This is a genomic window from Streptomyces sp. SID8352, from assembly GCF_009862265.1.
Lineage (GTDB): Bacteria > Actinomycetota > Actinomycetes > Streptomycetales > Streptomycetaceae > Streptomyces.
In genome coordinates, this window is the sequence record NZ_WWGX01000064.1 from 115,209 (window position 1) to 164,511 (window position 49,303).

Annotated in this window: 37 protein-coding genes, 1 pseudogene and 1 riboswitch; of the genes and pseudogenes, 10 read left to right on the plus strand and 28 right to left on the minus strand. The window is 75.5% G+C overall.

The window, feature by feature from the left end; genetic code table 11:
- Window positions 1–86: 86 nt before the first annotated feature.
- The 16 genes and pseudogenes from GTY84_RS20345 to GTY84_RS20420 all read right to left on the minus strand — a co-directional run bounded on the left by GTY84_RS20345 (window position 87) and on the right by GTY84_RS20420 (window position 16,184).
- Window positions 87–1,505 (minus strand): MFS transporter, encoded by a 1,419-nt coding sequence (locus GTY84_RS20345; RefSeq protein WP_161227732.1) that lies wholly within the window; start codon window positions 1,503–1,505, stop codon window positions 87–89.
- 182 nt (window positions 1,506–1,687) lie between these two features.
- Complete coding sequence (locus GTY84_RS20350; RefSeq protein WP_161227733.1) at window positions 1,688–2,044, minus strand: MmcQ/YjbR family DNA-binding protein; 357 nt, start codon at window positions 2,042–2,044, stop codon at window positions 1,688–1,690.
- 114 nt (window positions 2,045–2,158) lie between these two features.
- Window positions 2,159–3,061 carry a LysR family transcriptional regulator gene (locus GTY84_RS20355; protein WP_161227734.1) on the minus strand — a complete coding sequence of 301 codons (903 nt, stop codon included), beginning with the start codon at window positions 3,059–3,061 and terminating at the stop codon, window positions 2,159–2,161.
- A 59-nt stretch (window positions 3,062–3,120) separates the two neighbouring features.
- Complete coding sequence (locus GTY84_RS20360; RefSeq protein WP_161227735.1) at window positions 3,121–4,314, minus strand: glycine C-acetyltransferase; 1,194 nt, start codon at window positions 4,312–4,314, stop codon at window positions 3,121–3,123.
- A 28-nt stretch (window positions 4,315–4,342) separates the two neighbouring features.
- The gene (gene tdh / locus GTY84_RS20365) at window positions 4,343–5,371 is read right to left on the minus strand and encodes an L-threonine 3-dehydrogenase (protein ID WP_161227736.1); all 1,029 of its coding nucleotides are present in this window, start codon (window positions 5,369–5,371) and stop codon (window positions 4,343–4,345) included.
- A 446-nt stretch (window positions 5,372–5,817) separates the two neighbouring features.
- Window positions 5,818–6,411 carry a GAF domain-containing protein gene (locus GTY84_RS20370; RefSeq protein WP_161227737.1) on the minus strand — a complete coding sequence of 198 codons (594 nt, stop codon included), beginning with the start codon at window positions 6,409–6,411 and terminating at the stop codon, window positions 5,818–5,820.
- Window positions 6,412–6,484: 73 nt separating this feature from the next.
- Window positions 6,485–7,108, minus strand: coding sequence for an ATP/GTP-binding protein (locus tag GTY84_RS20375; protein ID WP_161227738.1), 624 nt, complete (start codon window positions 7,106–7,108; stop codon window positions 6,485–6,487).
- Window positions 7,086–7,463, minus strand: a complete 378-nt coding sequence (locus GTY84_RS20380; RefSeq protein ID WP_265295447.1) for a DUF742 domain-containing protein — start codon at window positions 7,461–7,463, stop codon at window positions 7,086–7,088. Before GTY84_RS20380 ends, GTY84_RS20375 begins: the two co-directional genes overlap by 23 nt.
- Entirely contained in the window at window positions 7,460–7,894 is a 435-nt protein-coding gene (locus GTY84_RS20385; RefSeq protein WP_161227739.1) for a roadblock/LC7 domain-containing protein, read from the minus strand. Before GTY84_RS20385 ends, GTY84_RS20380 begins: the two co-directional genes overlap by 4 nt.
- 1,100 nt (window positions 7,895–8,994) lie before the next feature.
- A pseudogene (locus GTY84_RS34030) lies at window positions 8,995–10,809 on the minus strand (ATP-binding protein); the annotation flags it as partial.
- Between the two features lie 362 nt (window positions 10,810–11,171).
- Window positions 11,172–12,278: a 1,2-phenylacetyl-CoA epoxidase subunit PaaE gene (gene paaE, locus GTY84_RS20395; RefSeq protein WP_161227740.1), complete on the minus strand. Its 1,107-nt coding sequence runs from the start codon at window positions 12,276–12,278 to the stop codon at window positions 11,172–11,174.
- A complete protein-coding gene (paaD, locus tag GTY84_RS20400; protein ID WP_161227741.1) occupies window positions 12,279–12,785 on the minus strand; it encodes a 1,2-phenylacetyl-CoA epoxidase subunit PaaD in 507 nt (168 codons plus the stop codon).
- Window positions 12,779–13,606, minus strand: a complete 828-nt coding sequence (paaC, locus tag GTY84_RS20405; protein ID WP_161227742.1) for a 1,2-phenylacetyl-CoA epoxidase subunit PaaC — start codon at window positions 13,604–13,606, stop codon at window positions 12,779–12,781. Before paaC ends, paaD begins: the two co-directional genes overlap by 7 nt.
- A gap of 9 nt (window positions 13,607–13,615) precedes the next feature.
- On the minus strand, window positions 13,616–13,909 hold the full coding sequence (gene paaB, locus GTY84_RS20410; RefSeq protein ID WP_161227743.1) for a 1,2-phenylacetyl-CoA epoxidase subunit PaaB: 294 nt from the start codon (window positions 13,907–13,909) through the stop codon (window positions 13,616–13,618).
- Complete coding sequence (gene paaA, locus GTY84_RS20415) at window positions 13,906–14,892, minus strand: 1,2-phenylacetyl-CoA epoxidase subunit PaaA (RefSeq protein WP_161227744.1); 987 nt, start codon at window positions 14,890–14,892, stop codon at window positions 13,906–13,908. Before paaA ends, paaB begins: the two co-directional genes overlap by 4 nt.
- A gap of 341 nt (window positions 14,893–15,233) precedes the next feature.
- Window positions 15,234–16,184, minus strand: a complete 951-nt coding sequence (locus GTY84_RS20420) for a LysR family transcriptional regulator (protein ID WP_237532430.1) — start codon at window positions 16,182–16,184, stop codon at window positions 15,234–15,236.
- 199 nt (window positions 16,185–16,383) lie between these two features.
- Between GTY84_RS20420 and GTY84_RS20425 the strand changes: the two genes are divergently transcribed.
- The 4 genes from GTY84_RS20425 (at window position 16,384) to GTY84_RS20440 (ending at window position 23,101) form a co-directional block, all read left to right on the plus strand.
- Window positions 16,384–17,532, plus strand: coding sequence for an MFS transporter (locus GTY84_RS20425; RefSeq protein WP_161227776.1), 1,149 nt, complete (start codon window positions 16,384–16,386; stop codon window positions 17,530–17,532).
- 461 nt (window positions 17,533–17,993) lie between these two features.
- On the plus strand, window positions 17,994–19,682 hold the full coding sequence (gene paaN / locus GTY84_RS20430) for a phenylacetic acid degradation protein PaaN (RefSeq protein WP_202551474.1): 1,689 nt from the start codon (window positions 17,994–17,996) through the stop codon (window positions 19,680–19,682).
- A 210-nt stretch (window positions 19,683–19,892) separates the two neighbouring features.
- Window positions 19,893–21,563: a LuxR family transcriptional regulator gene (locus tag GTY84_RS34035; RefSeq protein ID WP_237532432.1), complete on the plus strand. Its 1,671-nt coding sequence runs from the start codon at window positions 19,893–19,895 to the stop codon at window positions 21,561–21,563.
- Window positions 21,564–21,607: 44 nt separating this feature from the next.
- Window positions 21,608–23,101: an FAD-binding oxidoreductase gene (locus GTY84_RS20440; RefSeq protein WP_161227746.1), complete on the plus strand. Its 1,494-nt coding sequence runs from the start codon at window positions 21,608–21,610 to the stop codon at window positions 23,099–23,101.
- Between the two features lie 338 nt (window positions 23,102–23,439).
- Here the strand turns inward: GTY84_RS20440 and GTY84_RS20445 are convergent, their stop codons facing one another.
- A complete protein-coding gene (locus GTY84_RS20445) occupies window positions 23,440–24,453 on the minus strand; it encodes a helix-turn-helix domain-containing protein (protein WP_161227747.1) in 1,014 nt (337 codons plus the stop codon).
- Window positions 24,454–24,515: 62 nt separating this feature from the next.
- Here GTY84_RS20445 and GTY84_RS20450 point away from each other — a divergent pair, with 62 nt between their 5' ends.
- Both GTY84_RS20450 and GTY84_RS20455 read left to right on the plus strand, forming a co-directional pair.
- Entirely contained in the window at window positions 24,516–25,721 is a 1,206-nt protein-coding gene (locus GTY84_RS20450; protein WP_161227748.1) for an MFS transporter, read from the plus strand.
- 52 nt (window positions 25,722–25,773) lie between these two features.
- A complete protein-coding gene (locus tag GTY84_RS20455) occupies window positions 25,774–26,580 on the plus strand; it encodes an alpha/beta fold hydrolase (protein ID WP_161227749.1) in 807 nt (268 codons plus the stop codon).
- A 125-nt stretch (window positions 26,581–26,705) separates the two neighbouring features.
- Here GTY84_RS20455 and GTY84_RS20460 read toward each other — a convergent pair whose 3' ends face one another.
- The 4 genes from GTY84_RS20460 to GTY84_RS20475 form a co-directional block, all read right to left on the minus strand.
- Complete coding sequence (locus GTY84_RS20460) at window positions 26,706–27,584, minus strand: SDR family NAD(P)-dependent oxidoreductase (RefSeq protein WP_161227778.1); 879 nt, start codon at window positions 27,582–27,584, stop codon at window positions 26,706–26,708.
- Between the two features lie 59 nt (window positions 27,585–27,643).
- Window positions 27,644–28,840: an FAD-dependent monooxygenase gene (locus tag GTY84_RS20465; protein WP_161227750.1), complete on the minus strand. Its 1,197-nt coding sequence runs from the start codon at window positions 28,838–28,840 to the stop codon at window positions 27,644–27,646.
- A 28-nt stretch (window positions 28,841–28,868) separates the two neighbouring features.
- Complete coding sequence (locus GTY84_RS20470) at window positions 28,869–36,080, minus strand: non-ribosomal peptide synthetase (RefSeq protein WP_161227751.1); 7,212 nt, start codon at window positions 36,078–36,080, stop codon at window positions 28,869–28,871.
- Window positions 36,081–36,621: 541 nt separating this feature from the next.
- Window positions 36,622–37,380, minus strand: coding sequence for a GntR family transcriptional regulator (locus GTY84_RS20475; RefSeq protein ID WP_161227779.1), 759 nt, complete (start codon window positions 37,378–37,380; stop codon window positions 36,622–36,624).
- 377 nt (window positions 37,381–37,757) lie between these two features.
- On the opposite strand from GTY84_RS20475, the gene GTY84_RS20480 reads away from it, so the two are divergent.
- On the plus strand, window positions 37,758–38,300 hold the full coding sequence (locus GTY84_RS20480; protein ID WP_237532433.1) for an SRPBCC family protein: 543 nt from the start codon (window positions 37,758–37,760) through the stop codon (window positions 38,298–38,300).
- 390 nt (window positions 38,301–38,690) lie between these two features.
- Window positions 38,691–40,061 (plus strand): MFS transporter, encoded by a 1,371-nt coding sequence (locus GTY84_RS20485; protein ID WP_161227752.1) that lies wholly within the window; start codon window positions 38,691–38,693, stop codon window positions 40,059–40,061.
- A 74-nt stretch (window positions 40,062–40,135) separates the two neighbouring features.
- Here GTY84_RS20485 and GTY84_RS20490 read toward each other — a convergent pair whose 3' ends face one another.
- Window positions 40,136–41,374: an MBL fold metallo-hydrolase gene (locus GTY84_RS20490; RefSeq protein ID WP_161227753.1), complete on the minus strand. Its 1,239-nt coding sequence runs from the start codon at window positions 41,372–41,374 to the stop codon at window positions 40,136–40,138.
- A gap of 164 nt (window positions 41,375–41,538) precedes the next feature.
- On the opposite strand from GTY84_RS20490, the gene GTY84_RS20495 reads away from it, so the two are divergent.
- The gene (locus GTY84_RS20495; RefSeq protein WP_161227754.1) at window positions 41,539–42,159 is read left to right on the plus strand and encodes a TetR family transcriptional regulator C-terminal domain-containing protein; all 621 of its coding nucleotides are present in this window, start codon (window positions 41,539–41,541) and stop codon (window positions 42,157–42,159) included.
- A 226-nt stretch (window positions 42,160–42,385) separates the two neighbouring features.
- Here GTY84_RS20495 and GTY84_RS20500 read toward each other — a convergent pair whose 3' ends face one another.
- Both GTY84_RS20500 and GTY84_RS20505 read right to left on the minus strand, forming a co-directional pair.
- Entirely contained in the window at window positions 42,386–43,171 is a 786-nt protein-coding gene (locus GTY84_RS20500) for an SGNH/GDSL hydrolase family protein (protein ID WP_161227780.1), read from the minus strand.
- A gap of 221 nt (window positions 43,172–43,392) precedes the next feature.
- Window positions 43,393–44,391, minus strand: a complete 999-nt coding sequence (locus GTY84_RS20505; protein ID WP_161227755.1) for a M23 family metallopeptidase — start codon at window positions 44,389–44,391, stop codon at window positions 43,393–43,395.
- Window positions 44,392–44,395: 4 nt separating this feature from the next.
- Window positions 44,396–44,554: riboswitch (cyclic di-AMP (ydaO/yuaA leader) on the minus strand.
- Window positions 44,555–45,034: 480 nt separating this feature from the next.
- Between GTY84_RS20505 and GTY84_RS20510 the strand changes: the two genes are divergently transcribed.
- Complete coding sequence (locus GTY84_RS20510) at window positions 45,035–45,832, plus strand: tyrosine-protein phosphatase (protein WP_161227756.1); 798 nt, start codon at window positions 45,035–45,037, stop codon at window positions 45,830–45,832.
- 90 nt (window positions 45,833–45,922) lie between these two features.
- Here the strand turns inward: GTY84_RS20510 and GTY84_RS20515 are convergent, their stop codons facing one another.
- The 4 genes from GTY84_RS20515 to GTY84_RS20530 form a co-directional block, all read right to left on the minus strand.
- Window positions 45,923–46,042 (minus strand): DUF6126 family protein, encoded by a 120-nt coding sequence (locus GTY84_RS20515; protein WP_161227757.1) that lies wholly within the window; start codon window positions 46,040–46,042, stop codon window positions 45,923–45,925.
- The gene (locus tag GTY84_RS20520) at window positions 46,039–46,686 is read right to left on the minus strand and encodes an XRE family transcriptional regulator (protein ID WP_161227758.1); all 648 of its coding nucleotides are present in this window, start codon (window positions 46,684–46,686) and stop codon (window positions 46,039–46,041) included. Before GTY84_RS20520 ends, GTY84_RS20515 begins: the two co-directional genes overlap by 4 nt.
- A 140-nt stretch (window positions 46,687–46,826) precedes the next feature.
- On the minus strand, window positions 46,827–48,212 hold the full coding sequence (locus tag GTY84_RS20525; protein WP_161227759.1) for an aspartate aminotransferase family protein: 1,386 nt from the start codon (window positions 48,210–48,212) through the stop codon (window positions 46,827–46,829).
- A 446-nt stretch (window positions 48,213–48,658) separates the two neighbouring features.
- A partial coding sequence (locus tag GTY84_RS20530) for a flavodoxin-dependent (E)-4-hydroxy-3-methylbut-2-enyl-diphosphate synthase (RefSeq protein WP_161227760.1) occupies window positions 48,659–49,303 on the minus strand: 645 nt, incomplete at its 5' end.

A 49,303-nucleotide genomic window follows, 5' to 3' on the forward strand; every position in this document is an offset into this window, starting at 1 on the left:
CCCCCGGCCGAACGTGCAGGAAAACCATACCGCACTCGGGCCGGTGGTCGTGCACCGCTTTTCCGCGGGGGCGCCTCCCGGCCCCGTCAGCAGCGCTTCCCGCAGGCCGACCCGGGGGCCCCGGCCGGGCCCGGGGCGGGATCCGCGCCCGGAGCCGCTCCGGGGCCGGGCCGGGAGGCGGGCTCGGGCTCGGGCTCCGGCGGAACCGTCGACGCGGCCCGGGGCGCGTCCACGCGGACCAGGCCGCGCACGGCGGAGATCAGCAGCAGGGCGACGGGGACGACGAGGCTCATGACACCCGCGACGAGCAGCACGTTCCCGGCGCCCAGCAGCGAGGCCGCGGGACCGGCGAGGGCCTGGCCGACCGGCACCATGGCCAGCGAGCCCGCCACGTCGTAGGCGTGGATGCGGTTGAGCACCTCGCCCGGCACCTGCGTCTGCACGCTCGTCGCCCACATCACGCCCCAGAAGGACAGGCCCGCCCCGGCGACGGCCGCCCCGGCCGACATCGCGGGCAGCCCGAGCCCGGCGCCGACCGCCGCCGGGAAGGCCGCGAAGCCGAAGAGGGCCACCGCCCCGGCGCGCAGCATGCGGCGCGGGCGCAGCCGGAGCGCGATCAGACCGCCGACGACGGTCCCGGCGCCGAGGGCCGAGTTGAGCAGGCCGTAGGCGCGGGGCCCGTGCTGCTGCACCACCTCGGTCGCCACCAGCGGGATCGTGGGCCCCCACACGGTGACCATGTAGACGCACCAGACGGCGATGACGCCCCAGAGCCAGGTGCGGGCGCGGAACTCCCGCCACCCCACGCCGAGATCGCCGCGGAACGCCCTCCATCCCCGGGCCCCGGCGGAACCGTGCGGGGCGGGGGCCGCGCCGGGGGTCGGCGGGGGCAGACGGAGCAGCAGCAGGCACAGGGCGCTGATGCCGTAGGTGGCGGCGTGGGCCGCGAAGACGCCGCCCGGCGAGGCGAAGCCGACCAGCAGACCGGCCACGGCGGGCCCGGCGAGCTGGGCGGCGGACTCGGCGACGCGTATCGCGCCGTTCGCGCCCTGGATGTCGGAGGCGAGCCGGGGCACGGTGCTGGCGACGCCGGGCTGGAACACGGCCCCCGCGACACCGTTGACGAAGCCGATGGCGCAGATCTCCCAGAGCACCACGTGCCCGGAGAAGAACAGGGCGGCGGCGACGGCCTGGGTGCCGAGCCGCACCAGATCCGCGCCGATCATCAGCTTGCGGGTGCTGAACCGGTCGGCCAGCACTCCGCCGAAGACGACCAGCCCGGCGAACGCGGCGGCGGTCGCGGCCATCGCGAGGCCGACGGCCCCGGCGCCGTACCCGTGCTGGAGGAGTCCGGCGGCGAGGGCGACCGGGAGCATGGTGTCCCCGAGCCGGGCGATGGCGCGGGCGACGAAGAAGAGCGAGAAGTCCCGCGACCAGACCGGGCGCGCACCACCCGCCCCGGCCGCTCCGTCGGACGTGGGCTCCGCTGGCTTGGCTCCGGTCATCCCGCGCCGCTCCCCTCCCGGCCGGTCCCGCCGGCCGCTGTGACATCGCCGTCCCGGCCAGGCCGCTGCCGCCGCCCCGGGCACCGCCGCGCCCCCTGTGCCGCCGGGATCCCCCTCCGGTCCCGGCCGCCGCGCGTGTCCCCGGATCATGCCACGGGGCACCGGCGGTGCCCGAGGGGGTTTCACTCCCCGGGCAGCCCCAGCCGGGGGTGGGAGTCCTGCAGCCGGACGGGGGCCGCCTGGCGCCAGGAGTCGGCGAGGATGTCCCGCAGCTCGTCCTCCCCCTCCAGGGCGGCCAGCCGGGCCCGCACCCAGGCGAACTGGGCCTCGTGGCCGGCGATCCAGAACTTGTCCGGCTCGGCCAGCACCAGTTCGTCGCGCTCGTCCTTGGGGCAGCGCACCGCCATGGAGGTCTCGTCCTCGGGCAGGGTGGCGAACATCTTGCCCGCGACCCGGAAGGTGGGCATGCTCCAGGCGGTCTTCTCGGTGGTGTCCGGCAGGGACAGGGCGATACGGCGTACGTCTTCGGCATCCGGCATGGGAGGCACCGTAGCCGCCGCCACTGACAGCCGCGCTCCGGGCGGCGGCGCGGGGCGGTCCGCCCCGGGAGCACTTCCCGGTCCGCGGCTCCGGTCCGGCTCCGGGCCCCGGTCCTACTCCCCCGCCGCCGCCTCCAGGGCGTCCAGGACCGGGCGGATCAGCGGGTGCTCCTCGGCGCCCCGGCGGACGGCGGCGAAGACCCGGCGGGTGGGGGCGACGCCGTCGACCGGGCGGACCACCACCCCGGCCAGGTCCATGCCGAGCAGCGCGGAGCGCGGGACCAGGGCGACCCCGGCGTCGGCTGCGGCGAGGGAGACGACGGCGCGGAAGTCGTCGGAGGAGTGCTCCAGGCGGGGCTGGAAGCCGGCGCTCTCGCAGGCCAGCACCACCACGTCGTGGCAGGGGTTGCCGGGGTAGGGCCCGATCCACGGGTCCTTGGCCAGCTCGGCGAGCGGCACCTCCGCCGCTCCGGCGAGCCGGTGCGCGACCGGGACGACCGCGTCGAAGGGCTCGGCGTACAGCGGCACGTGGGTCAGGCGCGGGTCGTCGGCGGGCGGCGCCCCCCGGTACTCGACGGCGACGGCGATGTCGAGCCGCCGGTCCAGCACCATGGGCAGGCTGGCGTCGCCCTCGGCGTCGTGGACGCGGATGCGGATGCCCGGCGCGGACGCGGCGAGGCGGGCCAGCGCGGGCGCGACGACCAGGGCGATGCCCGTGGCGAAGGAGGCGACGGTGACCGTCCCCGCGGCGCCCGAGCCGTAGGCGGCCAGTTCCGCCCCGGCCCGCTCCAGTTGGGCGAGGACGGCGTTGGTGTGGCGCAGCAGGATCTCCCCGGCCGGGGTCAGCCGGACGCCCTTGGCGCCGCGCTCGACGAGGCGGTGCCCGGTCTCCTGCTCCAGGGCGGTGAGCTGCTGGGACACCGCCGAGGGGGTGAGGTAGAGCGCGGCGGCCGCCGCCGTCACGGTGCGGTGGTCCGCCACCGCCCGGAGGATGTGCAGCCGCCGCGCTTCGATCACACCGTCGATTCTGCCAGGCCGCGGCCCTGGCACCGGTCCGGCCCCCGGCGCCGTCACCGTCAGGCGTCGAGCTGCTCCCGGGCCGCCACGAAGGCGTCCACGGCGCGGTTCACGTCGTCCGCGGAGTGCGCGGCGGAGAGCTGGACGCGGATGCGCGCCCGGTCCTGCGGCACCACCGGGTAGGAGAAGCCGATCACGTAGACGCCGCGCTCCAGCAGCAGCTCCGCCATCCGTCCGGCGCGCGCCGCGTCGCCGATCATCACCGGGGCGATGGCGTGGTCGCCGGGGAGGATGTCGAAGCCCTCCTCCGTCATCCGGCGGCGGAACAGCGCGGTGTTCTCCGCCAGCCGCACGCGCAGGTCGTCGGCGGACTCCAGCAGGTCGAGGACCTTCAGGGAGGCGGCGGCGATCACCGGGGCGAGGGTGTTGGAGAACAGGTAGGGCCGGGAGCGCTGGCGCAGCAGGGCGACGATCTCGGCACGGGCGGCGACGTAGCCGCCGGAGGCACCGCCGAGCGCCTTTCCGAGGGTGCCGGTGATGATGTCGACCCGGTCCATGACTCCGTGCAGTTCGGGGGTGCCCCGCCCGCCGGGACCGACGAAGCCCACGGCGTGCGAGTCGTCGACCATGACCATGGCGTCGTAGCGGTCGGCCAGGTCGCAGATCTCGCGCAGCGGAGCGACGTAGCCGTCCATGGAGAAGACGCCGTCGGTGACGATCAGCCGGCGGCGGGCGTCCCCGGCGGCCTTGAGCCGGGTCTCCAGCTCGTGCATGTCGCGGTTGGCGTACCGGAGGCGGCGGGCCTTGCTGAGGCGGATGCCGTCGATGATGGAGGCGTGGTTGAGGGCGTCGGAGATCACCGCGTCCTCGGGGCCGAGAAGGGTCTCGAAGACACCGCCGTTGGCGTCGAAGCAGGAGGAGTACAGGATCGTGTCCTCCTGGCCGAGGAACGCGGAGAGCCGGGCCTCCAGTTCCTTGTGCACCTCCTGGGTGCCGCAGATGAAGCGGACGGAGGCCATGCCGTAACCCCAGCGGTCCAGGGCCGCGTGGGCGGCGGCGACGACCTCCGGGTGGTCGGCGAGGCCGAGGTAGTTGTTGGCGCAGAAGTTGAGGACCTCGCCGGGGCGGCCGCCCGAGGTGACGCCCACGGTCGCCGACTGCGGGGTGCCGATGACCCGTTCCGGCTTGTGCAGCCCGGCGGCGCGGATCTCGTCGAGGGTGGCGCGCAGGTCGTCGCGCACGGAGTCGAACATCTCACTGGCTCCTGAAGAGACGGATGGGTTAAGCGGTCCAGTCGAGGATGACCTTGCCGCCCCTGCCGCTCGCGGCATCGGCGAAGGCCGCCTCGAAATCGCGGTGGGAGTACCGGCCGGTGATCACCGGAGTGAGGTCCAGCCCACCCTCCAGCAGTACCGACATGGCGTACCAGGTCTCGAACATCTCCCGTCCGTAGATGCCCTTGAGGGTGATCATCGAGGTGACGATCCGGGCCCAGTCGACGGGGAACTCCTCGGCGGGCAGGCCGAGCATCGCGATCCGGCCGCCGTGCGTCATGTTGGCGATCATGTCGCGCAGTGCCTCGGGGCGGCCGGACATCTCCAGGCCGACGTCGAATCCCTCGCGCAGGCCCAGATCGCGCTGGCCGTCCGCGATGGTCGCCCGCGACACGTCGAGGGCGAGGCTCACGCCGACCTTGAGCGCCAGCCGCAGCCGCTCCTCGCTCACGTCGGTGATCACGACGTTGCGCGCCCCGGCGTGCCGGGCCACGGCGGCGGCCATCAGGCCGATCGGCCCGGCGCCGGTGATGAGCACGTCCTCGCCGACCAGCGGAAAGGAGAGCGCGGTGTGCACGGCGTTGCCGAACGGGTCGAAGATCGCGGCGACGTCGAGGTCGACGGGCACGCGGTGCACCCAGACGTTGGACGCGGGCAGGGCGACGTACTCGGCGAACGCCCCGTCCCGGCCGACGCCGAGGCCGACCGTGGCCCGGCACAGGTGGCGCCGTCCGGCCAGGCAGTTGCGGCACTTGCCGCAGACGAGGTGGCCCTCGCCGCTGACCCGGTCGCCGGTCTTGACGTCGACGACGTCCCGGCCGGTCGCCACGACCTCGCCGGCGAACTCGTGGCCGACGACCAGGGGGGTGCTGACGGCCTGCCGCGCCCAGCCGTCCCAGTCCCGGATGTGCAGGTCGGTGCCGCAGATCCCGCTGCGCAGCACCTTGATCAGCACGTCGCCGGGTCCGACGGCGGGCTCCGGCACGTCCGCGAGCCAGAGCCCCGGTTCCGCCTTGTCCTTGACCAGCGCCTTCAACGCGGGGCTCCTGAGGGTGAGGGCCCGGCGCCGGGCATGCCGAAGGCACCCGGGGCCGGGGAGGGAAGTGGATGCCACAGCAATCTGCCGTACGGCGCGGGCCCCGGTCCATCGAGCGTTTCTTAACCCCGGCCCCAGCTTTCCTTCACGCCGCCGGGCGGGCACGGCGGGGAACCGGTGGGCCGGGCGCGCCGGTGCGGCGCCTCCGGGGTGGTGTTCCCGAAGGGTTCCGGGCGCGGGTGCCCTCGGCGCGGGTGCCCTCGGCGCGGGTGCCCTCGGCGCGGGTGCCGGGAGCGGGGCGGTCGCGGCCGGGGCGGTCGCGGCCGGGGCGCCGGGGGCCGCCCGTGCCACCGGGTGACCGGGGTCCCGCCGGCCCCTCGCTCACCGGCCTCCCGCTGTCGCGGTGGCCCCCGCGACACCGGCCGCCCGCCTCCCGCCGCGGCCGGTCACAGCGGGAAGCCGTCCTCCGCGCTGCGCTCGATGCGCCGCACCAGATCGGCGGCGGTCGCCTTGATGGTCTCCAGACCGGCCCGGCCCCAGGTCCGGGGCCGCACATCGGCGGCGGACACCGTCCCCAGCGCCGTCCCGGTGCTGTCGATGAGCGGGGCTCCGAGGTAGGAGCGGATACCGAAGGCGTCGACGACGGGGTTCCCGGCGAACCTCGGGTAATCGCGCACGTCGTCCAGGACCAGCGCCTTGCGGCGGACCGCGACATGGGGGCAGAAGCCGTGGTCGCGGGGCTGGAGGCGGTGGAGGACGGGGCGGACGCCCCCGGTGGGCGCGACGGGCCCGGAGCGGGACGGCGGCGCGGGCTCGGGCACGCACAGCCCGGCGTAGAACTGGCCGTTGTCCACCAGGAAGTTGACCATCGCGTAGGGCGCCTCGACGAGCGCCGCGAGATGGGCGGCGAAGGCGTCGAGCGCGGGGTCCGGGCCGTCGGCGAGCCCGAGCAGACGCAGCCTTCCGACGCGGGCCGGCGCCTCCCGGTCCTCCGGGGTGAGCAGCAGGCGTCCGGCCGGGCGCGGCGGGTCGTGGCTCATCGGCGGGCTCCGTCGCAGTGGGCGGGCGTCATGTGCGCCTCCGTGGGGGTGGGTTCGGCGGGAGCGGGGGCGGTCACCGGCGGACGCGGTGACCCGCCGCGCCGGCCGGGGTGCGGGCGATCAGATGGCGTACGAGGGTCACCAGGGTCTGCACCCCGGAGCTGGAGATCCGGGCGTCGCAGGGCACGACGGGGACGTCGGGGCCCAGGTCGATGGCGGCGCGCACCTCCTCGGGGTCGTAGCGGTGGCCGCCGTCGAACTCGTTGACCGCGACGACGAAGCCGAGCCCGCGCTCCTCGAAGAAGTCGACGGCGGCGAAGGACTCCTCCAGGCGGCGGGTGTCGGCGATGACCACGGCGCCGAGCGCCCCCTCGCACAGCTCGTCCCACATGAACCAGAACCGCTCCTGGCCCGGGGTGCCGAACAGGTAGAGCACGTGCTCGCGGTCGAGGGTGATGCGGCCGAAGTCCATGGCCACGGTCGTCTCGTGCTTGTTCTCGATACCGTCCAGGCTGTCGGTGGCGGCGCTGACGGTGGTGAGCAGTTCCTCCGTGCTCAGCGGCGCGATCTCGCTGACCGCGCCGACGAAGGTGGTCTTGCCGACCCCGAAGCCGCCGGCCACGAGGATCTTCAGCGCGGTCGGGAAGGGCTCGGGGCCGCCCGTGCGGGCGCGGTCAGAGCTGTCGTCGTAGTCCATCGAGCACTGCCTCCAGAAGGGCCCGGTCCGTGGGGTGGTGGTGGAACGCCGCGGGTGGCCCGGCGGTCAGGGCCCCGCAGTCGACGAGGTCCGCCAGCAGCACCTTGGCGACGGCCACCGGGAGCCTGAGCCGGGCCGCCAGCTCCGCCACCGCACGGGGCGCCCGGCACAGGGCGAGGGCCTGGGTGTGCTCGGGTCCGAGATAGCCGAGCGGGACGGCTCCGGTGGCCCGCACCTGGGACATCAGGTCGAGCGCGACGGTGGGCCGGGTGCGGCCGTTGCTGATGGTGAAGGGGCGGACCAGCCGTCCGGCCGCGTCGTCGATCCAGGGCTCGTCGGCGACGGACACGCTCACGGCCTCATCGCCGCGGGTTCGCCGGTGTGCTGGCGGGGCGCGGTGACCAGATAGGGCCGGACGCTCTTGACCAGCATGGCCATCTCGTAGCCGAGCACGGCGGCGTCGGCCTCCCGGCCCGCCAGCACGGCGAGACAGGTGCCGGAGCCCGCGGTGGTGACGAAGAGCAGGTTCGAGTCCAGTTCGACGACGACCTGGCGCACGTCGCCGCCGTCGCCGAAGCGGACTCCGGCGCTGCGGCCGAGCGAGTACAGGCCGGAGGCCAGGGCCGCCATGTGGTCGGCGCTGTCCCCGTCCAGGCCGTGGACGGACTTCACCAGTCCGTCGCAGGACAGCAGCACCGCGCTGGTGGTGTGCGGCACGCGCTGCACGAGGCCGCTCATCAGCCAGTCGAGGTCGGATGCGGGGCGCGTCGGCGCGTCGCTCGCCATGGTGGATCGACTCCTTGGGATGGGAAGTGCTGCGGGAGCGCTGGTGGGGGAGGTGATCGGACGGACGGGAGGGGCCGGGTCGCCCGGCGGGGCGGTCATCCGGCGGTGTCCCCGGAAGCGGGCGGCGCGGGCACGGGTCCGCCGGGGGGACTCGGGACCGCGGGGGGCGCGTCCGGGGAGGGGTCCCCCGGCGCGCCCCGGTGGGGCGGCTCACCGGGGGCCGGTGCACCGGTTCCGGTTCCGTCCTCCGCTCGGCCCCGGGCGGTGCGGGCGGGTGCCGTGCGGCGCCAGGAGGCACGGGACGGCTCCGGGAGGCCGGGGCGCGTGCGGTCCACGGGGCCGGGGGCCGGATGCGGGGGCGCCGTGGGGCCGCCGGGATCCTGGGGGCGGGGGGCCGCGTGCCGGGGGTCGGCGGGACGGGGTTCACCCGGAGGGGCATGCCGCGGACCGGGGTCCGCCGTGCGGGTCTCCATGTCGCTGAACTCCCTGTACCGGCGCTCCATGTAACCGGGTTGCAGGGGGCGGGTCTCCATGTGACGGAGTTCCGTCCGCAGGGGTTCCGCCGGGCGGGGCTCCAGGGGACGGGGTCCGCTCCACCCCGGTTCGGCCGGACCGGCCCCCGGGCCAGGGGGTTCCGGGTGACCGGACTCCCTGGGAGCGGGGAGCAGATGCCCGCTCCCCGCGTATCCGGCCGCCAGGTGCCCGGACTCCATGGGGCTCGGTTCCCCGTGGCCGGACTCCCTGGGACCCGGTTCACCGTGGCCGGACTCCTCTGCCTTGAGGCCCGGTTCACCATGGCCCTGTTCCAGAAGGCCCGGTTCCGCGCGGCCGGAGGAGGCCAAGGGGCCCCGCTCCAGGAAGTCCGGGTCCACATGACCGGGTCCGGGCTCCCCGTACTCCGCGGGGCGGGGCCCCGTGTCCCCTCCCCCGGTGTGCTCCGGACCGATGGGCCCGGACCCGTTGTACCCGGGCGCCGGGGGGCGCGGTTCCCCTCGGGGCAGGGGCGGCGGAGCCGGTTCCACGGAGGGATGCCTTGGTCCCGGTGCGGGGCTCTCCCCGGGGGCCGGTGCCACCGGGGCGTCGGTGTCCGGCGGAGTGTGCCGGGCCTCCGCGAGGCCGATGCCGCGCTGGAAGGCCGCCATCAGACCGGGATCGTGCCCGGCCGGGTGCTCCGGGCGGGGCTCCTGGCGCGCCACGGGACCGCCGCGCAACTGCGGCACCAGGTGCTCCCGGGCCCGTCGGCGGGGCAGCCGGGGCCGGTTGGCGGACCCGTCCGGGAGACCTCGGGGCGGGGCGGCCGGAGGACCGCCGGGGCCGACGGATCCCCCGGCGCCCCCGGCACCGTCGGTCCGCGCCTCCGGCACGGAAACGGACGGCACTGAGACGGACGCCGCGGAGACGGACGGCGCGGAGACGGACGATCCGGACCGCTCCCTCCGGGGCCCACGCACCGGCAGCCGCGACGGGGCTCCGTCGTCCCCGGGCGACACCAGGGGCGGAACGTGCGGGGCGGGACCGTCCCGCCCGGCGGTGTCCGGCACCCCGGCCGGGTGTCCGGCACTCCCCTCCCCGGAGGGCACCGCCGGGCGCGGTTCCACCGGCGGTGCCACGGCCACCACCGCCTCCACCGACACCCCCGCCGACGCCCCGGCGCCGAGACCCGCGCCGCGCGCCTCCTCCGGCCGGAGCCCGTCGGCGGGCCCGGTGGCCGCCGCGCCGAGCAGGTCCTGCGGCAGGACCAGGACGGCCTGGACCCCGCCGTAGATGTTCGACTGCACTCGCACGGTGATCCCGTGCCGTCTGGCCAGCATGGAGACCACGTAGAGCCCGATGCGGCCGTCGGCGAGCATCCGGGCGGCGTTGACCTGGTCGGGGTCGGCGAGCAGGGCGTTCATCCGGTGCTGCTCGTCCACGGGCATGCCGAGCCCCCGGTCCTCGACCTCCACGGCGAGCCCGGAGGTGACGAGGCCCGCGCGGAGCAGGACCGGTGTGTGGGGCGCGGAGAACACGGTGGCGTTCTCGATGAGTTCGGCCAGCAGGTGGATGACGTCCGCGACGGCGTGGCCGCGCAGGGTGCCGTCGATGGGCGGCACCAGGCGGACCCGGGAGTACTGCTCGACCTCGGCGATGGCCGAGCGGAGCACCTCGGTCATGTCCACCGGGTTGCTCCACTGGCGGCGGGAGACGGCGCCGCCGAGCACGGCGAGGTTCTCGGCGTGGCGGCGGACCCGGGTGGCGAGGTGGTCGACGTGGAAGAGGCCCTTGAGCAGGTCCGGGTCCTCGATCGCGTTCTCCAGCTCGTCCAGGATCGAGATCTCCCGGTGCACGAGGGACTGCAGCCGCCGGGCGAGGTTGACGAAGACCTCCAGCTTCTGTTCGCTGCCGGTCTGGCTGGAGAGCTGCGCGGCCTCGACGACGGCGGTGAGGGCCCCGTCGTGGGCCCGGGCCAGGTCGCCGGCGAGCAGGTCGAAGTCGTCGGCGTCCTGCGGGGGGCCGCCGCGCGGGGTGCGCGGGGGCGGGCCCTCGCCGCGCCGCATCGCCTCGACCACGGCGCGCAGTTCGCCCTCGTCGCGCACGGTGTCGCGGCGCAGCGCGCCGACCCGCTCGCGGACGGAGCGCGCGGCGCGGTCGGCGGCGATGGCCGCGATGGCGACGGCCGCCAGGGTCAGCGAGACGGCTCCGGCGAGGACCGCCCACAGCGCGGGGGCGGGCCGGACGGCCGTCGAGCGGACGGTGAACAGCACGGCCGCGCAGCCGCCGAGGGCCACCGCGATGGGCGGCAGCACGGCGAGGCGCAGGAGTTGGGGCCGTATGTGGGTCTCGGGCAGCGCGGGGGTGGTACGGGCGGCGGGGCGGCCGTGCCGTCCGCCCTCACGGCGGTCCGCTCGCGCGGCGGGGGCGCGGAGGTGAGACATCGAGGGTCCTCGTACTGGTCCGTCGGGCCTGGGCGGCCGCTCGGGGTACGGCGGACGCCACGCGGGCACGCGACGCCACGCGGGCACGCGTCATCGCGGCGCCGGGCGAACGGACCGGAGGCCCGGTGCCGCGTCGACCGACGGGCACCGACAGTAGTCGCCCGAGCGACCCGACCGGTGGCCAGTTGACAGAGTCCCCCGGCCGCGTCACGCCTTGGAATGAGGCGTCGTACGACAGCCCGATAACCCGGTGAAGCATCCGTTCCCCAAGGGGGTTCGACCGGTCGGACCCGATCGGAAACGGTCACGTTCGGTAACCATGGCGGGCGAGCCCTCAGGACCCGGCGGGGACACCCGGCCCGTCAGCCGTCGTAGTCCACCGTCAGGGTGTCGGAGACGGGGTACGACTGGCAGGTGAGCACGTAACCGGCGTCGACCTCGGACTCCTCAAGGGCGAAGTTGCGCCGCATGTCGGCCTCGCCCCGGGTGACGAGGGCGCGGCAGGTGCCGCAGACACCGCCCTTGCAGGCGAAGGGCAGGTCGGGCCGGTGCCGCTGGGCCCCGTCGAGGAGGGTCCGGTCCCGGGGGAGGGTGAGGGTCGTGGAGCGGCCGTCCAGGGTGAGGGTGACCTCGCTGACCGGCCCGTCGGGACCGGTGTCCTCGTGCCGCACCTCGCGCACGGGTTCGTCGTCGGCGTGGAACAGCTCCCGGTGGACGCGGCCGGCGGGGACGCCGAGCCCGGTCAGGACCCGTTGGGCGTCGCGGACCATGCCGTGCGGACCGCAGAGCCACCAGTGGTCGGCGGTCGGCACGTCGACGAGGGCGCCGACGAGGGCCGCGAGCCGTTCCGCGTCGAGCCGTCCGGAGAGCACCTCGGCCTCCCCGGGCTCCCGGGAGAGGACGTGGGCGAGTTGGAAGCGGGCCGGGTGGAGGTCCTTGAGGTCGGCCAGTTCGTCGGCGAACATCACCGTGTCGGTGCGGCGGTTGCCGTAGAAGAGGGTGACGGTGGAGCGGTCGTCGGCGGCCAGGACCGACTCGGCGATGGACATCATGGGGGTGATGCCGGAGCCGGCCGCGATCAGCACATGGTGCCCGGGGACGGTCAGGTCGGGGGTGAACAGGCCGGTGGGGGCCATCACCTCCACCATGTCGCCGGGGCGCACCCCGTCGACCAGCCAGGAGGAGAAGAGGCCGCCGGGCACCACCCGCACCCCGATCCGGGGCGGCGATCCGGCCGGAGAGCAGATCGAGTACGTGCGCCGCTCGTCGCGTCCGTCGACCTCCCGCCGCAGGGTGAGCGACTGGCCCGGCGCGAAGGCGAACTCCCCGGCCAGCTCGTCCGGCACCTCGAAGCCGACGGCCACCGCGTCCGCGCAGAGCCGCTGGACGGCGGCGACGCGCAGCCGGTGGAAGCGGGGGCGGCGGCGGACGCCGGCGGAGGTCCGCGCGGCGGGGGCGGTCGGGGCCATCTAGATCTCCTTGAGGTACTCGAACGGCTCGCGGCAGTCCAGGCAGCGCCAGAGCGCCTTGCAGGCCGTGGCGGCGAAGCGGGAGGTCTCCTCGGTCCGGGCCGAGCCGCAGCGGGGACAGGGCACCGTGCGCCGGGTGGGCGACAGCACCAGGGGGACCGGCCCCCGGGGCGCGGCGCCGGGCGGGGCGATGCCGTGCTCGGCGAGCTTGCGGCGGCCCTCCTCGGTGATCCAGTCACTGGTCCACGGCGGGCTGAGCACGGTGCGGATCTCCACCCTGGGGTATCCGGCCCCGCGCAGCCGCGCGGCGACGTCGGCGCGCATCTCGGCCATGGCGGGGCAGCCGGAGTAGGTGGGGGTGAGGCTCGCGACGACCGTGCCGTCGGCGGTCATCTCGACGCCGCGCAGCACTCCGAGGTCGGCGAGGGTGAGCATGGGCAGCTCGGGGTCCGGCACCCCTTCGGCGACGCGGCGGGCGCGGCGGACGTCCAGGGGGGCGGTCACCATGTCGCCTCCGGGTGGGCGCGGGCCACACTCTGCAACTCCTCCACCAGGGGCGCGAGATGGCCGGTGTGGCCGCCGTCCCGGCCGGAGCCGGGCAGGCCGGCGCCCCGCGGCGCGGGGAGGCCGGCCTCCTCGGTCACCTGCCGCAGTACGGCGTCGACCGCCGCGCGCGCGTCGTGCGCGGCGAACAGCTCGTCCAGGTAGGGGGCGACCTGCTCCAGGGCGGCGCGGGTGCGGCGGTGCGACTCCTCGGTGCCGTCACCGAGGCGCACCACCCACTCGGCGGCGTACTGGCGGTGGTAGGCCAGTTCCCTGACGCCCTTGGCGGCGACCGCGGCGAGGACGGGGTCGGGGTGCGGGAGCAGCCGCTCGAAGTGCGCGAGGCGCCAGCTCGCGAGCACCAGCAGCCGGACGACGGTGAACGCGAAGTCGCCGTTGGGGAGTTCGGCCAGGCGGACGTTGCGGAAGGCGTCGGGGTCCCGGAAGTAGGCGTAGGCGTCCTCGTCCCGGCCGGTGCCGTCGGCCTGTCCGGCGCGGGAGTACAGCAGCCGGGCCTGGCCGATGAGGTCGAGGCCGATGTTGGCGAGCGCGACCTCCTCCTCCAGCTCGGGGGCCCGGGTGGTCCACTCCGCGAGCCGCTGGGCGAGGACCAGGGCGTCGTCCCCGAGGGCGACGCACTCGGCGGCCAGGGCGGTGGCGTCGACGCCCTCGGGCACGGTGGTGTCGACGCCGTGCAGCGGGGACTCGAAGCCGGTGCCGTAGGCCCAGCGGGCGTCGTCCTCGTGTCCCTCGGCGAGGGACAGGTAGACGTGGTCGTCGCTCATGCCCTGCTCCTAGATGTGCGGGACGTCCTCGGGGATGTCGTAAAAGGTGGGGTGGCGGTAGACCTTGTCGGCGCTGGGGGCGAAGAAGGGGTCCTTCTCGTCGCGCGTGGTGGCGGCGATGTGCTCGGAGCGCACCACCCAGATGCTCACGCCCTCGTTGCGCCGGGTGTAGAGGTCCCGGGCGTGGGTGAGCGCCATCGCGTCGTCGGCGGCGTGCAGCGAGCCGACGTGGACGTGGTTGAGGCCGCGCTTGCCGCGCACGAACACCTCGTACAGCGGCCAGCCCTGCTGTCCGGCGGTCATGCCGCGGCTCCCTTCGCGGCGCGGGCGGCCCGCTTGGCCGCGTGGGCGGTGGCGGCCTCGCGCACCCAGGCGCCCTCCTCGTGGGCGGTGCGGCGCCGCTCCATCCGCTGCGCGTTGCACGGGCCGTCGCCCTTGATGACGCGGGTCAGCTCCTCCCAGTCGGGGGTGCCGAAGTCGTGGTGCCCGCGCTCCTCGTTCCAGCGCAGCTCGGGGTCGGGGAGGGTGACACCGAGCCGGGCGGCCTGGGGGACGGTCATGTCGACGAAGCGCCGGCGCAGTTCGTCGTTGCTGTGCCGCTTGATCTTCCAGGCCATCGAGCGGGCCGAGTTGGGCGAGGCGTCGTCGGGCGGCCCGAACATCATCAGGGACGGCCACCACCAGCGGTCCACCGCGTCCTGGACCATCTCCCGCTGGGCTTCGGTGCCGCGCATCATGGTCATCAGCAGCTCGTAGCCCTGGCGCTGGTGGAAGGACTCCTCCTTGCAGATGCGGACCATCGCGCGCGCGTAGGGGCCGTACGAACTGCGGCACAGGGGAACCTGGTTGCAGATGGCGGCGCCGTCCACGAACCAGCCGATCACTCCGACGTCGGCGAAGCCGAGCGTGGGGTAGTTGAAGATCGACGAGTACTTCTGGCGCCCCTCGACGAGCCGCTGGGTGAGGTCGGCGCGGTCGACGCCCAGGGTCTCCGCCGCCGAGTACAGGTAGAGCCCGTGGCCTGCCTCGTCCTGGACCTTGGCGAAGAGGATCGCCTTGCGCCGCAGGGACGGGGCGCGGGTGATCCACTCGCCCTCGGGCTGCATGCCGATGATCTCCGAGTGCGCGTGCTGGGCGATCTGCCGCACGAGTGTGGCGCGGTAGGCGTCCGGCATCCAGTCGCGCGGCTCGACGCGCCGGTCCCGCGCGATGGTGGCGTCGAAGTGCTCCAGCAGCGGGTCCGGGGCGGTGTCCGGCGCCGCCCCGGTGGAGTGTGTCGTCGTCATCGAGTACCAGCTTCCCAACCGACCATTCGTTCGGTACCAGTGTGGCGTCTTTCCGCCCGCCGGGCAAGGCCCGGGGGAGCGCTCGGCGACGGCGGAGGACCGGGCGCGGCGGCGGGCCGCTGGAGCGCGGCCCGCCGGCCGGGAGGTGAAGCCGGGGCGGGGCCGAAGGGCAGGGAGCTTGGGGGCGGGGAGCCGGGGCGGCGATCACCGCCGGGGAGGCCGGGGAGGGCGGCCGGGGCGGGGGCCGGGGCCCGGTTGCGGGGGAGGGCCCGAGAGGCCGGGGCCGCGGTGCCGAAGGGGGCCGAGGGCCGGGGCCGGAGACCGGGAGGTCAGGGCCGGGCTCAGAGGCCCAGCCGGGAGAGGTCGCCCGCCACCGCCTCCGCGAAGGCGCGGACCCGGGCGTTCTCCCGGTCACCGTGCCAGACCAGGCCGAGCGCGGACTCGGGGACCCCGGTGACCGGGACGTAGGCCACGTCCCGGCGGTGGTGGTACTCGGTGGTCGGCCGGCACAGCAGCATCACGCCCCGGCCCGCCGCGACCAGCGACAGCCCCTCCTGGAGGGTGCCCACCGCCGGGCCCTGCGGGACCGGGGCACCACCCGGGGTGCGGGTGGGCGCCTGGACCTCGCGCCAGTAGCCGGGCGCCGGGGCGGCCACCCCGACGAGGGGCGAGTCGGCCAGCTCCTCGGCGTCCAGGACGGCCCGCCCGGCGAAGGGATGCCGCCGGGAGACCGCCAGGTACTGCGGCTGGCGGGAGAAGACCGGCCCGAGGACGAAGTCGGGCTCCTGGACCGGCAGCAGGACGACGGCGGTGTCCACCTCGTCGCGGCGCAGCGGCCCGAAGGGGTCGGAGAGCGGCAGCTCGGTGATCCGGGACTCGCAGCCGGGATGGCGGTCCTCGAACTCCCGCACCACCTCCATGAAGCCGTATCCCGCGACGCCCTGGAAGCCGATGCGCAGGGGCCCGCCGCCGAGCGCCGCCGCGCGGGCGTTGTCGACGGTGGCGCGGAGGGCGGCGTAGGCGGGGCGCAGGGAGCCGAGGAAGTCCTCGCCGAGGGGGGTGAGCCGCACCCTGCGGCTCGTGCGGTCCACCAGGCGGGCGCCTATGCGCCGCTCCAGGGCGCGGATGAGCTGGCTCACCCGGCCCTGGGAGACGTACAGCCTCTCCCCGGTCCGGCCGAAGTGGAGCTCCTCGGCGAGGACCAGGAAGCACTCCAGCTCGCGGATCTCCACGGAACCCGCCGACGGGGGGTTCCCCCGGGGGACCCCCGGACCGATGACGGTCATGGTCATGCCTCCCACGCTGCGCGCACGCGCGGTCGCCGGGCGTCCGCTCCGCGCGCCGATCGATTAGCCCACCTCATGGAAGCATGAGAAGTTCACGCTTGTTCCGCCTCCGGCCGCCGAGTTGGCTGGGACCATGGCAAAAGTTGAGGATCTGTCCGTACAGCAGCCCGCGCCGAGGGGGGCCGGGAGCCGCGGGTGGCCCGCGGTGGTGGCGGTGGCGGCCGGAACGTTCACCGTGGTCACGTCGGAGATGCTGCCGGTGGGACTGCTCACGCCGATCGGCGGGGCCCTGGAGGTCAGCGAGGGGACGGCGGGGCTGACCCTCACCGTCACCGGGCTGGTCGGCGCCTTCTCCGCGCCGCTGGTCACCTCGGCGGTGGGGCGGCTCGACCGCCGCGTGGTGCTCTGTTCCCTGATGCTGCTCCTGGCGCTGGCCAATGTGCTGGCCGCGTGGTCGCCGAACTTCGCGGTGATGATGGTCGCCCGGGTGCTGATCGGCGTCGGCATGGGCGGGGTGTGGTCGCTCGCGGGCGGGCTCGGCGTCCGGCTGGTCCCGGCCCGGTCCGTCGGACCGGCGACCTCCATGATCTTCAGCGGAATCGCCATCGCCTCGGTGCTGGGCGTCCCGGCCGGTGTGTACATCGGTGAACTGGCCGGCTGGCGCGAGGCGTTCCTCGCCATCGCCGGACTGGCGCTGGTGGTGACGGTCGCCATGGCCGTACTGCTGCCCCCGCTGCCCGCCGAGCGGGCGGTCGCCCTGGGCGGTGTGCTGCGGCTGTTCGGCGATCCCCGGGTGGCCTCCGGACTCGCCGTGGTGGCCCTGCTGGTGACCGGCCACTTCGCCGCCTACACCTACGTCAGGCCGGTCCTGGAGGACGTGTCCGGCGTCCGGGACTCGACGATCGGCACCCTGCTGCTCGTCTACGGCATCGCGGGCATCGCGGGCAACTTCCTGGTCGGCGCCCGGGTCGGGCGGTCGGTGCGGGGCGTCCTCGTGGTGATCAGCGCTGCGCTGGCGGCCTCGGTGCTGCTGGTCCCGCTGCTGGGGCTCTCCGTGGCCGGTGCCGCGATCCTGCTGGTGGTGTGGGGACTGGCCTACGGCGGGGTGTCGGTGAGCACCCAGACCTGGCTGGCGCTGGCCGCTCCACAGGCGCGGGAGGGCGTGACCTCCCTGTTCGTGGGCGTCTTCAACGGGGCCATCGCCCTGGGCGCCTTCGCGGGCGGCCGGGCCGCGGACGGTCCGGGCATCGAGGCGGTGCTCTGGCTGGGCGGCGCGCTGGCCCTCGGCGCGCTCCTGGTCAGCGCCCTCGGGCGGGCCCCCTCCCCGGTCGCCGCGGTGGCGCCGCAGGAGTGAGAGAGCGGCCGGACGGCTCCCCATGGGCCGTCCGGCTCGGTCCGGTGGTCCCTCGTCCCCCGTCGGCCACCGGACCGTACTCCTCCGCGCCCGCTCCCCGCCCTCCGGTCACGGCGCCGCCGCGATCGCGACGCCCGAGGGGTATGCCGAAGTATGGACGGAATATTTCCTTCCATACCTATTCGCTATCAACTCTTGCGTTCTGCGGCTCTTGTTGTGATGGGATGGACGTCGTTCGGTCCAGGGAGACGAGACGCGATCACGGGGATCGGGGGAAGGACGTCCGCGCGCCGCCGCGATCCGGCCGCGCGGACGTGTGCAGGCCGGGTGACACCCACCGGGCCGGCCCCCGGCGGAGCTCCGACCGTGTCTCGAACGACGGGAGGGGCACAGGAGTGGAAAAGACCGGAACATTACCACCGGCAGAAAGAGCGACGTCCCCGGCGGCCCTTCTCGGGGAACTGGCGCGGCGGCACGGGCCGACCCTCGACCGGGCCCGCGAGACCCTCCGCACCCGGGAGCACTGGTCGCCCTACCCGGAGGACCCCGCCGCCTACGGCCCCGCCGCGGCGGCGTCCGCCCGGGACGCCCTCGCGGCCCTGCGCGGCCGGACCCTCGACCTGGGCCAGCCGGGCCGGGACGGCCTCGTCGGCCCCTCCCCCGCCGAGGGCGGCGAGCGCTCGCCCTACGGGCCCGAACTGGGCATCGCCTACCCGCACCACGACCCCGACGTCCTCGTCGCCGCCATGCGGCGGGCCATGCCCCGGTGGCGCGAGGCGGGCGTCACGGCGCGGGCCGCCGTCTGCGCGGAGATCCTGGCCCGGCTCAACGCCGCCTCGCACGAACTGGCCCTGGCCGCCGAGCACACCAGCGGCCACAACCCGGTGATGGCCTTCCACGCCGGGGCCGTCCACGCCCAGGACCGGGGGCTGGAGGCAGTCGCCCAGGCCGTGGCGGAGCAGACCCGGCTGCCCGGCTCCGTCGTGTGGAGCAAGCCGATGCCGGACGGCGAACCGTTCGTCCTGGACAAAACGTTCACCCTCCGGCCCCGCGGGGTCTCGCTGCTCGTCTGCAACAGCGTCTTCCCCACGTGGAACGGCTACCCGGGCCTCTTCGCCTCGCTCGCCACCGGCAACCCCGTCCTCGTCAAGCCCCATCCGAGCGCCGTGCTGCCGCTCGCGCTGACCGTGCGCACCGCCCGCCAGGTGCTGGCGGAGACCGGATTCGACCCCGATCTGGTGTGCCTGACCCCCGAACGGCCCGGCGAGGGGCTCGCCCGGCGGCTCGCCGTCCACCCCGACGTGCGGATCGTGGACTACTCGGGCACCACCGGCTTCGGCGACTGGCTGCGCCGCAACGCCTCCGGGGCCCGGGTCTTCACCAGCACGTCGGCCGTCAACAGCCTGCTCATCGAGTCCACCGACGCCTACCGGGGCATGCTGGCCAACCTGGCCTTCGGCCTCGCCCTCTACAGCGGCCAGCTCTGCACCAGCCCGCAGAACCTGCTGGTCCCCCGGGACGGCATCGCCACCGACGAGGGGCACAAGTCCTTCGACGAGGTGCTGACCGACCTCGGCGGTGCGCTGGAGGAACTGCTCGCGGACCCCGCGTCCGCCGTCTCCGTCCTCGGCGCCCTGCTCTCGCCCGAGGTGTTGGCCCGGGTGGACACGGCCGCGTCCGGTGCCCTCGGCCGGGTGGCCGTCGCCCCCCGACGGATCGTCCACCCCGGCCATCCGGACGCCGTCGTCCGAACCCCGGCCGTGATCGCCCTCGACGCGGCGCGCCCCGGCGACCTGGCCACCCTGTCCGCCGAGTGGCTGGGCCCGGTGCACTTCGCGGTCGCCGTCGACTCCGCCCGGGCGGGTGTCGAGCTGCTGGCCCGCACCGCACGGGAGCGCGGCTCGCTGTCGGCCGGCGCCTGGACCGTCTCCCCGGCGACGCGCGCGGCGCTGGAGGACGCCTGTGCCGAGGCCGGCGTCATGCTCTCCCTCAACCTGATGGGCCACTGGTACATCACCCAGTCCGCCGTCTACTCGGACCTGCACGGCACGGGACTGAACCCGGCGGCCGACGCGGTCTACTGCGACGCCGCCTTCGTCGGCGGCCGCTTCCACACGGTGGGCGTCCGCCGCCACCGCTCCCCGGACTGAGCGCCCCGCGCCACCGGCCCCCGCCGGAACGCCCCGCGACGGCGCCGCGCCACGGCCCTCCCCACCGGTCGTCCCCGGGGGACCGACGCCCGCGCCCGGTGCCCCGACGGCCGCCCCCACCCGGCCGTGTCACCCCCCTCCCCCTTCGCCTCCGCTGCTCACCGCGCGTCCCCCTTCCGCGATCCTCCTGACCCTCAGGGAGTGCCCCCCATGCTCTCGACCCCCACCCTCGATCTCCCGCTGCGCGGCCGCGCGCGCGAACTGGCCAGGATCGCCGCCGTCCTGGAGGCGACCCTCCGGGGCGGCACCGCCCTGATCCTCGTCGAGGCGCCCCCGGGCCACGGCAAGACACGGCTGCTGCGCGCCGCCATGGCCCTGGGCGAACAGCTCGGCTACGCCCTGGCCGGACCGGGCGGCCTCCCCTGCCCACCCCCGCGCCGCTCCGCGGGCCCCCAGGCGCCCGGGCCCCTCCCCGGACCCGGCGGGGCGGCCCCGGCCGGCCGCACCGGCCACCCCGGCGGGGACCCCGTCCTGGTCGTCCTGGACGGGCTCCAGGGCCCCGACCCGGCCGCCGGGCCCGGAGCGGGAATCCTCCCCCGGCACGGGCTGCCGCACGACCGGGTCGTCTGGCTGGCGGCACGCCGCACCGACACCGGCCACGATCCGCGCGGCGTCCTGCTCTCCGACCCCCGCCGCCGCCACGAACACCTCGTCCTGGGCCCGCTCGGCGACGACGCCGCCCTGCGGCTGGCGGCGGACCTGCTGGGCGCGCCGCCCGGCCCCTCGGTGGCCCGGCTGGTGGAGCAGACCGGCGGCCACCCCTGGCTGCTCACCGAACTGCTCGCCGGGATGCGGGAGGAGGGCACCCTCCGCGTCGAGGGCGGCCGGGCCCGGCTGACCGGGACGCGGCTGCCGGACCGGGTGCGCACCCGGCTGCACACCACCCTCGCGCAGTACTCCCGGGAGTGCAGGCAGTTCCTGAACGTGGCCGCCGTGCTCGGCACCGAGGTGGAGTACACCGAGCTGTCGGCCATGCTGGGCCGCCCGCTGTCGGCGCTGCTGCCGGTCATGGAGGAGGCGTGCGCCACCGGAGTCGTCCGGCACGCGGCCGACCGGCTCGCCTTCCACAGCGGGTTCATGCGCCAGGCGGTCCGGGACGCGGTGCCCGACGCGCTCAAGCGGGTGCTGCACCAGGAGGCCGCCCTGCTGCGCGCGTCGGCCGGTGCCCGACCCGGCGCCCCGTTCCGGGCGGGGGTCCGGATCCCGGACGGCGGAGCCGCGCCGCCGCCCGCGACGGCGGTCCGGCGCCTTTCCGGGGCGGGTGCGGGACCCGGTCCCGGCCCTGGTCCCGCCCCTGGCCCCGGCCCCTGGGACGGCTGCCCGCCCGGCGGCCACTGGCCGTTCTCCGCGGCCGGGCGTGCCGCGAGAGGGGGCGGGCCGGACCGACCCCCGGTCCCGCCCGGCACGGTCGCCCCGGAGGGGTTCCGGGAGGCGGGGGCCGAGCCGCCGCGGTACGGCGCCCCGGGCCCCCGGCTCAACCGGCGGCAGCGGGAGCTGGTCCTCCTGGTCTCCGAGGGGCTGACCAACCGCCAGGCGGCCACCCGCCTCGGGCTCTCCCCCCACACCGTCAACTACCACCTGCGCAGGCTGTTCAAGAGCTACGGGGTGAACTCCCGCATCGACCTGCTGCGGGCGGTCGCCGAACACCACCGGGCCCCGGCCGGTGCCCCCGCCGCGCCCGGAGCGGGCCCGGACGACTCCCCGCTCGCCCCCACCCTGCTGGCACCGCTGGCCCCCCGCCCGGCCGCCGCTCCGGCGACGGCCGCGCCGGTGTCCCCGTCGGCCCTGTCCGGCGCCGGTTCCTCCGCCCCGCGCGGCTGACGCCCCCGTCCCGGCCTCCCCCTCCCTCCCCCTGGAGACAGCAGATGACCACCGTGACGCTCCCCATCTCCCGGCCCGCCCGCCTGCCCGCCCCCGCCGCGCGGACGGCCTGGCTGCGCGACGCCCTCGCGGCCGAACCCGACGACGGCAGGTCCCCCGCGCTGAAGGAGGACGTCAGCTGCGACGTGTGCGTGGTCGGCGGCGGCTACACCGGTCTCTGGACCGCCCTGGAGATCCTGGAACGGGCCCCGGGCACCGACGTCGTCCTCGTCGACGCCGATGTCTGCGGCGGCGGCGCCAGCGGCGCCAACGCGGGCTACCTGATGCCCATGTGGGCCCGGTTCACCAGCCTCGTCGCCATCAGCGACCACGCCGAGGCCCGCCGGATCGGCGAGGCGTCCGAGCGGGCCGTGGACGAGATCCTGGACTTCGTCGAGGCCCACGGCATCGACGCGGAGCACCGGCGCGGGCCGTGGATGTGGGCCGCCTCGTCCGAGGCCCAGCGCGGCGCCTGGAACGCCACCCTGGAGAGCCTGTCCCGGGCCGGGGTGGAGCCCCTGCGCGAGCTGACCGCCGACCAGGCCCGGCGGGCGGTGGGCACCCCCTCCCACCACGGCGCCGTGGTCGACCCGCACTGCGCCACGCTCCAGCCGGCCAAGCTGGTGCGCGGACTGCGGCGCGTGGCGCTGGACCGGGGCGTCCGCGTCCACGAGCACACGCCGCTCACCGCGCTCCGGCGGGAGAACGGCGCCACGGTCGCCGTGACCCCGGACGCCGATGTCCGGGCCGACCGGGTGGTGCTGGCCATCAACGCCTGGGCGGGGCGGCTCGGGGAGCTGGCGGACCTGATGGTGACGGTGGCCAGCGACACCGTCCTCACCGTGCCGGTGCCGGACCGCCTCGACGCGATCGGCTGGCGCGACGCCACCTCGGTGTGCGACGCCCGCAAGCGCCTGAACTACTACCGCACCACGGCCGACGGCCGCCTGCTCATCGGCAAGGGCGGGGTGGGGCTCGCCCGCGGCAACACGGGCGTCGACACCATGTGGGGCCGCGCCCTGCGCCCCGCCGAGGTGCGGCGCCAGTTCCTCCGGCTCTTCCCCGACCTGCGCGACGTGCCGGTCGACATGATGTGGACGGCGCCGGTCGAGTACGCGGTCACCTCCGTGCCGTTCGCCGGCTGGCTGCGCTCGGTGCCGGGCGTCTGCTACGCCACCGGGTACTCCGGTGACGGGGTCGGCCCATCCAAGCTGATGGCCAAGGTGCTGGCGTCTCTGGTGCTGGGCACCGACGACGAGTGGTCCGGGTCGGCCCTGGCCCGCCCCCCGGGCGGGTCGATACCCGGCGAGCCCCTGCGGTACGCCGGGTCCCGGGTGGCCCTGGCGGCGCAGCGCGCGCTGGAGGGGCGGGAGGACCGGGGCGCGTTCGTGCCGGGGCCGGTCAGACGGCTGGCGTCGGTCGACCCGTCCGCCTTCCGGCGCGACGGCCGCCGGGGGCGGGAGCGGCCGTCGCGCGGGGACGCCGCGCCGCGCCCCTGAGCCCCGGCCGCGCGCGACGGGACGGGACCCGGGCGGCACCGGGCGTGCGCGGTGCGGGCCGGTCGGTGGGGGGTGAGCCGGTCGGCGCCCACGGGCCGGCCCGTGGGCGCGGACGGGGCGGCGGGGAGGCGGTCCCGACCGTCCCGCGCCGCGGCCCCGGCGGATGCCGGACGGGCGGTGGGCCGAGCGGTGGGACGAGCCGTTCGCCGCGCCGGGGACCGGGCGGTCGTGGCGCCCGCCGTCGCCGACAGCGGGCGCGCCCTGAAACCCGCGCCCCGGAACCCGACGGCCGGCCGCCCCGCGTCGCCGGAGCGCCCGGACGGGAGCGGGCCCGGCCGTCACGGACCGCCGGGCCCGGGGAACTGCGCCGCCACGAGTCCCCGGCCCGCTGCGGTGCGGAAGTAGAGGACGGAGCGGCCCGAGCGCCGGCGCTGGAGCAGACCGGCCTCGCGCAGGATCCGCAGATGCCGGCCCACCGAGCCCAGGGGCAGCCCGGTGAGGGCCACCAGCTGCGTGGTCGTCTTCGGGGTGTCGAGCAGGGTGAGGAGTCCGGCGCGGGCGGTGCCGAGAAGGGCGGCCAGGGCCCTGGGCGCGGGGCGGAGGCCGTCGTCGGCCAGGACCCCCGAGCACGGGTAGACGACCGCGTACCGCAGGGCGGAGGGCAGAGGTCGCCGACCGGCGGGCGGGACGTCCCAGCAGAGCCAGCTCTGGTCCGGGGTGACCGGCACGAACATCAGCCGCCCCCGGGCGAGTTCCAGCGGTGGGCCGTCGCACGCGGTGGTCCGCAGCCGGTCGTCCCCGAGCCAGCGCATCCCCGGACGCATCTCGTTCAGGGCGGTGGCCCAGCCGTGCAGCCCCAGCCGGGCGGTGCGGGCGACGATGTCCGCCTCGATGATCCGGAGGCGGCGCGGCCAGGAGGGCTCGACGGTCTCGGTCCACGCCCACTCCAGCACGTCCGCGGCCCGCCGGGCCAGGTCGTCGCGGCGCAGGAGACCCGGCAGCGGGCGGGAGAGCGTCTCCTCCAGGTCGGCGCGGGCCGCCGCGGGCGGGGTGCCGCGGACCCGCTCCAGTTCCTCGGCGAACGGGCGGGCACCGTCGCCCGGCGGCGTGGGGGTGAGGAAGGTCGCGTTCCACCGGGGTCCCAGCGCGGCCCCGACCAGGGCGGCCGTGACCGGGTCACCGGCCAGGCGGTCCCGGTAGCCGGGGAGGTGGGAGGTCAGCCACCGGTGCTCACCGACGTGGGCGGCGCGGCCCCGGTGCAGGGTCTTCAGGGCGGCCAGGGCCTCCGCCAGCGGTGAAACGACGAAACGGCTTCCGGCGAGGGTGTCCGTGTCGACCCGCCACCAGCTCATGTGGTTTCGCCTCCCCGCGAAAGTCTCACGCCCGGTGTCCCCCGTCGGAGAGGCTCACCGCCATGCGTTCGTATCGCGAACTCTTCCGTACCGGCGAGTTCACCCCCCTCTTCCTCGCCTCGGCCGGGCACACCACCGCCCAGACCGTCGGCGGACTGGCCCTGGGCGTCCTGGTGTACGAGCGGACGGGCTCGCCGCTGCTGTCCTCCCTCGCCATGTTCGGTACGGCGTTCGCCCAGGTGGTGGGGGCGGTCACGGTGCTGTCCGGTGCGGACCGGCTGCCGCCGCGCGCCGCCCTGACGGTCCTCGGCCTGCTCTTCGGCGCGGGGACGGCCGTCCAGGCCGTACCCGGGCTGCCGGTCTGGGCCGTGTTCGCCGTCCTGCTGGGGCTCGGCGTCATCGGGTCGGTCGGCGGCGGGGTGCGCTACGGGCTGCTCCACGAGATCCTGGACCGGGACGGCTATCTGCTGGGGCGGTCCGTGCTCAACATGTCGGCCGGGGTCGTCCAGATCTGCGGCTTCGCGCTCGGCGGGGCACTGGTGACGACGGTCTCGGCACGCGGCACGCTGCTGCTGGCCGCCGTCCTGTACGCGCTGACCGCCCTGGTCGCCCGGTGCGGGCTCGGCCGCCGGCCGCCCCGGGGCACCGGGAGGGCGACGATCGCCGCCACCCGGCGCGCCAACGCGCGGCTCTGGTCCTCGGTGCCCCGCCGGTACGTCTACCTCGCGCTGTGGGTGCCGAACGGTCTGATCGTCGGGGTGGAGTCGCTCTACGTCCCCTACTCACCGGACGACGCGGGCCTCCTCCTCGCCTTCGGAGCCCTGGGGATGCTGGTCGGGGACGTCGTCGCGGGCCGCTTCCTGCCGCCTCGGTGGCGGGAGCGGCTGACCGTCCCGCTGTGCGTCCTGCTCGCCGCCCCGTACCCGTTCTTCGCGCTGGGCCCGGGACTGCCGGCCGCCCTGGTACTGGTCACCGTGGCCGCCCTCGGGTACGCGGCGGGGCTGCTGTTGCAGGAGCGCCTGATCGCGCTGACACCCGACGCGCTGAGCGGGCAGGCGCTGGGGCTGCACGGCTCCGGGATGCTCACCATGCAGGGGGTCGGTGCGGCGGTGTCCGGATCGGTGGCGGAACTGACGTCACCGGCCACCGCGATGGCGACGACGGCGGCGGCCTCACTGGTCGCGACCCTGATGCTGGCCCCCGGGCTCCGCGGGAGCGGGGCGGCCGGGCTACCAGTTCGAGTAGCACGACCGGGCACACCCCCGTGAACCCGGTGAAACCGCCCGTCCGAGGGTCCCGCGCCCCCGTTAGCGTGGGCGGATGACGATCTCTCAGTACGGTTCGTCGGCCCCCCTGGTCCTGGGTTCGGGCCCCGCCCTGGTCCTGGCGCACGGCGCGGGCAGCGACGTGCGGGACAGCTACGGGCCCGTCCTGGACGCGCTGGCCGAGCGGCACACGGTGATCGGCCCCGACTACCCCGGCTCGGGCTCCGCCCCGCTCACCGACGCCCCCCTGACCCTGGACGCGCTGGCCGACCACGTGGTGGCGGCCGGGCTGCGGTCGGGGGCGGAGACCTTCGCGGTGTCGGGCTTCTCGATGGGCACGGCCGTCGCCGTACGGGCGGCGGTGCGGCATCCCGGCCGGGTGACCGCGCTGGTGCTGTCCTCCGGATTCGCCCGGCCCAACGCCCGGCTGCGCCTGGTCGTCGACGTCTGGCGGGCCCTCGGCCGGTCGGGCGACGGGCGTTCCCTGGCGGCCTACCTGTCCCTGGTGGTGGGCGGCGCGAGCTGGCTGGACGAGCGCACCCCGGGGGAACTGGAGGAGCAGCTCGTCCAGTTCGCCGCCGGACTCCCCCCGGGCACGGACCGGCAGCTCGCCCTCCTGGAGACCGTCGACGTGACGGGGGACCTGGGCTCGGTCCGGGTGCCCACCCTGGTGGTCTCCCCGCGGGAGGACGTGCTCGCCACCCCCTTCCACTCCCGTGAGCTGGCGGACGGCATCCCCGGCGCCGAACTGGCCACCCTGGACTGCGGGCACGCGATCGCCGCCGAGCGGCCGGCCGACTGGGCCCGCCTCGTCACGGACTTCCTGGCCGGCGTCGGCCGCGCCGGGGACCGCCCCTCCTGACGCCTTCGCCTTGAGTGCCGTGGAGCCTCCCGGGGCACCGGATGCGCCGGTGCCCCGGGAGGCTCCCCCCCCGTCGCCGTGCCGGAGGCCGCCGGGCCCGTCGGCCGCCCAAGCCGGAAAGCCCGTCAGCCCGTCAGCGGGCGCAGGTACCGGTCCAGGAGGCGGTCCGGCAGCACCCGGGCCAGCACCGCCAGCCTGCGCACATCGGCGCCCACCCGGTAGCGGGTCCGGGGACGGACCTCGGTGAGGGCGCGGGCGACGGCGCGGGCCAGGTCCCCGGGGGCGGTGCGGCTCTCCCTCGCGCCCTGCTCGTTGCCCGCGAGGAAGCCGGTGAAGCGCTCGCGGTAGAGGGCGGCCACGTCGTCGCCCGCGTGCCGCAGCGCCTCCTGGGCGACCTCGTTCAGCTTGCCCCAGATCGGGGTGTCGATCGCGCCCGGCTGCACCACGCTCACCGAGACCCCGAAGCCGCTCAGCTCGCGCCGCAGGACGTCGCTCAGCGCCTCCTTGGCGTACTGGGCGGCGGCGTACGCCCCGAGATAGGGGAGCGCCACCGTGCCCAGACCCGAGGTGATGTTGACGATCCGGCCCCGGGAGCGCCGGAGCTGCGGCAGGAACTCCTGGACGACGGAGAGCTGCCCCACCACGTTGGTCTCCAGCTGCCAGCGCAGCCGGTCCGCCGGTACGCACTCCAGCGGCGCAGAGACGCACACCCCCGCGTTGTTGACCAGGCCCCACAGGGCGCCGCCCGTGTCCGGCGCCCCGTCGGGGCCGGTCCGCCCGGCGATGTGCCGGGCGGCCGAGCGGACGGACTGCGCGTCGGTGACGTCGATCCGCACCGCCTCGACCCGGCCGTGGACCGAGGCCGCCGCCAGCGCGTCGCCGTCGGCCTCCTTGCGCACCCCGGCGAAGACCCGGAAGCCCAGCTGCTCCAGGTGGAGCGCGGTGGCGCGGCCGAGCCCGCTGGAGGCCCCGGTGACCAGGACGGCCCGGCCGTGCGGCGCCACCGGGGCGGTCCGGGGCGCGGAGCGCGGCCGGGCGCCCCGCCGGGGGCTGTCGGCGACGGTCACCGGCCTCCCTCCGTCGCCGCGCCGGTGAGCGCGGGGGGTTCGGGGGTGAAGGTGAGGGACTGCTCCAGGATGCCGGTCAGCTTCCGGTCCGGCATGAAGCGGAAGTACGCGTCGCGCAGCGGCCGGCGCAGGTTCTCCGACTGCTCGAAGTCGCTGACCGACCGGGAGGAGGCCACCATGGCCCGGGTGCGGTCCCGGCGTTCGTCCTCGTAGGCCCGCAGCGCCTCGGGGACGTCCGTGGCGCCGCGCAGCCGCCGGGCGAGGACGGCGGCGTCCTCGATCGCCATGCCCGAGCCCTGGCCGAGGCTGGTGAGCATCGGGTGCGCGGCGTCCCCGAGCAGGGTGACCGGGCCGCTCCCCCAGCGCCGCAGGAAGGCGCGGTCGCGGGAGGGCACGGAGAGGATGTCCTCCTCCGGGGTGACGGCGATGGCCCGCTCGACCTCCTCGGCCCAGCCGGAGAAGGCCCGCGCCACCTCCGCCTTGCCGCCCCGCCAGTCGTGGGAGCGGGCGGCGGGCATGTTCTTCGTGCCCCACCAGTAGAGGAGCCCGCCGCCCATGTCGACCAGGCCGAACCGCTGCCCGCTGCCCCAGTAGTGGGTGACCGAGCCCGGGGTGAAGCGCTCGTGGCGGAACGGGGTGAGGGCCAGCCAGACGATGTAGCCGCTGTCCCGGGACTCCTCCGGCCCGACCAGTTGCCTGCGGATCGCGGACTGGAACCCGTCGGCACCGATCAGCACGTCGCCGCGGGCCTCCCGGCCGTCGGTGAACCGGACGGTGACCTCGCCGGACCGGGGGTCGGTGGTGAAGTCCCGGGCGGTGGAGTCCAGGTGCAGGGGGATGCCGTCGGTGGCCTCCAGCAGCGCTCCCTGGAGCGCGGAGCGGGTGATCAGGACACTGGGCACCCCCAGCCGCCGGATGATCGCGGGGAAGGGGAACTCCCTGATCAGCCGGCCGCGCGCGGTGCGCACGTGGTAGGACTCCAGGATCTGTCCGCGCCGTTCCAGTCCGAGGTCGAGACCGATGGAGCGCAGTGCCCCGACGGCGTTGCTCATGACCGAGAGCCCGGACCCCGCCGCCCTGAGTTCCGCGGCCCGTTCGTGGATCTCCACGTCCCAGCCGGCGTCCCGCAGCGCCGCCGCCGCGGTGAGTCCGCCGATGCCGGCTCCGATGACCAAGGCCCTGCGCCTGCCCATGTCCCTGCCTCCGTTTCGCGCTGTCATCTCATTCCCCGATCAGTTCGGTGACGACCCGGACCACGTGCGCGATGTGCGGCTCCTCCATGATCGTCAGGTGGTCGCCGGGCACGTCGATCACGGTCAGTTCGCCGCTGGTGCGTTCGCGCCAGCCGTTGGTGGGATCGCGGTGCATGGACTGGATCGCGGTGTGCATGGTGTCCAGCACCTCGGGCAGCGGCTCGGTGGCGTGGATCAGGACGAGGTCCTGGTCCACCACGTCGGGCCGGTAGGCGAACGCGGCCCGCCAGTTGGCCTCGTACACCTGGAACAGCCGGTGGACGACGGCGCCGGTGGCCCCGGCGGGAAGCACCCCCTCGTCGACGGCCAGCTGGGCGATGAACGCGAACTTCTCGTCCAGCGTGACCAGTTCCGGCGGGATGACCTCCTCGGGGGAGTCGCCGCCGCGCCGCAGCCAGAGCAGTTCCCAGAAGAACCAGTGCAGCAGCGCGTCGTCGCCGGTGCGCAGCCTGCGGCCCGGGTTGAGGGCGGTGGTGTCCAGCAGCACCAGCCGGCGCACCTCCTGGCCCTGGGCGCGCAGTTGGCGGGCCATCTCGAAGGCGACGAAGCCGCCGAAGGACCAGCCGCCGATCAGGTAGGGCCCCTCGGGCTGCGCCTCGCGGACGCGTGCCACGTAGCTCGCCGCGATCTCCCGGACGCTGCGCAGGGGTTCGGTGCCCGCGTCGACGCCCGCCGCCTGGAGGGCGTAGAAGGGGCGGTCGGGCGGCAGATGGGTGGCGAACCGGACGTAGCACAGGACGTTGCCGCCCATGGGGTGGACGAAGAACAGCGGGCGGGCGTCGCCCCCGGTCCGGATCGGGACGAGGGGGTCGAAGCCGGCCGTGCCGCCCCCGGCCCGCACTCGGGCGGCCAGTTCGGCGACGGTGGGCGCGGCGACGAACTCGGAGAGGGGCACGGCCGTTCCGTACCGCTGCTCGATCAGGACGACCAGCCGCATCGCGGTCAGGGAGGTGGCGCCCAGGGCGAAGAGGTCGTCGTGGACGCCGAGCCGGGGCACGCCCAGCAGTTCGCGCAGGATCTCGACGAGGGCCGTCTCGTGGGCGTCGCGGGGTTCGGTGGTGTCCGAGGAGCCGGTGGCGGTGGTGAGCGGGATCTCGCGCAGGGTGCGGTCGTCGCGCTTGCCGCTGGGGGTGAGCGGCAGGGCGTCCAGCCACTGGAAGTGGGAGGGCACCAGGTGGTCCGGGAGCGCGGAACGCAACTGCTTGACCAGCTGGGGCAGATCGGTGCGGTCGGGGTCGCCGACCAGGAAGGCAGCGAGGAACGAGTCGTTGCCCTCCCGGCGCCGGGCGATCACGGCGGTCTCGGCCAGGCCCGGGTGGTGGGCGGCGAACCGGGTGATGGCCAGCTCCACCTCGGCCGGTTCCACCCGGTATCCGCGCACCTTCACCTGGGAGTCGGACCGTCCGGTGCACACCACGGAGCCGTCCGGCAGGAGGTGGCCGAGGTCGCCGGTGCGGTAGAGCCGGTCGTCCGGGGCTCCGCCGGGCCGCGGCACGAACCGTTCGCCGGTGAGGTCCGGGCGGCCCGCGTAGCCGAGGGCGAGGCAGACCCCGCCGAGGTGGATCTCGCCGGTGACACCGGGCGGCACGGGCCGCATCCGCGCGTCCAGGACGAGCACCTCGGCGCCGTCGACCGGGGTGCCGATGGGCGGCAGGGGCGGGAAGGCCGCCGGGTCCCCGGTCATCGTGTGCCGGGTGACCACGTGGGACTCGGTGGGGCCGTACTGGTTCTCCAGGATCACCCCGGGCAGCTCGGCGCAGAGCGCGCGGATCTCGTCGGTGACGCGCAGCTGCTCGCCGGAGGAGATGATCGCCCGGAGCGAACCGGGGACCACGCCGAGCGCCTGTGCCGCCTCGGCGAGCTGCTGGAGGGCGACGTAGGGCAGATGGAGCCGTTCGACCCGTTCCCGGTCGAGCAGCCGCAGCAGGGTGCGCGGGTCGCGGCGCTCGTCCTCGGAGAGGAGCAGGAGGGTGCCGCCGCCGCAGAGGGTGGAGAAGATCTCCTGGAAGGAGACGTCGAAGCTCATGGGCGCGTACTGGGCGGTGATGCCGCCGGTGACACCGCTGGCCTGGCCGTTCTGCCAGGCGACGAGGTTGGCCAGGGAGCGGTGCGGCATCTCGACGCCCTTGGGGGCGCCGGTGGAGCCGGAGGTGAAGAGGAGGTAGGCCGCGGACGCGGGGTCGAGGGCGTCGGGCGGGGCGCCCTCGGCGGTGTCCCCGGGCGCCGGGGCGAGAAGGGCGGTGGCCCGGACGACGGGCGTCGCCCCGTCGCCGCCGGGCAGGTGGGCGGGGTCGGTGCCGGTGGTGCTGTGGGTGACCACGGCCGCCGGGGCGGCCTGCTCCAGCATGGCGGCGATCCGCTCGGGCGGGTAGGCGGTGTCCAGGGGCACCGTGGTGGCGCCCGCCTTGAGGATGCCGAGGAGGACGGCGACGACCTCGGGCGAGCGTTCCATGGCGGTGGCGACGCGGGTGCCGGGTCCGGCGCCCAGTCCGGTCAGCCGCCGGGCGGCACGGTCGGCGGCGGCGTCCAGTTCGGCGTAGGTCCAGCGCCGGTCGCCGTGGACCAGCGCGGGGGCGCCGGGGGCGAGGGCGGCCCGCTCCTCGAAGGCGCGCACCACGTCGGGGGCGGGCCGGGCGGCGGGGACGGGGCCGAGGGGCTCGGCCAGGAAGCCGAAGTCGACCGGCTCGTCACCGTGGTGGACGACGCGCTCCAGGATGCCGGTGAGGGCCCGCCCGTGCAGCGTGGCCTGGTCCTCGGTGAACCGCTGCCCCTGGTAGTCGACGCGCAGCCAGATCCCGCCGCCGCCGGGTTCGGTGACCGCGTTGACCAGCAGCGCGAAATTGGTCTCCTCCCAGGTGCGGAAGTCCAGGGACTCGACGCCGGGCAGCGCGAAGACCTCGGCGAGCTGGTGGAAGTGGAGGTAGTTGAAGGCGGTGTCCAGGACGTTGTGGCCGGCGTCCTCCTGGATGGCGCTGAGCGGGTAGCGGCGGTACGGGTGGCTGTGCTGCTCCTGGCGGAACGCGTCCCGCACGGCGTCGAGCCAGCTCGCCGGAGTGCCGGTGAACCGGACGGGCAGGGTGTTGAGGAAGAGCCCGGTGGCGCGCTCGGCCCCCTCCCGCTCCGGTCTGCCGTGCGTGACCAGCCCGGTGACCAGGTCGTCCTGGCCGGAGAACATCCTCAGGGTGAGCAGATGGGCGGCGAAGAGCACGGACTTCACCGGCAGGGTGTGGGCGCGGGAGAAGGCGCGTACGGCCTCGGTGAGGTCGTCGGGCAGGTCCAGCCGCCGGGTGATCTGCCCGCCGCCGCCGGGCGCCTCGTGCGGCCGGAAGGCGGGCAGCGGCAGCGGGGGCGCCCCGGCGAGGTAGCCGGCCCAGTGGTCGCGGGCCTCCGCGGAGCGCAGCGTCCGCCGTTCGGCCAGCGCGTGGTGGGCGGCGATCCGTTCCGGGGCGGCGGGGACGGCGCCGATGGGTCCGCCCAGCAGGTGGACGTAGTCCTGGAGGAGTTCCCGGATCAGCGTGGCGACGCTGCCGCCGTCCAGGATGGCGTGGTGGAAGCTGAGCACCAGCTCCACGCTGCGGGGCAGGACGTGGACGCGCAGATGGTGCAGCGGGGGCCGGTCGAAGACGTATCCGTGGTGGCGGCGCTCCTCGACGTGGGCCGCGATGTCCCGCTCCGCCTCCTCGGCCGGGACGTCCCGCAGGTCGGCGATGTCCAGCGCGTCGTCGATCGCGGCGTCCACGATCTGGAGCGGCTCGGCCCGGCCGCCGACGTCGAAGGAGGAGCGCAGCACGGGGTGCCGGGCGACGAGCAGCCGGTGGGCGGCGGTGAACGCGCCGGGGTCCCAGGTGTCGAGGGCGAGGCTGTAGCGGAAGACGTCGCGGTACATCCCCGACTCCGGCTCGACCCGGCTGTGGAAGAGCAGCCCGAGCTGGAGGCGGTTGGCCGGCCAGGCGTCCTCGTGGCCCTCGAGGCCGGCCCGGTCCACGCCGGAGACCAGGGCGAACGGCTCCAGCGCGGGCTCCTCGGGGGTGGGGCCGCCGGCGGTGGTGAGCGGCGCCAGGGCGGCGACGGTGGGGTTGCGCACGAGGTCGCTGAGGTCGAAGCGGTAGCCGCGCCGCTCGGCCAGGGCCCGGACCCGGAGCATGAGGACGGAGTCGCCGCCGAGCGCGAAGTAGTCGTCGTGCACCCCCACGCGTCCGGTCCCCAGGACCTCGGCCCAGGTCTCGGCGAGGGCGGCCTCGGTGGCGTTCCTGGGCTCGGTGCGGGCGTGCCGGGGGGCGGCCACGGGCTCGGGCAGGGCCCGCCGGTCGGCCTTGCCGTTGGGCGTGAGCGGCACGGCGTCGATGCGGACGAAGACCGCGGGGATCATGAACTCGGGCAGGGAGCGGGCGAGGCCGGCGCGCAGCGCCACCGGGTCGTGCTCCTCGTCCGCCGCGTAGTAGCCGATCAGCCGGGTGCCGAGGGCGGCGTCGTGGTGGTCGACCACCACGGCGTCGCGGACCCCGGGCAGGGACGCCAGGGCGTCGCGCACCTCGCCCGGCTCGACCCGGTTGCCCCGGACCTTGACCTGTCCGTCGATCCGGCCCAGGTACTCGATCTCGCCGTTCGCGAGGAGCCGGGCGAGGTCGCCGGTGCGGTACAGGCGCCCGCCGGGGGCGAAGGGGTCCCCGGTGAAGCGCTCGGCGGTCAGCTCGGGGCGCTCCAGGTAGCCCCGGGCCACCTGGACACCGCCGACGCACAGCTCCCCCGGCACTCCGACGGGCTGCGGCTCGCCGTACGGGTCGAGCACGCGCAGCGCGGTGTTGGCGACCGGGCGGCCGATCGGCACCCTGCGCACCGGACGGCGGGAGCCGGTGGGGCAGTCGTGGTAGGAGACGTCCACGGTGGCCTCGGTGGGGCCGTACAGGTTGGTCAGGGCGGGGCCGCCGCCGGGCAGGGTCCCCAGGACCCGGGCGAACTGCTCCACCCGGGCGGGCGGCAGCGCCTCCCCGCTGCAGAAGACCCGCCGCAGGCCCGAGGCCCGGGCGGCCAGGCCGGGCTCCGCCTCCAGCAGGTCCAGGAAGGGGCCGAGCATGGAGGGCACGAAGTGCACCACGGTGACCCGGCGTTCCTCGATGGTGCGCAGCAGCACCCGGGGGTCGCGCTCCCCGGCCGGCGGGAGCAGCGCCAGGCCCGCGCCGCGCACCGCCCACCAGAAGAGTTCCCAGACCGACACGTCGAAGGAGACCGGGGTCTTCTGGAGCAGCGTGTCGTCCGGGCCGAGCGGATACCGCTGCTGTGTCCACTCCAGGCGGTTGACGACGGAGTGGTGCTCGACCATGACGCCCTTGGGGCGCCCGGTGGAACCGGAGGTGTAGATCACGTACGCCAGGTCCCGGGGTCCGGCGGCCGGTTCCGGGCGGTCGGCGGGGCCCTGTTCCACGAGTGGGCCCGCGTCGAGCGCGGGCACCCCGGCGGGGAGGTCCGGCGGGGCCGCCCCGGGGCCGGTGAGCACGGCCCGCGCTCGGCTGTCCCGGAGCAGGAAGGCGACCCGCTCCGCCGGGTAGGAGGGGTCGACGGGCACGTAGGCGGCACCGGACTTGAGCACCCCGAGCAGCACGGGCACGGTCAGCGGTCCGCGCTCCAGCAGGACGGCGACCCGGTCGCCGGGGACGATCCCCTCGGCGCGCAGGGCGTGCGCGACGCGGTTGGCGCGGGCCTCCAGTCCGGCGAAGGTCAGCCCCGCGCCGTCGGCCGCGGTCACGGCCACCCGGTCGGGGGTGCGGTCGGCCTGTTCCTCGAAGAGGCCGTGCACGGTGGCGTCGGACCGGTGGGGGGCCTCGGGGCCCTGCTGCGCCGCGACGAGGGCCCGCCGTTCGGCCGGGGTCAGGACCGGCAGTTCGGCGGCGGGCCGGTCGGGCGCGTCCAGTCCGTTCCGCACCAGGGTCAGGAGCTGACCGGCGAACGCCTCGACGGGAAGATCGTCGTCGAAGACGTCCGCCGCGTAGTCCAGTTCGATCCGCAGGTCGGCGTCGTCGTCGACGGCCCGGATCATCACGGAGAGGGCGTCCTGCTCGTGGACCGGGGCCGTGAGCGCCGTCTCCCGTTCCACCCCCTCCGGCAGCTCGGGGCGCGGGGCGCGCAGATACGACACGACCACGTCGAACAACTGCCGGGAGCCCCTCGCCGGACGGTCGCGCAGGACGTCGCCCAGGGCCAGCCGCTGGTGGGTCCTGAGCGCCCCGGCCCGCTCCCGCACGAGGGCGGCCAGGTCGCGCAGGGTGGCGTCCGCGGGGACCGGGACGCGCAGCGGCAGGTTGTTGGCGAACTGCCCGGCCGTGGCCAGTTCGCCGTCGGTGGTCCGGTTGAGGAAGGGGACGCCGAGGACGGTCTCGTCCGAGCGGTGCACCCGGGCCAGATGGGTCGCGAAGGCGGCGGCGAGGTACGCGAAGGGCGTCGAGCCGCCGGCCCGGATACGGGCCACGAGGTCGCCGCCGAGGGTGAGGGTGTGGTGGCCGCGCCGTGCGACGGCCGGGCGGTCGGGGGAGCGCCGGAACAGGGCGGGGGCCACGCCGTCCAGGGCGGCCCGGTGGAACTCCCGCGCCGCCGCGCGCTCCGGGGAGGACCGGTAGGCCGTGTCGGCGGCGGCGAACTCCCGGTACGAGGGGGCGGGCGGGAGCGGTTCGCCCGCCGGGTCGCCCGAGGTCAGCAGGGCGTACGCGGCCCAGGTGTCCCGGCTGACCCCGTTGAGGGTCCAGGCGTCCACGACGAGGTGGTGGGCGGCGAGGTGGAGGTGCAGCACCCCGGCGCCCTGCCGGACCAGCGCCGCGCGGAACAGCGGGGCGCCGAGCAGCGGGAACGGCCGGACGAAGGCGGCCTCCCGCCAGCCCTCCCAGGCCCGCCCGGGCTCCGGCTCCCCGGACAGGTCGACCAGCTCCACCGTGCGGGGGTCGTCGAGGAGGGCGGGGGTGCCCTCGACCCACTGGTACGGGACGCCGTCCCGCTCCCCGAAACGGAGCCGGAAGGCCTCGTGCCGGGCGAGGGCCCGGGCCAGCGCGGTGCGCAGCGCGTCGGCGTCCACGGGCCCGGTGACGGTCTCACAGATCACGACGTTGAACTGGGGGCTGTCCGGGGTCTGGGATTCGGCGGCCCAGATGTCGTTCTGGTACGAGGTGAGCGGGAAATCGCGGCCTATAGCCACAAGGTTTCCTTTCTCTTCCCTGAGTGATCGAAGGATTCAGGGCAAGGTGGATTCCGAACAGCGGATACCGGAACACGAGGACGTGATCACCCTAGGTGCGCAAACCGCCGGGTGGCCACTGCGCACTCGGGTAGCGGGGCCTACTCACATAAGCGGTTGACCTGGGACACACTGTTGTGACCTGCGCGTTCGTGAGCGTCAATGGCGGATTCACCTCAGCCGGCCACGCTTTGCCGCATCGAAATCAGGGCGCCGCGGCGCACCTCACCGTGAGCATTCCGACAAGGGTGGAAAATGGTCCGGGAAATGACCTCACCCCTTCCGGTCCGCGCCTCGAACACGCATGCCCGACCGACCGGCGGGAATGCGCCGCACCCGGAATTCAGGGGACCGCCGGCCGCGGTTCACCGGGCCTGGAATACCTTCGGGACGAGGGGCGGGGACGGCGGCCGGAGGAGACGGCGGCCGGAGGGGGCGGTGGCACGCGGCGGGCCCGGGTGCGCCGCGCGGCGGACCAGCCCGGAACCGGGGGCGGGGCCCGTCAGCGGCGCAGCAGGAAGGGGGCGGCACGGAGCCGTCCGCTGTGGATCCAGACGTCGGAGTATTCGACGGGGCGGCCGTCGGCGAGGCGGGTGACCTGCTGGAGGTACTGGACGGGGGCGTGTTCGGGGAGGTCGAGGGCGTGGGCGACGTCGGGGGTGGCGGCTTCGGCGCTGAAGGTGCGGCGGGCGGTGGCGATCTTGAGGCCGTAGGTGCCCTCAAGGGTGCCGAAGAGGCTGGCGGTGGTGAAGTCGGTGCGTTCGATGCCGGGGGCGAGGTCGGTGCGGACGAAGTTGAAGAGGAGGGCGACGGGGCCCTGGTCGGTGCGGCGGACGCGGGCCAGGCGCAGGACGCGGGTGGTGGGGGTGACGTCGAGGAGGGCGGCGATGGGGCGGGGCGGGAGGATGAGCGAGCAGTCGTCGACGGCGGTGGTGGTGACGACGCCCTGGCCGGCGAAGTCCTCGGAGAGGGTGGAGAGTTTCTGGGCGATGGCGGGTTCGACGGTGGTGGAGGTGACGAAGGTGCCGCGGCCCCTGACCTGACGGAGCAGGCCCTCCTCGATGAGGGTGGTCAGGGCGCGGCGCAGGGTGCCCCGGCTGACGCCGAACTCCTGGGCGAGTTCGGGCTCGCTCTTGAGGCGGTGGTGCGCGGGCCACTCGCCGCCCGCGATCCGCAGCCGGATGTGCTCCGAGACCTGGACATGGATCGCCGTGGGGACATCACGTCGGACACGGGGACGTACGCTCAGGTCGGCCCTCACCCCGGTCACCTCGCCCTTCCGTTCCGCCGCCGCTCCCGCACCGGCCCGCTCGCCTGCTCCCGCACCGGCCCGCTCGTCCCTCCCGCGCCGGGCGGGACGTGCCCGCCATCAGGTGTAGACCCGTTGCTGCCCGCAAGGCAAAGCGCTTGCCCATGAGGCAAGGCGAGGCGGTCGCGGGTGCCGGATCGGTGCCGCACCCCTAGGGTCGGAGGCGGGCCGTACCGGAGCGCCGCGGGTCCGGCGGCGCGGGCCGGGTCCCCGACCGGGGCACCGGTCCTCCTGCTCCCCCCTGATCACCTGCTCCCCCTTGGTCCCCCTGATACGTGCCGGTCGTGCCGGTCCCGTCGGTCCCGCCGGAGAGAGGAAGCGTGGTCGCGATGGCCCGGAACCGCAGGCTCATCCTGAGCAGCCCGTCCAGGGTCTGGGGCCTGCTGTCCGAGGGCCACCGCTACGGGGAATGGGTCTCGGGGACGCGCGAGGTCACCGCCGCGGACCCCGACTGGCCCGACGTGGGCTCCCGGCTCCGCGTCCGCGTCGGCGTGGGTCCGCTGACCCTCGACGACGTCTGCGTCGTACGGCACTGCGAGCCGGAACGGCGCCTGGAGCTGGAGGCCAAGGCGGACCCGTTCGGCGCGGCCCGCATCGCCCTCCATCTGATCCCCTGGGCCGGCAACACCCTCCTGGAGCTCGACTGGCATCCCCTGCGCGGTCCCGGCACCCGGATGCACGGCCTCCCGGTGGACTACCTCGTCTCGATCCGCAACGGCATGATGCTGACCAAGCTGGCCCGGATCGCGGTGCGCGAACAGCGCGCCGGGGCGGACGCGGATGTCCGTACCGGCGCGGGTGCCGAAGCCGGTACGGGTGGCGAAGCCGGCGCGGGCACCGGTGGCGGGCCACAGGGTGGCGGCGGCCGGTGAGGCACGAGGCCCCGCGGCGAGGGCTGAAGTGGGCACGGCGCGCTGCGGCGGCCCGGGGTGTGCGCGCGGCACACCGCGGTCGGGGCGGCGCACCGGGCACATCGGGCGCATCGCGCGCATCCGGCGCACCCCGCACATCCAGCGCATCGGGCGTTCCCGCGAAAGGGGATGCCCCGGGGCGCGCCGACCGGGTAGCGTGCGGGGCATGTCGAGCCCCGAGTCGGACAGGGCGGGGGCTTTCGGTCACGCCGTCAGCCCCCTGAACCACTGATCCGGTGAATCCGCCGTCCCGCCGCCTTCCACGGCGGGACGCGCCTTCGCCCTCCCCGGGGGCGGGCCGCGGTGACGAGATGACCCCTCGCGCGCTTCTCCTCGTCCCGGAGCCACTCGATGCCCCTACCGCTGTATCTGCTCGCCCTGGCCGCCTTCGCCATGGGCACCTCGGAGTTCATGCTCGCCGGCCTCCTGCCGGACATCGCCTCGGACCTCGGCAGCACCGTCGGCGCGGCCGGGACGCTCACCCCGGCCTTCGCGGTCGGCATGGTCGTGGGCGCCCCGCTGATGGCGGCGCTCGCACGGGAGCGGCCCGCCCGAGCCGCCCTGCCGGGGTTCGTCCTCGTCTTCGCGGCGGCCCATGTCCTGGGCGCCCTCACCACCAGCTTCCCGGTGCTGTTCGCCACCCGGGCCGTCGCCGCGCTCGCCGACGCGGGCTTCCTGGCGGTGGCCCTGACGACCGCCGCCGCCCTGGTCCCGCCCGACCGGAAGGGACGCGCGCTGGCCGTGCTGCTCTCGGGCACCACGGTCGCCATGGTGGTCGGGGTCCCCGGCGGCGCCGCCCTCGGCGCCCTGCTCGGCTGGCGTGCCGCCTTCTGGGCCGTCGCCGCCCTGTGCCTGCCCACGGCCCTGGGCCTGCTGAGGGGCGTCCCGACGGGGCGTCCGGAGGGGGCGGCGAGGACGGACGCGGAGCACACGCCGCGCAGCGGATGCACGGGGGGAACGCCAGTCCCCCGGCGGCCGGAACACGCGGCACACGGCAGCGACGTGCCGACGGCACCCGCCGCATCCGCCGCGCCCGCCGCGCCCGCCGACCGTACGCAGCTCCGCTCGGAGTTGGCCGGGCTGGCCCGGCCGCGCCTGCTGCTGGTGATGCTGCTCGGGGCACTGGTGAACGCGGCCACGTTCGGAAGCCTCACCTTCCTGGCTCCCGTGGTGACCGGCGCCGCCGGGCTGCACCCGCTCTGGGTGCCGGTCGCCCTGGTGCTCTTCGGGACCGGCGCCCTCGTCGGCGTCACCGTCGCCGGACGGTTCGCCGACCGCCGCCCCGGCACGGTCGTCGCCGCCGTCGGCCCGCCACTGCTCCTCGGCTGGCCGGCGACGGCCCTGCTGGCCGGGGAACCGGCCGCGCTGCTCCCCCTCGTCCTCGTCCAGGGCGCGCTGTCCTTCGCGCTGGGCGGCACTTTGATCACCAGGGTCCTGTACGAGGCGGCGGGCGCGCCCACCATGGCCGGTTCGTACGCGACCGCCGCGCTCAACGTCGGCGCCGCCGTCGGCCCCCTGGTCGCCGCGGCCACCCTGACCACCGGGGCCGGGGAGCTGGGGCCGCTGTGGGCCGGGGGCCTCCTGGTCACGGCCGCGCTGCTCCTCGCGCTCCCCTTCCGCACCGTGCTCGGGAACGGCACGACCACGGAACCGGACCCACCGACGGGCGTCCCGCGCCCCGTACCGGCATCCGCCCGGCGGACCGGCGCCCCTCCGGCCTGACCGCCCGGCCGGCTCCGGCCCGCCGCACGGGGAGGTGGCGACACCGCCCCGGGGCCGGAGCCCGGCCCGTCGCGTCAGTCCCCGGCCGAGACCACCGGGCCGCCCACAAAACCGCCCCCGTCCGTCCCCGCCGTGTCCCCGGCGCTCCGGGCGTCGCGCCACGGGTGCGCCAGCGGGCCCGACACCGCGCGCCACCACGGGTCCTGCGGCGGCCTCCCGGCGGGCTCGAACGGCTCGCCCGGACGGGGGAACGCCACGGGCTGGGCGGCCTCCCCGGCCGCGTCCCTCATCCACTCCCCCGGCTCCGCCCACGCGTGCGGCGCCAGGCTGAAGGTGCCCCAGTGGATCGGCAGCAGGACTCCGCCCGGCCGGCCGCCCTGGAGGTCGAGGTGGGCCCGCAGCCCCTCCTCCGGTGTCATGTGGATGTCCGGCCAGAACTCGGAGTACGCCCCCACCTGCACCATCGTCGCGTCGAACGGGCCGTGGGCGGCGCCGATGTCCCGGAAGCCGTCGAAGTAGCCGGTGTCGCCGCTGTGGTAGAGACGGTGCTCCTCCCCGGCGACCACCCAGGACGCCCACAGGGTGTGCTGGGTGTTGCGCAGGCCCCGGCCGCAGAAGTGACGTGCCGGGGTGGCCGTCAGGGTGAGGCCGCCGACCCGGGTCGACTCGTGCCAGTCCAGCTCGCGCAGCCGGGCGGCGGGGACGCCCCAGTGCTCGAGGTGGGCGCCGACCCCGAGCGGCACGGCGAACAGGGTGTCCGTGCCGGCCAGTGCCCTGACCGTCGGCATGTCCAGGTGGTCGTAGTGGTCGTGGGAGATCACGACGACGTCGACGGGCCCCAGCGCGGCCAGGGGCAGCGGCACCGGATGGAGCCGCCGGGGGCCCGCGAAGGGGAAGGGTGAACAGCGCTCCCCCCAGACCGGGTCGAAGAGGACCCGCCGGCCGTCGATCTCGGCGAGCACCGTTGAGTGACCCATCCAGGTCAGCCGCGGCCCGCCCACCGGGGGCCGGGCGAGGTCCGCGAGCGTGGTGGCGTGGACCGGGATCCGGCCCGAGGGGGCGCGCAGCAGCCGCGCGCGCTTGTCGGCGTACGCCGTCGCGAGGGAGCGGCCCGATCCGGAGGGGCGGATCCGGGTGGGCCCGCCCGGGTTCCGGAAGACGCCGTCGCGGAAGTGCGGGGAGCTGCGGATGCGCTCCATCCGCGCGCCGCCCGGGTCCGCACCGAACGCCGCCGGGCGTGGCAGACGCGGACCGGAGCGGGGGGAAGGGGAGCGGGCCAACGGTACCTCCAGTGGGGATGCCTCGGATGTCATTATCGTCGCGGGCGGCCGGCGCGCCCGGTACGGAGAGCGGCCCCGGCGGGGTCGGCGGAGGTCCCTTCGCCCCGGTCCGCCGTCGCCCGGTGCCGCCCGTTCCCGGCCGCCGTCCCGCCCGCGGCGCCCGCCGCCGTTCCGGACGCCCGGCTACAGTGACGCGCGTGACAGGAGTGCGGTTGACCGTGGCGGCGCGGCGCGAGGAGCTGCTGCGCGCCGCCGTCGGGCAGATCGCCGCGCGGGGCGTGACCGCGCTGCGGATCTCGGACGTGGCCTCGGCGCTCGGGGTCAGCAACGCGCTGGTGCTCTACCACTTCGCCACCAAGGAGAAACTGGTCGCGGCCGCCTTCGCGTACGCCGCCGACGGCGACCTGGTCCGGCTGCGCGCACTCCTCGCCCGCCGCACCTCGGCGACGCGCCGGCTGCGCGCCGCCCTGCGCTGGTACGCGCCCACCGACCGCTCCCAGGGCTGGCCGCTCTGGATCGAGAGCTGGGCTGCGGCGCTGCGCGAGCCGGGGCTGCGGGAGGTGGCCCGGGGCCTCGACCGGCAGTGGAAGGCGGCCATCGCCGGGGTGATCGCCGAGGGCGCGGAGTCCGGCGAGTTCCGCTGCCCGGACCCGGCGGCCGCGGCGCTGCGGCTGACCGCCCTGCTGGACGGGCTGGCCGTGCAGCTCACCTCGTACCGGGGCACCGTGTCGCGGGCCAGGGCGCTGCGCTGGGTGGACGACGCCCTCGCCCGCGAACTGGGCCTGGAACCGGCGGAGTTGCGCGCCCATCGCCGGTGAGTCCCGGGGCGGCCCCTCCGCCCCGGGGAGTCCGGCCGCCGCCGGGGAAGGCCGGACGTCCGTCCCGGGGCGGTCGGCCGTCCGCCCCCGGAGGACGGGCTCCCGCCCCGGAGGACGGGCTCCCGCCGCCGGAGGACCGTCCGCCCGGGCCCCGGTGCCGCGCCCCGGCCCTCGCCGGGAACGAGCACCGGGCCACCGCACCACGGCCCCGCCACCGCCCCCGGCCTCACGCCACCGCGGCGATCCGCATCCTGATGTCGTCCGGCGACAGCGTCCCCTTGGCCGTCACGTTGTCCCCCGAGGACTCGCCCCGCAGCCGCCGCCCGATCCACGGCACCAGGAACTCGCGGGCCCAGTGGACGTCGTCGCGCCGGACGTCGAGGGTGCCGCGCGGGGGCTGCGGCGGCCAGGGCTGGGCCGGGTCGGCCGGCACCGGCAGCCCGAGGGCCTGCCCGGCGCGCAGCGCCACCCGGGTGTGCCCCTCGGGCGACAGGTGGAGCCGGTCGGCGTCCCAGGCCCGGCGGTCCTGGACGCTCCGGAGCGACCACAGGTCGAGCACGGGGCAGCCGTAGCGGTCCGCGACGGCGCGCACATGTCCGTTGTAGGTGGCGATCCTGCCGCGCAGATGCTTGAGCAGGGGGACGCCGCGGGTGTCGAAGCCGGTGGTGACCAGTACGGTGCCGGCCGCGGCGGTCAGCGCCGCCACCGCCCGCTCGAACCGCTCGGCCACCTCGTCCGGGTCGGTGCCGGGCCGGATGATGTCGTTGCCGCCCGCGCAGAAGGAGACCAGGTCCGGCGCGAGGTCCACGGCTCGGGGGAGCTGGTCCGCCACGATCTGGTCCAGCAGTTTCCCGCGCACGGCCAGGTTGGTGTAGGTGAAGTCGCCCTCGGGGCGCCGGTCCGCGAGCAGGACGGCGAACCGGTCGGCCCAGCCGACGAACGCCCCGTCGGGGCCGGGGTCGCCGACGCCTTCGGTGAAGCTGTCCCCCAACGCCACGTACGACCCGATCACTGCTCCGCTGTCATTCTTCGAATCGTCTGCCACGTCGACCCATCCTTCCCCGTGGAATGTGACCTACGCGACCGTAGGAAAGGGTTGACGGGCGGTGAGAAAGGCCACGCCCCCGGGGTTGGCCGATTCGGGAATACGCCGGGCCGAAAAGGGTGCGCCGAAAACACCGGAGGCCGGACCCGGGGATCGGGGTCCGGCCTCCGGTGGTGCGGGGGCCCGGGTCAGATCGCGACGCCGTGCGCGCGCAGGTAGCCGATCGGGTCCACGTCGGAGCCGTAGTCCGGGGTGGTGCGGATCTCGAAGTGCAGGTGCGGTCCGGTGACGTTTCCGGTGGCGCCGGACAGGCCGACCTGCTGACCGGCGGTCACGGACTGGCCGGCCGAGACGGAGAGCGAGGACAGGTGGGCGTACTGGGCGTAGTGGCCGTCGGCGAGCCGGATGACGACCTGGTTGCCGTACGCGCCGCCCCAGCCGGCGGAGACCACGGTGCCCGCGCCGACGGCCTTCAGCGAGGTGCCGGTCGGGACGACGAAGTCGGTGCCGGTGTGGTAGCCGCTGGACCACATGCCGCCCGCCTGGCGGTACGGGGTGCCGACCGTGCCGCCGGGCACCGGGGAGACGTAGCCGCTGGTGGAGCCGACGGGCTGGGCGCCCGCGGACTGCGGGGAGATGTTCGACGCGGCGCCGGAGGAGGCGGCCTCACCGGCGGCCGGGACGGCGGGCTTCGGGGCCGCCGGGGCCTGGGCGGCGGGCTCGCGCTCCGCGGGCTTCGGCGCGGCGGCGGGCTTCTCCGCCGCGGCCCGGGGGGTCCCGGAGGCGGGCGCGGAGCGGTCGGCGCCGGCCTTGCCGCCGAGGACCAGGCGCAGGCCGGGGTGGATCAGGGACGGGTTGCTGCCGACGGCCTCGCGGTTGTCCGCGTAGAGCCGCTTCCAGCCCCCGTCGACGTGCTGCTCGGCGGCGATCTTCGAGAGGTGGTCGCCGCCGCGGACGGTGTACGTCCGGGTGCCCTGCTTCTGGTCGGCACCCTGGGCCGGGGCCTTCGCGGCGGTGGCCGGGGCGGAGTGCGCGGACTGTCCGGCGGCGGAGTGCGCCGGGGCGGCGTGGGCGCCGGCGGCACCCATCAGCGGGAGCGCGAGCGCGGCGCCGCCGGTTCCGGCGACGGCGATGGTGCGGGTGAGGCGCTGGGCCTTGGAACGGCGGTGCTTACCCTTCGCGGGCATGTCGAATTCCTCTCCGGCGCCTGCGAGGTGAGCTGTCGGGTGCGGGCTGGAGATGCCCGGCCGCGCGGACGGCGCGGCTTTACCCCTAGCCGTTCCGGGAACCGGAACAGGCGGTCGAACCTGTGGGTCCCCCGCTCCTGCCGGGTACGGGTGGTGAGATGGATACGGGCTCCGGGCGGCGGCAGGATTGGGCGTCCGACCGGATCGGTGGCGAACGTAAGGGACCGGGACGCGAACGGACAAGCGAGTGGTTCCGGGGACGGGAGTTTCTCGTGATCCTTTATGGGAATACGCGGTGACCCTGTGTCGATTTCCTGGTTTCGGGACGCCCGAACACCCCGGAAAAGCATGTGAATTACGTGAACATGACGGGCGACGCACCGTCACGGATATGACGCTGCTCACGGGTCTCTTTTCCGCCCGTCCTTATTTCGGAGCGAGCAGGAATCAAATACACCGATTCGGACATAATCTTGGGAAAGCGACATCGCCCGGCATTCGGGTCATGCCCGGAAGGTGTGCGACGGAGCCTCCCGCGGGGCCGCGCGCACCCCGTCGCCCCAGGCGGGGGATGCCGTATGGTCGGGTCGACCGACGCCCGCCGGGTGAGCAGCGCCCGCGGGCCGCAGTGGGAGGAGCCCCCGTGACGCAGCAGGTCCCCTCGACCGAGCCGGAACTGGCCGGAGTGCGCAACTTCAGGGACCTGGGCGGACTGCCGACGGTGGACGGCCGCCGGGTGCGCGGCGGGGTGCTGTACCGCAGCGGCCACCTGGCGCACGCCACCGGGGAGGACACCGTGTTCCTCGCCTCGCTGGGCCTGCACACGGTCTTCGACTTCCGCAACGCGGCGGACCAGCGGCTGGAGGGCCCGGACGTCGAGCTGCCGGGCGTGCGCAACGTGAACCTGCCGCTGAGCGACCCGGCCGACGGCGCCGAGTTCTGGCGGCTGGTCCGCGACGGCGACCTGGACCAGCTGCGCGGCATCCTGGCGGACGGCAGGGCGGCCGGCCGGATGATCGGCTCCTACCGGATGATCATCAAGGACCGCACGGCGGAGCACTCGCGGGTGCTGCGCGCGCTCGCCGAGGACAGCGTCCCCGCCCTGATGCACTGCGCGGCGGGCAAGGACCGCGCGGGCCTGTCCATCGCCGTCACCCTGCTCGCCCTGGGCGTCGAGCGCGACGCCATCGTCGAGGACTACCTCAAGTCGAACGCGGCCCACCGCCGCTACCGGGTGCAGCGCAGCGACTCGTCGGCGGCGGCCCACTCGCCCGAGGTGATGGAGCTGCTCGACCCGCTGTTCGACGCGCGCGCCGAGTATCTGGCGGCGGCCTTCGAGACCGTCGAGGAGACCTGGGGCGGGGTCGACACCTATCTGGAGCGGGGGCTCGGGATCACGGCGCCGACCCGGGAGCGGCTGCGCGAGCGGCTGCTGGACTGAGCCGGGCCCGCCCGGCCCGCCACCCGTCCGGCCGGATGGTCACCCGACCGGCCGGACGGCTGCCCGGCCGCCCCGGCCCGCCGGTGACCGCTACTTGGCCCCCACCGCGAAGAGCACATAGATGAAGGCGGCCAGAAGATGGCCCACCGCGACGTAGATGAGCAGACGGATCCACAACGAGCGGGGGAACTTCTCCTCCAGGTTGCTCATGACATCTCTCCATGGGTCGGTCCCAGGCACAGGGTGGCCGTGGGCGTCTGCAACAGGGTATGGACGAAGAGCAGCTCGACCCCGTCGGGGTCCTGCGCGGCGATCCGGTGCGGGGTCATCGAGTCGAAGTGGGCGCCGTCCCCCGGGTCGAGCCGGTGGGCGCTGTCCCCGAGGCGCAGCCGGAGCCGGCCCCGCAGGACGTGCAGCCACTCCTCGCCGGGGTGCGCCCGGACGATGTCGCCCTGGGAGCCGTAGGGCACCCGGACGCGCAGGGACTGCATGGCGCGGCCGGGGGCACCGACCCGCCAGTAGGTCCAGCCGCCCGCCGCGGTCGGCTCCATGTCGGCCGCCCGCACGATGGCGTCCCGCTCCGCGGGGGTCTCACCGAGGAGTTCGGCGACGGTGGTGCCGTAGATCCGGGCGAGGGCCAGCAGCATCGGCAGGGAGGGCTGACGTTGCCCGGTCTCCAGGCGGGAGAGGTGGGCGGGCGAGAGCCCGGCGGACCGGGCCGCGGCCTCCAGGGTGAGGGCGGCCCGGCGCCGCAGGGACCGCAACTGGGGGGCGACGACGGCCACCGCGTCGGCCGCGGCGGCCTGCCCGTCGTGCGGACCGGCCCCGGGCGGATCGGTCTCGGAGAAGCTCATGCACCCATTGAGCCGCAGTTTTGCCCCCGAGGCAATTCGATTGCCTCAGAGGCAAGAGCCTCCGGCCCCTCGCGCCGGGCGGGCCGGCCGGCACACCGCTCGGGTCGTTCCGCGCGCCGGGCCGGGGCGCCGGGGGCGGGTCAGCGCGTGGCCACGGCCTGCTTCACCAGTGTCTTCCCGAAGTCCCACATCAGGCCACCGCCCCGGTGTGCGTCGTCCATCACGTCGCGGAAGGCGCCGACGAACCGGTCCACGTCCGCCTCCCCGATGATCAGCGGCGGGATCAGCTTGATCACCTCCAGATGGTCACCGGAGACCTGGGTCAGGATTCGGTGGCGCTGGAGCAGCGGCACGACCACCATCTGCGCGAACAGGCCCTTGCGGGCGGCCTGGAGCATGGCCCAGCGGCTGCGCAGCCGCAGCGACCCGGGCCGGCCGAACTCGATGCCGATCATCAGCCCCCGGCCCCGCACCTCCGCCAGCAGCTCGTACTCGTCCACCAGGGCCGCCAGCCTCGACCTCAGCGACTCGCCCACGGCGGCGGCGTTGGCCACGATCTCCTCGTTCTCCATCACCGACAGCACGGCGAGCCCGGCCGCCATGGCCTGGGCGTTGGAGCCGAAGCTCGCCGAGTGGACCAGCACCCGGTCCATCGAGGAGTACACCTTCTGGAAGATCCAGTCCCGGCCCAGGGTCGCGCCGACCGGCACATAGCCGCCGGACAGGGACTTGGCCACGCACACCAGATCCGGTTCGACGCCCTCCTCGTGCTGGTACGCGTAGAACCGGCCGGTCCGGCCCAGGCCGGTCTGCACCTCGTCGCAGATGAGCAGCGCCTTGTGCCGCCGCAGCAGTTCCTGGGCGCCACGCAGATAGCCGGGCGGGGCCTCGTGCACACCCTTGCCCTGGATCGGCTCGACGATCAGCGCGGCCACGTCGCCCCTGCGCAGCTCCCGCTCCAGCGCGTCCAGGTCGCCGAGGGGGACGGAGGTGTCCGGCAGCAGCGGGGCGAAGCCGTCCCGGAAGGAGTCCTCCCCGTTGACGGAGAGCGAGCCGGTGGTCAGCCCGTGGAAGGAGTGCGCGCAGTACAGGACGCGGGGCCGGCCGGTGGCGTAGCGGGCGAACTTCAGCGCCGTCTCCACCGCCTCCGTGCCGCTGTTGCCGAAGAAGACCCGGTCCAGGTGGGGGCTGTAGGAGAGCAGCTTCTCGCCCAGCAGCCCGGGGAGCGGCGCGCAGTCGAAGCGGGTGAGGTCGGCCAGTGAGGCGTCGAGGACGTCGTGCAGCGCCCTGCGGACGACGGGATGGTGGCGCCCCAGGCCCATCACCCCGAATCCGGCCAGCATGTCGAGGTACTCGGCGCCCTCGGCGTCCCAGAAGTACGCCCCCTCGGCCCGCTCGTAGACCTTGTCGAAGCCGATGGTGCGCAGCATGCGCGGCAGTTGGTGGTTGAGGTGCTTCGCGTGCAGTGCGTACCGCTCACCCCCGCGCTCCGCCAGGAGCGCTCCGAGGTCGAACTCCTTGGGCATTCCGTTCCCTCCTTGCGACGGGCGGAGCACGGGCGGGCGGTCCGCGGGCCGGTGGGCCGCTTCCCGCCGGGGCCCCGCCCGGCTGCCGGGCTCGCGCCGTGACGGGCGGAGCCTCCCCCGGGGGCGGCCGGCGGTCCGGGGTCCCTGCGGTCCCGGCCGAGCGGCGCGCGCCCCTGCTGACGGTTCATCATTCGACTCTGTTCACGGGCCGGTCGGCCGCTCCCCGGCGGACGGGCGGACGGGCGGGGCCGGGATGCGGCGGCGGGTGGCGCCGGTCCCGGCCCGGTCCGGAGCGCGCCCCGGTACGGACGGCGGGGGTGCGCCGGGACGGGGGGCACGGACCGTCCGGCGGGAGTCCGGACGGCGGCCGGGCCCCCTTCCGGGACGCGCGGTCCCCGGACCGTCTCCGGCGTGGTCACCCTCGGCCCCCCTTCGGTGTGTGCGGTTCAGCCCACGGTGACGGACGGCTCCCCCGCCGCCCCGTCCCGCCCCATCTGTTCGGCGATCTTCAGGGCCTCGTCGATCAGGGTCTCCACGATCTTCGACTCGGGCACCGTCCTGATCACCTCGCCCTTCACGAAGATCTGCCCCTTGCCGTTGCCCGAGGCCACACCCAGATCCGCCTCACGGGCCTCACCCGGACCGTTGACCACACAGCCCATCACCGCCACCCGCAACGGGACCTCCATCCCCTCCAGACCCGCCGTGACCTCCTCCGCCAGCTTGTACACATCCACCTGCGCCCGCCCGCACGACGGACACGACACGATCTCCAGCCGCCGCTCCTTCAGCCCCAGCGACTGAAGGATCTGGATACCGACCTTGACCTCCTCCACCGGCGGCGCCGACAACGACACCCGGATCGTGTCCCCGATCCCCTCACTCAGCAGCGCNCCGAACGCCACCGCCGACTTCACCGTCCCCTGGAACGCCGGACCCGCCTCCGTCACCCCCAGATGCAGCGGATAGTCACACCGCTCCGCGAGCTGACGGTACGCATTCACCATCACCACCGGATCGTTGTGCTTCACCGAGATCTTGATGTCCCGGAACCCGTGCTCCTCGAACAGCGACGCCTCCCACAACGCCGA

What these genes read in the sequence shown, in the direction of transcription:
- GTY84_RS20420 (WP_237532430.1), bottom strand. Translation starts at nt 16,184, where the DNA reads ATGACCATGACCGTCATCGGTCCGGGGGTCCCCCGGGGGAACCCCCCG.
- paaD (WP_161227741.1), bottom strand. Translation starts at nt 12,785, where the DNA reads ATGGTGACCGCCCCCCTGGACGTCCGCCGCGCCCGCCGCGTCGCCGAA.
- GTY84_RS20455 (WP_161227749.1), top strand. Translation starts at nt 25,774, where the DNA reads ATGACGATCTCTCAGTACGGTTCGTCGGCCCCCCTGGTCCTGGGTTCG.
- GTY84_RS20485 (WP_161227752.1), top strand. Translation starts at nt 38,691, where the DNA reads ATGCCCCTACCGCTGTATCTGCTCGCCCTGGCCGCCTTCGCCATGGGC.
- paaC (WP_161227742.1), bottom strand. Translation starts at nt 13,606, where the DNA reads ATGAGCGACGACCACGTCTACCTGTCCCTCGCCGAGGGACACGAGGAC.
- GTY84_RS20350 (WP_161227733.1), bottom strand. Translation starts at nt 2,044, where the DNA reads ATGCCGGATGCCGAAGACGTACGCCGTATCGCCCTGTCCCTGCCGGAC.
- GTY84_RS20360 (WP_161227735.1), bottom strand. Translation starts at nt 4,314, where the DNA reads ATGTTCGACTCCGTGCGCGACGACCTGCGCGCCACCCTCGACGAGATC.
- GTY84_RS20490 (WP_161227753.1), bottom strand. Translation starts at nt 41,374, where the DNA reads ATGACATCCGAGGCATCCCCACTGGAGGTACCGTTGGCCCGCTCCCCT.
- GTY84_RS20375 (WP_161227738.1), bottom strand. Translation starts at nt 7,108, where the DNA reads ATGGACTACGACGACAGCTCTGACCGCGCCCGCACGGGCGGCCCCGAG.
- GTY84_RS20480 (WP_237532433.1), top strand. Translation starts at nt 37,758, where the DNA reads ATGGCCCGGAACCGCAGGCTCATCCTGAGCAGCCCGTCCAGGGTCTGG.
- GTY84_RS20385 (WP_161227739.1), bottom strand. Translation starts at nt 7,894, where the DNA reads ATGGCGAGCGACGCGCCGACGCGCCCCGCATCCGACCTCGACTGGCTG.
- GTY84_RS20525 (WP_161227759.1), bottom strand. Translation starts at nt 48,212, where the DNA reads ATGCCCAAGGAGTTCGACCTCGGAGCGCTCCTGGCGGAGCGCGGGGGT.
- GTY84_RS20515 (WP_161227757.1), bottom strand. Translation starts at nt 46,042, where the DNA reads ATGAGCAACCTGGAGGAGAAGTTCCCCCGCTCGTTGTGGATCCGTCTG.
- GTY84_RS20445 (WP_161227747.1), bottom strand. Translation starts at nt 24,453, where the DNA reads ATGAGCTGGTGGCGGGTCGACACGGACACCCTCGCCGGAAGCCGTTTC.
- paaB (WP_161227743.1), bottom strand. Translation starts at nt 13,909, where the DNA reads ATGACCGCCGGACAGCAGGGCTGGCCGCTGTACGAGGTGTTCGTGCGC.
- GTY84_RS34035 (WP_237532432.1), top strand. Translation starts at nt 19,893, where the DNA reads ATGCTCTCGACCCCCACCCTCGATCTCCCGCTGCGCGGCCGCGCGCGC.
- paaA (WP_161227744.1), bottom strand. Translation starts at nt 14,892, where the DNA reads ATGACGACGACACACTCCACCGGGGCGGCGCCGGACACCGCCCCGGAC.
- GTY84_RS20465 (WP_161227750.1), bottom strand. Translation starts at nt 28,840, where the DNA reads ATGGGCAGGCGCAGGGCCTTGGTCATCGGAGCCGGCATCGGCGGACTC.
- GTY84_RS20505 (WP_161227755.1), bottom strand. Translation starts at nt 44,391, where the DNA reads ATGCCCGCGAAGGGTAAGCACCGCCGTTCCAAGGCCCAGCGCCTCACC.
- GTY84_RS20370 (WP_161227737.1), bottom strand. Translation starts at nt 6,411, where the DNA reads ATGAGCCACGACCCGCCGCGCCCGGCCGGACGCCTGCTGCTCACCCCG.
- GTY84_RS20345 (WP_161227732.1), bottom strand. Translation starts at nt 1,505, where the DNA reads ATGACCGGAGCCAAGCCAGCGGAGCCCACGTCCGACGGAGCGGCCGGG.
- GTY84_RS20440 (WP_161227746.1), top strand. Translation starts at nt 21,608, where the DNA reads ATGACCACCGTGACGCTCCCCATCTCCCGGCCCGCCCGCCTGCCCGCC.
- paaE (WP_161227740.1), bottom strand. Translation starts at nt 12,278, where the DNA reads ATGGCCCCGACCGCCCCCGCCGCGCGGACCTCCGCCGGCGTCCGCCGC.
- GTY84_RS20520 (WP_161227758.1), bottom strand. Translation starts at nt 46,686, where the DNA reads ATGAGCTTCTCCGAGACCGATCCGCCCGGGGCCGGTCCGCACGACGGG.
- GTY84_RS20450 (WP_161227748.1), top strand. Translation starts at nt 24,516, where the DNA reads ATGCGTTCGTATCGCGAACTCTTCCGTACCGGCGAGTTCACCCCCCTC.